54 protein-coding genes, 1 tRNA gene and 1 riboswitch (2 of these 56 only partly in view) are annotated in these 56,114 nt (G+C 62.9%); of the genes, 30 read left to right on the top strand and 25 right to left on the bottom strand.

Features of this window, described 5'->3' with window-relative positions:
• Positions 1 to 166, top strand: the 3' portion of a protein-coding gene (rpe, locus tag MIC97_RS13210; RefSeq protein ID WP_239800404.1) for a ribulose-phosphate 3-epimerase. 512 nt of this gene lie to the left of the window's left edge; only the last 166 of its 678 coding nucleotides appear in the window; its start codon lies beyond the left edge, outside the window; it ends in the stop codon at positions 164 to 166.
• A gap of 108 nt (positions 167 to 274) precedes the next feature.
• Here rpe and nagA read toward each other — a convergent pair whose 3' ends face one another.
• Genes nagA through MIC97_RS13190 form a run of 4 tightly spaced genes read right to left on the bottom strand, consistent with a single transcriptional unit; the run spans position 275 to position 4,122 of the window.
• A complete protein-coding gene (nagA, locus tag MIC97_RS13205) occupies positions 275 to 1,435 on the bottom strand; it encodes an N-acetylglucosamine-6-phosphate deacetylase (protein ID WP_239800403.1) in 1,161 nt (386 codons plus the stop codon).
• Positions 1,432 to 2,463, bottom strand: a complete 1,032-nt coding sequence (locus MIC97_RS13200; RefSeq protein ID WP_239800402.1) for an SIS domain-containing protein — start codon at positions 2,461 to 2,463, stop codon at positions 1,432 to 1,434. Before MIC97_RS13200 ends, nagA begins: the two co-directional genes overlap by 4 nt.
• Complete coding sequence (locus MIC97_RS13195; RefSeq protein ID WP_239800401.1) at positions 2,460 to 3,245, bottom strand: GntR family transcriptional regulator; 786 nt, start codon at positions 3,243 to 3,245, stop codon at positions 2,460 to 2,462. Before MIC97_RS13195 ends, MIC97_RS13200 begins: the two co-directional genes overlap by 4 nt.
• Positions 3,238 to 4,122 carry an N-acetylglucosamine kinase gene (locus tag MIC97_RS13190; protein WP_239800400.1) on the bottom strand — a complete coding sequence of 295 codons (885 nt, stop codon included), beginning with the start codon at positions 4,120 to 4,122 and terminating at the stop codon, positions 3,238 to 3,240. The genes MIC97_RS13195 and MIC97_RS13190 overlap by 8 nt, the downstream gene beginning before the upstream one ends.
• A 393-nt stretch (positions 4,123 to 4,515) precedes the next feature.
• On the opposite strand from MIC97_RS13190, the gene MIC97_RS13185 reads away from it, so the two are divergent.
• The 5 genes from MIC97_RS13185 to MIC97_RS13165 all read left to right on the top strand — a co-directional run bounded on the left by MIC97_RS13185 (position 4,516) and on the right by MIC97_RS13165 (position 9,795).
• Positions 4,516 to 5,772: an ABC transporter substrate-binding protein gene (locus MIC97_RS13185; RefSeq protein WP_239800399.1), complete on the top strand. Its 1,257-nt coding sequence runs from the start codon at positions 4,516 to 4,518 to the stop codon at positions 5,770 to 5,772.
• A 155-nt stretch (positions 5,773 to 5,927) separates the two neighbouring features.
• Positions 5,928 to 6,860: a sugar ABC transporter permease gene (locus MIC97_RS13180; protein ID WP_239800398.1), complete on the top strand. Its 933-nt coding sequence runs from the start codon at positions 5,928 to 5,930 to the stop codon at positions 6,858 to 6,860.
• Positions 6,861 to 6,870: 10 nt separating this feature from the next.
• A complete protein-coding gene (locus tag MIC97_RS13175; RefSeq protein WP_239800397.1) occupies positions 6,871 to 7,710 on the top strand; it encodes a carbohydrate ABC transporter permease in 840 nt (279 codons plus the stop codon).
• Positions 7,707 to 8,768, top strand: a complete 1,062-nt coding sequence (locus MIC97_RS13170; RefSeq protein WP_239800396.1) for a Gfo/Idh/MocA family oxidoreductase — start codon at positions 7,707 to 7,709, stop codon at positions 8,766 to 8,768. Before MIC97_RS13175 ends, MIC97_RS13170 begins: the two co-directional genes overlap by 4 nt.
• A gap of 31 nt (positions 8,769 to 8,799) precedes the next feature.
• Entirely contained in the window at positions 8,800 to 9,795 is a 996-nt protein-coding gene (locus tag MIC97_RS13165) for an ABC transporter ATP-binding protein (RefSeq protein WP_239800395.1), read from the top strand.
• Between the two features lie 90 nt (positions 9,796 to 9,885).
• Here the strand turns inward: MIC97_RS13165 and MIC97_RS13160 are convergent, their stop codons facing one another.
• Positions 9,886 to 10,713: a ferredoxin--NADP reductase gene (locus MIC97_RS13160; protein WP_239800394.1), complete on the bottom strand. Its 828-nt coding sequence runs from the start codon at positions 10,711 to 10,713 to the stop codon at positions 9,886 to 9,888.
• 131 nt (positions 10,714 to 10,844) lie between these two features.
• On the opposite strand from MIC97_RS13160, the gene MIC97_RS13155 reads away from it, so the two are divergent.
• The 4 genes from MIC97_RS13155 (at position 10,845) to MIC97_RS13140 (ending at position 13,456) form a co-directional block, all read left to right on the top strand.
• On the top strand, positions 10,845 to 10,991 hold the full coding sequence (locus tag MIC97_RS13155) for a hypothetical protein (RefSeq protein WP_239800393.1): 147 nt from the start codon (positions 10,845 to 10,847) through the stop codon (positions 10,989 to 10,991).
• Positions 10,992 to 11,190: 199 nt separating this feature from the next.
• Positions 11,191 to 11,445 carry an acyl carrier protein gene (locus MIC97_RS13150; protein ID WP_183826857.1) on the top strand — a complete coding sequence of 85 codons (255 nt, stop codon included), beginning with the start codon at positions 11,191 to 11,193 and terminating at the stop codon, positions 11,443 to 11,445.
• 11 nt (positions 11,446 to 11,456) lie between these two features.
• Positions 11,457 to 12,665, top strand: coding sequence for a beta-ketoacyl-[acyl-carrier-protein] synthase family protein (locus MIC97_RS13145; RefSeq protein WP_239800392.1), 1,209 nt, complete (start codon positions 11,457 to 11,459; stop codon positions 12,663 to 12,665).
• Between the two features lie 86 nt (positions 12,666 to 12,751).
• Positions 12,752 to 13,456, top strand: a complete 705-nt coding sequence (locus tag MIC97_RS13140) for a glutathione S-transferase N-terminal domain-containing protein (protein ID WP_239800391.1) — start codon at positions 12,752 to 12,754, stop codon at positions 13,454 to 13,456.
• 43 nt (positions 13,457 to 13,499) lie between these two features.
• Here MIC97_RS13140 and MIC97_RS13135 read toward each other — a convergent pair whose 3' ends face one another.
• A complete protein-coding gene (locus MIC97_RS13135; protein ID WP_239800390.1) occupies positions 13,500 to 14,126 on the bottom strand; it encodes a nucleoside triphosphate hydrolase in 627 nt (208 codons plus the stop codon).
• A 237-nt stretch (positions 14,127 to 14,363) separates the two neighbouring features.
• On the opposite strand from MIC97_RS13135, the gene MIC97_RS13130 reads away from it, so the two are divergent.
• Complete coding sequence (locus MIC97_RS13130) at positions 14,364 to 15,188, top strand: D-alanyl-D-alanine carboxypeptidase family protein (protein WP_239801132.1); 825 nt, start codon at positions 14,364 to 14,366, stop codon at positions 15,186 to 15,188.
• An 80-nt stretch (positions 15,189 to 15,268) separates the two neighbouring features.
• Here the strand turns inward: MIC97_RS13130 and phoU are convergent, their stop codons facing one another.
• Both phoU and MIC97_RS13120 read right to left on the bottom strand, forming a co-directional pair.
• Entirely contained in the window at positions 15,269 to 15,982 is a 714-nt protein-coding gene (gene phoU, locus MIC97_RS13125) for a phosphate signaling complex protein PhoU (protein WP_239800389.1), read from the bottom strand.
• Between the two features lie 129 nt (positions 15,983 to 16,111).
• Positions 16,112 to 17,377 carry an ATP-binding protein gene (locus MIC97_RS13120; RefSeq protein ID WP_239801131.1) on the bottom strand — a complete coding sequence of 422 codons (1,266 nt, stop codon included), beginning with the start codon at positions 17,375 to 17,377 and terminating at the stop codon, positions 16,112 to 16,114.
• A gap of 75 nt (positions 17,378 to 17,452) precedes the next feature.
• Here MIC97_RS13120 and ppk2 point away from each other — a divergent pair, with 75 nt between their 5' ends.
• Positions 17,453 to 18,355 (top strand): polyphosphate kinase 2, encoded by a 903-nt coding sequence (gene ppk2, locus MIC97_RS13115; protein WP_239800388.1) that lies wholly within the window; start codon positions 17,453 to 17,455, stop codon positions 18,353 to 18,355.
• Here the strand turns inward: ppk2 and MIC97_RS13110 are convergent.
• The 7 genes from MIC97_RS13110 to MIC97_RS13080 all read right to left on the bottom strand — a co-directional run bounded on the left by MIC97_RS13110 (position 18,321) and on the right by MIC97_RS13080 (position 27,179).
• On the bottom strand, positions 18,321 to 20,180 hold the full coding sequence (locus tag MIC97_RS13110; RefSeq protein ID WP_239800387.1) for a glycosyltransferase family 2 protein: 1,860 nt from the start codon (positions 20,178 to 20,180) through the stop codon (positions 18,321 to 18,323). The two genes, ppk2 and MIC97_RS13110, sit on opposite strands and share 35 nt — an antisense overlap.
• A gap of 628 nt (positions 20,181 to 20,808) precedes the next feature.
• Entirely contained in the window at positions 20,809 to 21,504 is a 696-nt protein-coding gene (locus tag MIC97_RS13105) for a GntR family transcriptional regulator (RefSeq protein WP_239800386.1), read from the bottom strand.
• Positions 21,505 to 21,720: 216 nt separating this feature from the next.
• Complete coding sequence (locus tag MIC97_RS13100) at positions 21,721 to 23,295, bottom strand: ABC transporter substrate-binding protein (protein WP_239800385.1); 1,575 nt, start codon at positions 23,293 to 23,295, stop codon at positions 21,721 to 21,723.
• A 20-nt stretch (positions 23,296 to 23,315) separates the two neighbouring features.
• On the bottom strand, positions 23,316 to 24,191 hold the full coding sequence (locus tag MIC97_RS13095; protein ID WP_239800384.1) for an alpha/beta hydrolase: 876 nt from the start codon (positions 24,189 to 24,191) through the stop codon (positions 23,316 to 23,318).
• A gap of 1 nt (position 24,192) precedes the next feature.
• The gene (locus MIC97_RS13090) at positions 24,193 to 25,029 is read right to left on the bottom strand and encodes an ABC transporter permease (RefSeq protein ID WP_239800383.1); all 837 of its coding nucleotides are present in this window, start codon (positions 25,027 to 25,029) and stop codon (positions 24,193 to 24,195) included.
• Entirely contained in the window at positions 25,026 to 25,970 is a 945-nt protein-coding gene (locus MIC97_RS13085) for an ABC transporter permease (protein WP_183826825.1), read from the bottom strand. Before MIC97_RS13085 ends, MIC97_RS13090 begins: the two co-directional genes overlap by 4 nt.
• Positions 25,971 to 26,015: 45 nt before the next feature.
• Positions 26,016 to 27,179 carry a C45 family peptidase gene (locus MIC97_RS13080; protein WP_239800382.1) on the bottom strand — a complete coding sequence of 388 codons (1,164 nt, stop codon included), beginning with the start codon at positions 27,177 to 27,179 and terminating at the stop codon, positions 26,016 to 26,018.
• Positions 27,180 to 27,356: 177 nt separating this feature from the next.
• Here MIC97_RS13080 and MIC97_RS13075 point away from each other — a divergent pair, with 177 nt between their 5' ends.
• Positions 27,357 to 28,232 (top strand): GntR family transcriptional regulator, encoded by an 876-nt coding sequence (locus tag MIC97_RS13075; RefSeq protein ID WP_239800381.1) that lies wholly within the window; start codon positions 27,357 to 27,359, stop codon positions 28,230 to 28,232.
• A 42-nt stretch (positions 28,233 to 28,274) separates the two neighbouring features.
• On the opposite strand, the gene MIC97_RS13070 is transcribed toward MIC97_RS13075, so the two are convergent.
• The 3 genes from MIC97_RS13070 to MIC97_RS13060 all read right to left on the bottom strand — a co-directional run bounded on the left by MIC97_RS13070 (position 28,275) and on the right by MIC97_RS13060 (position 32,037).
• Positions 28,275 to 29,198: a LysR family transcriptional regulator gene (locus MIC97_RS13070; RefSeq protein WP_239801130.1), complete on the bottom strand. Its 924-nt coding sequence runs from the start codon at positions 29,196 to 29,198 to the stop codon at positions 28,275 to 28,277.
• Between the two features lie 180 nt (positions 29,199 to 29,378).
• Complete coding sequence (locus MIC97_RS13065; protein ID WP_183826817.1) at positions 29,379 to 31,028, bottom strand: OFA family MFS transporter; 1,650 nt, start codon at positions 31,026 to 31,028, stop codon at positions 29,379 to 29,381.
• Positions 31,029 to 31,521: 493 nt separating this feature from the next.
• Positions 31,522 to 32,037, bottom strand: a complete 516-nt coding sequence (locus MIC97_RS13060; protein WP_239800380.1) for a GcrA family cell cycle regulator — start codon at positions 32,035 to 32,037, stop codon at positions 31,522 to 31,524.
• Positions 32,038 to 32,392: 355 nt separating this feature from the next.
• Between MIC97_RS13060 and MIC97_RS13055 the strand changes: the two genes are divergently transcribed.
• The 3 genes from MIC97_RS13055 to MIC97_RS13045 all read left to right on the top strand — a co-directional run bounded on the left by MIC97_RS13055 (position 32,393) and on the right by MIC97_RS13045 (position 35,646).
• Positions 32,393 to 33,586: an aspartate aminotransferase family protein gene (locus tag MIC97_RS13055; RefSeq protein WP_239800379.1), complete on the top strand. Its 1,194-nt coding sequence runs from the start codon at positions 32,393 to 32,395 to the stop codon at positions 33,584 to 33,586.
• A gap of 13 nt (positions 33,587 to 33,599) precedes the next feature.
• The gene (gene argF / locus MIC97_RS13050) at positions 33,600 to 34,523 is read left to right on the top strand and encodes an ornithine carbamoyltransferase (RefSeq protein WP_239800378.1); all 924 of its coding nucleotides are present in this window, start codon (positions 33,600 to 33,602) and stop codon (positions 34,521 to 34,523) included.
• 103 nt (positions 34,524 to 34,626) lie between these two features.
• The gene (locus MIC97_RS13045; protein WP_239800377.1) at positions 34,627 to 35,646 is read left to right on the top strand and encodes an Hsp33 family molecular chaperone; all 1,020 of its coding nucleotides are present in this window, start codon (positions 34,627 to 34,629) and stop codon (positions 35,644 to 35,646) included.
• A gap of 63 nt (positions 35,647 to 35,709) precedes the next feature.
• Here MIC97_RS13045 and apaG read toward each other — a convergent pair whose 3' ends face one another.
• Positions 35,710 to 36,102, bottom strand: coding sequence for a Co2+/Mg2+ efflux protein ApaG (gene apaG, locus MIC97_RS13040; protein WP_239800376.1), 393 nt, complete (start codon positions 36,100 to 36,102; stop codon positions 35,710 to 35,712).
• Positions 36,103 to 36,212: 110 nt separating this feature from the next.
• The gene (locus MIC97_RS13035; RefSeq protein ID WP_239800375.1) at positions 36,213 to 37,412 is read right to left on the bottom strand and encodes an O-succinylhomoserine sulfhydrylase; all 1,200 of its coding nucleotides are present in this window, start codon (positions 37,410 to 37,412) and stop codon (positions 36,213 to 36,215) included.
• Between the two features lie 56 nt (positions 37,413 to 37,468).
• Positions 37,469 to 37,546, bottom strand: a riboswitch (SAM riboswitch).
• A gap of 91 nt (positions 37,547 to 37,637) precedes the next feature.
• Here MIC97_RS13035 and MIC97_RS13030 point away from each other — a divergent pair.
• The 4 genes from MIC97_RS13030 (at position 37,638) to MIC97_RS13015 (ending at position 41,444) form a co-directional block, all read left to right on the top strand.
• On the top strand, positions 37,638 to 38,732 hold the full coding sequence (locus MIC97_RS13030; RefSeq protein WP_239800374.1) for a 2'-deoxycytidine 5'-triphosphate deaminase: 1,095 nt from the start codon (positions 37,638 to 37,640) through the stop codon (positions 38,730 to 38,732).
• Positions 38,733 to 38,852: 120 nt separating this feature from the next.
• Positions 38,853 to 39,629 carry an ABC transporter substrate-binding protein gene (locus MIC97_RS13025; RefSeq protein WP_183826797.1) on the top strand — a complete coding sequence of 259 codons (777 nt, stop codon included), beginning with the start codon at positions 38,853 to 38,855 and terminating at the stop codon, positions 39,627 to 39,629.
• Positions 39,630 to 39,885: 256 nt separating this feature from the next.
• The gene (locus MIC97_RS13020; RefSeq protein WP_275592455.1) at positions 39,886 to 40,947 is read left to right on the top strand and encodes a TonB-dependent receptor; all 1,062 of its coding nucleotides are present in this window, start codon (positions 39,886 to 39,888) and stop codon (positions 40,945 to 40,947) included.
• 176 nt (positions 40,948 to 41,123) lie between these two features.
• The gene (locus MIC97_RS13015) at positions 41,124 to 41,444 is read left to right on the top strand and encodes a YMGG-like glycine zipper-containing protein (RefSeq protein ID WP_183826791.1); all 321 of its coding nucleotides are present in this window, start codon (positions 41,124 to 41,126) and stop codon (positions 41,442 to 41,444) included.
• 20 nt (positions 41,445 to 41,464) lie between these two features.
• On the opposite strand, the gene MIC97_RS13010 is transcribed toward MIC97_RS13015, so the two are convergent.
• Positions 41,465 to 41,538 (bottom strand) — tRNA-Gly (locus MIC97_RS13010).
• Positions 41,539 to 41,728: 190 nt separating this feature from the next.
• Between MIC97_RS13010 and MIC97_RS13005 the strand changes: the two genes are divergently transcribed.
• Positions 41,729 to 41,956, top strand: a complete 228-nt coding sequence (locus tag MIC97_RS13005; RefSeq protein WP_239801129.1) for a DUF6460 domain-containing protein — start codon at positions 41,729 to 41,731, stop codon at positions 41,954 to 41,956.
• A gap of 148 nt (positions 41,957 to 42,104) precedes the next feature.
• A complete protein-coding gene (locus MIC97_RS13000; RefSeq protein ID WP_239801128.1) occupies positions 42,105 to 43,376 on the top strand; it encodes an MATE family efflux transporter in 1,272 nt (423 codons plus the stop codon).
• Between the two features lie 40 nt (positions 43,377 to 43,416).
• On the opposite strand, the gene MIC97_RS12995 is transcribed toward MIC97_RS13000, so the two are convergent.
• Both MIC97_RS12995 and MIC97_RS12990 read right to left on the bottom strand, forming a co-directional pair.
• Positions 43,417 to 44,493, bottom strand: a complete 1,077-nt coding sequence (locus tag MIC97_RS12995; protein ID WP_239800372.1) for a quinone-dependent dihydroorotate dehydrogenase — start codon at positions 44,491 to 44,493, stop codon at positions 43,417 to 43,419.
• Complete coding sequence (locus MIC97_RS12990; protein WP_239800371.1) at positions 44,490 to 44,840, bottom strand: DUF952 domain-containing protein; 351 nt, start codon at positions 44,838 to 44,840, stop codon at positions 44,490 to 44,492. The genes MIC97_RS12995 and MIC97_RS12990 overlap by 4 nt, the downstream gene beginning before the upstream one ends.
• Before the next feature lie 140 nt (positions 44,841 to 44,980).
• On the opposite strand from MIC97_RS12990, the gene MIC97_RS12985 reads away from it, so the two are divergent.
• On the top strand, positions 44,981 to 45,415 hold the full coding sequence (locus tag MIC97_RS12985) for a hypothetical protein (RefSeq protein ID WP_239800370.1): 435 nt from the start codon (positions 44,981 to 44,983) through the stop codon (positions 45,413 to 45,415).
• Between the two features lie 147 nt (positions 45,416 to 45,562).
• A complete protein-coding gene (locus MIC97_RS12980) occupies positions 45,563 to 46,219 on the top strand; it encodes a response regulator transcription factor (protein ID WP_183826778.1) in 657 nt (218 codons plus the stop codon).
• A gap of 27 nt (positions 46,220 to 46,246) precedes the next feature.
• On the opposite strand, the gene MIC97_RS12975 is transcribed toward MIC97_RS12980, so the two are convergent.
• Positions 46,247 to 49,735 (bottom strand): PAS domain-containing hybrid sensor histidine kinase/response regulator, encoded by a 3,489-nt coding sequence (locus MIC97_RS12975; RefSeq protein WP_239800369.1) that lies wholly within the window; start codon positions 49,733 to 49,735, stop codon positions 46,247 to 46,249.
• Positions 49,736 to 49,936: 201 nt separating this feature from the next.
• Here MIC97_RS12975 and mscL point away from each other — a divergent pair, with 201 nt between their 5' ends.
• Positions 49,937 to 50,359: a large conductance mechanosensitive channel protein MscL gene (gene mscL, locus MIC97_RS12970; RefSeq protein ID WP_239800368.1), complete on the top strand. Its 423-nt coding sequence runs from the start codon at positions 49,937 to 49,939 to the stop codon at positions 50,357 to 50,359.
• 58 nt (positions 50,360 to 50,417) lie between these two features.
• Here the strand turns inward: mscL and MIC97_RS12965 are convergent, their stop codons facing one another.
• On the bottom strand, positions 50,418 to 51,644 hold the full coding sequence (locus tag MIC97_RS12965) for an FAD-dependent oxidoreductase (RefSeq protein WP_239800367.1): 1,227 nt from the start codon (positions 51,642 to 51,644) through the stop codon (positions 50,418 to 50,420).
• Between the two features lie 508 nt (positions 51,645 to 52,152).
• On the opposite strand from MIC97_RS12965, the gene MIC97_RS12960 reads away from it, so the two are divergent.
• From MIC97_RS12960 to MIC97_RS12940, 5 genes are all read left to right on the top strand, one after another.
• Complete coding sequence (locus tag MIC97_RS12960; protein WP_239801127.1) at positions 52,153 to 53,427, top strand: imelysin family protein; 1,275 nt, start codon at positions 52,153 to 52,155, stop codon at positions 53,425 to 53,427.
• Between the two features lie 73 nt (positions 53,428 to 53,500).
• Positions 53,501 to 53,812 (top strand): (2Fe-2S)-binding protein, encoded by a 312-nt coding sequence (locus tag MIC97_RS12955; RefSeq protein ID WP_183826766.1) that lies wholly within the window; start codon positions 53,501 to 53,503, stop codon positions 53,810 to 53,812.
• Positions 53,778 to 54,263, top strand: a complete 486-nt coding sequence (bfr, locus tag MIC97_RS12950; RefSeq protein ID WP_183826763.1) for a bacterioferritin — start codon at positions 53,778 to 53,780, stop codon at positions 54,261 to 54,263. The genes MIC97_RS12955 and bfr overlap by 35 nt, the downstream gene beginning before the upstream one ends.
• Positions 54,264 to 54,274: 11 nt before the next feature.
• Positions 54,275 to 55,870, top strand: coding sequence for a di-heme oxidoredictase family protein (locus MIC97_RS12945; RefSeq protein ID WP_239800366.1), 1,596 nt, complete (start codon positions 54,275 to 54,277; stop codon positions 55,868 to 55,870).
• On the top strand, positions 55,871 to 56,114 hold the beginning of the coding sequence (locus MIC97_RS12940) for an imelysin family protein (RefSeq protein WP_239800365.1). 827 nt of this gene lie beyond the right edge of the window; the window shows 244 of its 1,071 coding nt (coding positions 1-244); the start codon lies at positions 55,871 to 55,873; its stop codon lies beyond the right edge, outside the window.

Genomic DNA, 56,114 nt, shown 5'->3' with positions numbered 1-56,114 from the left:
CATTCAGATCGATGGCGGCGTGACGCCTGAAACGGCTCCGCTGGTCGCGGCCGCAGGCGCGAATGTGCTGGTGGCGGGTGCGGCCGTATTCAAGGGCGGCACGGTGGAGTCCTACCGCACCAACATCGAGGCGATCCGCACGGCGGCGGACGCTGCGCGCGGCTAAAGCAATTCCGGCAACAGTGCGGAGAGGTTCTGCGTTTGGAACTGCATCATAAAATGAGGTTGGAGTGTTTCTGCTATTCGGAGAAACATTCCAGATCGCGGGCGCGCCTCAGGCCCTGAATTCACGCACGCCATCGATCCACACGGAAGCGACCTCAAGGTTTTCCGTGAGGGCGACGATGTTGGCGCGCATGCCCTTCGTCAGTCCTCCAAGGCGCTGCGACTGGCCGACCGCCTCAGCCGGATAGCTTGATGCCATGCGCAGCGCTTCGTCCAGTTCGAAGCCGAGCGTGTGATGGACGAAGCGCACCGCCGAAATCATGTCCAGATCGGCCCCGGCAAGCGTTCCGTCGCTCAGCCGCAGACTGCCTTCGCGACGATAGATGGTGCGGTCGTTCAGCGTGAAGGAAGACATGTGCGTGCCGATGGTCGCCATGGCATCGGTCACGAGGAAGATCTTCCCCGGTCCACGCTTGGCGCGCAGCGCGATCGCCATGGTCGCCGGATCGACATGGATGCCATCGGCGATCAGCCCGGCAAACAATGTGCCGGTGTCGATTGCCGTACCCGCCAGCCCCGGCTCGCGGCTGCCGAGCGGGCTCATCGCGTTGAAGAGATGCGTCACCATCGAGGCACCCGCATTCGCATAGGTGCTGGCCGTGGCATGGGTGGTGTCGGAATGGCCGAGGCTGACGATGACGCCCGCTTTCGCCAGCGCCCCGACCTGCGCAGTGCTGACCGATTCCGGCGCGACCGTCGTCAGCAGCACCGGCACGATGCCGGCCGCCGCCACCAGCGCCTTCAGGTCGGCCTCATCCATCTTGCGGATCAATACGGGATCATGCGCGCCCTTGCGTTTCAGCGACAGGTGCGGCCCTTCCAGATGCAGGCCGAGGAAACCCGGCACCTGCTTTTCCGCAGCCTGGCGTCCGGCTTCGATGGCGGCGGCGGTGATTTCAGGCGTGTCGGTGATCAGGGTCGGCAGCAGAGCCGTGGTGCCGAACGGCACATGGGCCGCGCAGATGGTTTCGATGGAAGCAAGATCGGGATGATCGTTGAGCATCACCCCGCCGCCGCCATTGACCTGCAGGTCGATGAAGCCCGGTGCCAGCATGGCACCGCCGGCCTGCACCCGCTTCAGATCGGCAGGCAGGCTTTCCGGCGGAAGGATCGCCTCGATCTCGCCATAGGCCACGACGAGGCAGGCATCGTCATGCCAGACCTGGCCATCGAATATTCTGGCCCCGCAGAGGGCGAAGCGCTCGCTCATACCGTTTCCGTCACCTTGCGCAGATTGCGCGGCATGTCCGGGTTCAGCCCCCTGTGGCGCGCAAAAGCCTCGACAAATGCATAGAAGGACACGACCAGCGGCAGCGCATCGGTGAGCGGATGGCCAGTGGCAACGAAGGGCAGATACGCCGCCTGCGTTGCAAGCGCGCTGGTCGCGAAAACCGCACCCTGCCGGGCCACAAGCGCATCTGCGGAAGCGGCAACGGAGGGCTCGGCGGCATCCCGTGCCGCCAGCGCGACCACGGGAAAGCCGCCGCCGACCAGCGCCATCGGGCCATGCATCACCTCGGCTGCACTGTAGGCTTCGGCATGAATGCCACAGGTTTCCTTGAATTTGAGCGCAGCCTCGCTGGCGATCGCGCTCGAAGGCCCACGGCCGAGCACGAAGAGCGAGCCGCGCCCCTCCAGCGCGTCGGTCAGCGCACTCCAGTCGCAGTCGATGGCCTTTTGCAGTTGCTCCGGCAGCGCCTTCAGGGCGGACAGCAATTTCTCATCTTCTGCAGCATGGGCAAGCAGACCGAGACCGGCGACGATGGAGTTGACGAACGTCTTGGTGGCGGCGACGCTGAGTTCGGGGCCGGCCATGATATCCACGGCATGATCGCTGTCGCGCGCCAGCGGCGAATCGGCCGTATTGGTCAGGGCGATGGTCAGCGCTCCCTGCGCACGGGCGCTTTGCGCCAATGCAACGATGTCGGGGCTCTTTCCAGATTGCGAGACCGCGATGCACGCGGCCCCTTTCAGCCGCAGCTTCGCGCCATAGATCGACGCTACAGAGGGTCCGACGGGGGCGAATGGCAGGCCCAGTTCCAGTTCGCTGACATATTTGAGATAGGTCGCCGCATGGCTGGACGATCCACGTGCGACCGTGATGGCAAAGGCCGGATCACGGCGGCGCAAATCCTTGCCCGCCTGCTCCAGAACTGCGCCCGAGCGGTCGAGCAACCGGGCAACCGCCTGCGGAATCTCTTCCACTTCGCGGCGCATATGGGTCTGTGTCGTCGTCATGCAGGAACTCCATTGTCGTCTGCGGGGGCACTCAGACGCAACTCGGCCACGAAATCATAAGCATCCCCCCTGTAGATCGACCGTGTGAACTCCACCACGCGGCCGCTGGCAAGATAGGAAATGCGTTCTATGCGCAATCCGGCCGATCCGGTGGGCACTTCCAGCAATTCCGCGTCGGAACCGGAAAGATTGGCCGCCGAAATCCGCTGAACCGCACGCACCGGACGGTGTCCGGTTTCCGCCAGCGCAGCGTAGAGCGAGGCACCGATTCGCTCCGGGTCCGGCAGGATCGCCGCCGACATGCAGGCGCGCTCTATGGCGAGCGGCGTGCCATCGGCGATGCGCAGGCGCGACATGCGCACGACCAGTTCCCTGGCCGCCAGGCCGAGCACCATCATCTCGTCCGGCGAGGGCGTGAATACCCCCCGGTCCAGCCATTGCGAACGCACGGTCTTGCCGCGCCGGGCCATGTCCTCGGTAAAGGAGGTCAGCCTTGAAAGAGACTGTTCGACCCGCTCCACCCGGGGCGCGACGAAGGTTCCCGAGCCATGGCGTTGAACCAGCACCCCGCTGCGAACCAGATCGCTGACCGCCTTGCGCACCGTCACCCGCGAGATGTCCGCCTGCAGGGCGATATCGCGCTCGGACGGCAGGGCATCGCCCGGCCCGAGCACGCCGCTGTCGACGGCTTCTTCTATGGCGCGGCGCAGGCGCAGATAGAGCGGCTGGCCGGACGGTGCGCCCTTCACATCCGCGAACAGATGATCGGCCACTTCAGCCATTCACCGCCTCCACGGAGGTGCCGAACCGGCGTGCGGCCATACGGACCGCGCCCAGCAGCGCATCGCCGCGTGGTTCGCGCAGCAGCGGCTGGTAGCGTGCGGCAAGCAGCGGCGCATAAAGGCCGGCAAGCCCGCCGAGCAGGCACAGCACATCGCCTTCGTGCAGGTCCAGCGCGCCAAGCGCGCCTTCCACATCGGCGACGGCCTTGCTGACGATGGAGCGCGCCACCACGTCGCCCTCGGCCGCATACTCAAAGACCTTGGGCGCGAACCCGCCATAGTCGCCGGGCTTTGCCCCCACGGTGAACTCAACCAGATCCTCGGGATTGTCACGAAAGACCGCCATGATCTCGCGCGTCAGCGCAGAGGCTTCGCATATGCCGTCATAGGCAAGCAGCGTCTGCTCCAGAAGGTCGCGGCCAACGCGCGCGCCGGATGCCTGATCGCCGACCTGAAAGCCCCAGCCGCCGACGGGACGCGAGACGCCACCCCGGCGCACCCGGTAGGCGCTGCCGGTGCCAAGCACGGCGATGGCGCCATCGCCGGAACCCACCGCGCCTTCCAATGCGATCTCGGCGTCGCTTTCGACCCGGCTTTCGCGAAACGGCAATATGGCCTGCAACTGCTGGCGATAGGTGCCGACATTGGCGCCCGCCAGCCCCAGCACGGCGGGCGTGCGGACCAGCAATTCGGGGTCCTGCCCGGCCTCGACGAAAGCGCGGCGCGCGGCCTCCACGATATGGGTACGAGCATTGGTGAGGTCGGTGCGGATATTGGCGGCACCTGAGCTGGCGCGGGCCAGAACCCGCCCGTCAGGCGCGGCAAGGGCTGCCCTGCAACTGGTTCCACCGCCATCTATGCCAAGCACGAAATCCATTCGGCCATCCTCCAAAATTACAATACCACTTAAATACCAATATCCAAGCGTTAATTTTTACAAGATGGACGCTCTGCGGAAGTCATTGATAATTTGCTGAAAATACGAGCGTTTTCAATATATCTTACCGCACGCCGCCTGAAATCGTTAATCAATGTGGACAAGTGGTATTTTTTTGGTATCTTTTTGGCAGGAACAAAAGGGAGGGAAAGCAGCATGGGGCCATCGCTTCCCATGACATATGCGCCGGATCGACCACTGGCCGACCGGATTTGCACACCTTTTCCTTACCTATCGAATATTTGCCAAGCTCCGGCGTGGAGGCCTGTCGCGGCAGGTGCCGTTCATGCCGGCGCAATCTGAAAAGAATCAGGGATCAACAGGGAGACGAGCATGAAAACGAAACTTCTTACGGCAGTGCTGCTTGGATCGAGCGTTCTGTGCTCGGCAGCAGCCTTCGCACAGGATGGCACGCTGACCATCGAAAGCTGGCGCAACGACGACCTCGCCATCTGGCAGGAAAAGCTGATCCCGGCCTTCCAGGCCAAGCATCCCGACATCAAGGTCGTCTTCTCCCCCTCGGCTCCGACCGAGTACAATGCCGCCCTCAATGCCAAGCTGGATGCGGGTTCGGCCGGCGACCTCATCACCTGCCGCCCGTTCGACGCCTCGCTCGACCTGTTCAAGAGCGGCAAGCTCGCCGACCTGACCGAGCTTTCGGGCATGGAGAACTTCTCCGACGTCGCCAAATCCGCATGGACGACCGATGACGGCAAGCAGACCTTCTGCGTTCCGATGGCCTCGGTGATCCACGGCTTCATCTACAACAAGGACGCCTTCAAGGAACTCGGCATCGAACCGCCTGCGACCGAGGAAGAGTTCTTCGCAGTACTCGACAAGATCAAGGAGGATGGCACCTATATTCCGCTCGCCATGGGTACCAAGGACCTGTGGGAAGCCGCCACCATGGGCTACCAGAACATCGGGCCTACTTACTGGCATGGCGAGGAAGGCCGTCTGGCGCTGCTGAAAGGCGAGCAGAAGCTGACCGATCCGCAGTGGGTGGAGCCCTTCGCCACGCTGGCGAAGTGGAAGCCCTATCTCGGCGACGGCTTCGAGGCCCAGACGTATCCCGACAGCCAGAACCTGTTCACGCTCGGCCGCGCCGCCATCTTCCCGGCCGGCTCGTGGGAAATCTCGGTGTTCAACACGCAGGTCGATTTCGAGATGGGCGCATTCCCGCCGCCGGTGAAGGCTGCCGGCGACACCTGCTACATCTCCGACCACACCGATATCGGCATCGGCCTGAACGCTGCTTCCAAGAATCCGGAAGCCGCGAAGACCTTCCTCACCTGGGTGGCGTCGCCTGAATTCGCCGAGATCTACGCCAACGCCCTGCCCGGCTTCTTCAGCCTGAACTCGACCCCGGTGAAGATGGAAGACCCGCTGGCGCAGGAATTCGTGTCGTGGCGCGACAAGTGCAAGTCGACCATCCGCTCGACCTACCAGATCCTGTCGCGCGGCACGCCCAACCTTGAAAACGAGACATGGGTTGAATCGGCCAATGTGATCAACGGCACGGTTACGCCTGAAGAGGCGGCCAAGAAGCTGCAGACCGGCCTCGACAGCTGGTACAAGCCGGCCGAATAAACAGGAAGCAACCCCTCCCCGGTTTCCCGGGGAGGGTATCCTGCGCGATCCATTCCACTCTCACGCATGTCCCGCCAGCCAGAACCTTCGGCCCCATGGCGCCGAAGGGCGCAAAGGGACTATGCTGATAAAGCCTTCGACCACGGACCCCGCCCATGACGGCCAGTGACGCGAAACCGAAAAAGCCCTTCCGCTGGCACATCATCGTGTTCCTGGCGCCGGCGGTGCTGGTCTACACCGCGATCATGATCGTGCCGCTGTTCGGCACATTGCAGTTTTCGCTGTTTCGCAATGTCGCCGGCGACCAGACCTTCGTCGGGCTCGGCAATTTCCGCACCCTGTTCGGCGACCCCAACTGGTCGAAGGGCTTCTGGAACGCGCTCGGCAACAATGTGTGGTTCTTCATCATCCACATGCTGGTGCAGAACCCGATCGGCATCATGCTGGCGGCCCTGCTCTCCAGCCCGAAACTCCGGTTCTCTTCCTTCTACCGGACCGCCATCTTCATCCCCACGATCCTGTCCTTCGTGATCGTCGGCTTCGCGTGGAAGCTGATCCTGTCGCCGATATGGGGCGTGGCCCCCGATCTTCTCGGTCTGGTCGGCCTGAAAAGCCTGTTCACGCCATGGCTCGGCAAGGAAGAACATGCGCTTACCGCGCTCAGCCTGATCTCGGTGTGGCAGTTCGTCGGCATTCCGATGATGCTGATCTATGCCGCGCTTCTGTCCATTCCCGACGAGGTGATCGAGGCGGCCGAGTGCGACGGCGTCACCGGCATGTCGCAGTTCTGGAAGATCAAGCTGCCGCTGATCCTGCCGGCGATCGGCATCATCTCGGTGCTGACCTTCGTCGCCAATTTCAACGCCTTTGACCTGATCTATTCGGCGCAAGGGGCGCTTGCCGGACCCAATTACTCGACTGACATTCTGGGCACCTATCTCTATCGCGCCTTCTTCGGCTTCCAGCTTCAGGTCGGCGACCGCAACATGGGCGCGGCCATCGCCACCATGATGTTCCTCATCATTCTGGCTGGCGTATGCCTCTATCTGTTCCTCATCCAGACGCGGCTGCGCCGCTACAAGTTCTGAGGAGGCCACGATGAGCCGCGCCACCACCTCCCTGCCCCGCTCGGTCGCCGCCCACGCGATCCTGATCGCCTATACGGTGATCGCGCTGTTTCCGGTCTTCGTCATCCTCATCAACTCCTTCAAGGCGCGCAAGGCGATCTTCGGTTCGCCGCTCACTCCGCCGACGCCGGAAACCTTCGATCTGGTCGGCTACCGCATGGTGCTGACGCAGGGCGATTTCTTCCTCTATTTCCAGAACAGCTTTGTCGTCACCGTGGCCTCGCTGTTCTTCGTGCTGCTGTTCGGGGCCATGGCGGCCTTCGCGCTGTCGGAATACCGCTTCCGCGGCAACCGGCTGATGGGGCTCTATCTGGCGCTCGGCATCATGATTCCGATCCGCCTCGGCACCGTCGCCATCTTGCAGATGATGGTGGCATCCGGGCTGGTCAACACGCTGACGGCGCTGATCCTCGTCTACACCGCGCAGGGCCTGCCGCTGGCAATTTTCATTCTCACCGAATTCATGAGTGGTGTTTCCGATGATCTCAAGAATGCCGGACGCATCGACGGGCTTTCGGAGTACCGCATCTTCTTTCGACTGGTGCTGCCGCTGGTGCGGCCGGCCATGGCGACGGTCGCCGTGTTCACCATGATCCCGATCTGGAACGACCTGTGGTTCCCGCTGATCCTCGCCCCCTCCGAGGCGACCAAGACGGTCACGCTCGGCGCCCAGATGTTCATCGGCCAGTATGTCACCAACTGGAATGCGGTGCTGGCCGCGCTTTCGCTGGCGATCCTGCCGGTGCTCGTCCTCTACCTCATCTTCTCGCGGCAACTGATCCGCGGCATCACTTCCGGAGCAGTCAAGTGAGTGAGACCAGACCCGTTCGCGTCGTCGTCGCCGGGCTCGGCAATATGGGCCGCAGCCACGCGCTGGCTTACGCCACCAATCCGGGCTTCGAGATCGCGGCGCTCGTCAACCGCTCCGATGTCGAGCTGCCGGCTCCGTTGACCGGCCATGCGATCCGCCGCTCCTTCAGCAAAGCACTGGCCGAGGAAAAGCCCGAGCTTGCCTGCATCGCGACCTATTCGGACAGCCATGCCGATTATGCGGTCGAGGCCATTGAGGCGGGCTGCCATGTGTTCGTGGAAAAGCCGCTGGCAACGACCGTGGCGGACGCGCAGCGGGTGGTGGATGCGGCAAGGGCCAATGGCCGCAAGCTGGTGATCGGCTATATATTGCGCCATCATCCCTCGTGGATGCGGCTGATCGCGGAAGCGCGGGGGCTTGGCGGCCCTTACGTGTTTCGCATGAACCTCAACCAGCAGTCGTCCGGCGCGACATGGGAAACGCACAGGCAGCTGATGAAAACCACGTCGCCGATCGTCGATTGCGGCGTGCATTATCTCGACGTCATGTGCCAGATCACCGACGCGAAGCCGGTCGAGGTGCGGGGCATGGGCGTGCGCCTTTCCGATGAGATCGACGCCGGCATGTACAACTACGGCCATCTTCAGGTGCTGTTCGAGGACGGCTCGGTCGGCTGGTACGAGGCAGGCTGGGGGCCGATGATTTCCGAGACCGCCTTCTTCGTGAAGGACGTGATCTCGCCCAACGGCTGCGTCTCGATCGTCATGGCCGAAGGCGCGAAATCGGACGACATCGACACCCACACCAAAACCTCGACCATCCGCCTGCACAGCGCCGCCACGGCCGAGGACGGGCGCTTCGCAGAGCAGGACCAGTTGCTGTCCATGCAGGGCGAACCCGGCCATCAGGATCTGTGCGACCTCGAACAGGCTTTCGTGCTGAAGGCGATCCGCGAGGACATCGATCTTACCCGCCACATGGACGATGCGGTCAAATCGCTGGCCGTCTGCCTCGCCGCCGACGAGAGCGTGCGCACCGGCAAACCGGTTCGCCTGTGAGCGGGATCGCGACATTCAACAAGGACGACACATGGGTTCGCTGAACATTGAAAACGTGAAAAAGTCCTTCGGGCAGGTCGACGTGCTGAAAGGCATCGACCTCGAAGTGGCGGACGGCGAATTCGTCGTCTTCGTCGGTCCCTCGGGCTGCGGCAAGTCCACGTTGCTCAGGGTCATCGCCGGACTGGAGGACGCCACCTCGGGCCGCGTCGTCATCGACGGCAAGGATGTGACCGCGACACCGCCGGCCAAACGCGGCATCGCCATGGTGTTCCAGACCTATGCGCTCTATCCCCATCTGACGGTGAAGAACAATATGGGGCTCGGCCTGAAACAGGCCGGCACGCCGGCCGCCGAGATCGAAAAGCGCGTGGCGGAAGCCTCCGCCATGCTGTCGCTCGAACCCTACCTTCAGCGCCGGCCGGCCGAACTGTCGGGCGGCCAGCGCCAGCGCGTCGCCATCGGCCGCGCCGTGGTGCGCGAACCCAGCCTGTTCCTGTTCGACGAGCCGCTCTCCAATCTGGATGCGGCGTTGCGCGTCAACACGCGGCTGGAAATCGCCCAGCTTCACCGCCGCCTCAAGGCGACCATGATCTACGTCACCCACGATCAGGTCGAGGCCATGACGCTGGCCGATCGCATCGTGGTGCTGAATGGCGGCCGCATCGAGCAGATCGGCGCGCCGATGGAGCTGTACAACGCACCCGCCAACGAGTTCGTCGCCGGCTTCATCGGCTCGCCGAAGATGAACTTCGTCGAGGGGGAACGGCTGGGCGAAAGCGTGAAGACGATCGGCGTGCGGCCCGAGCACATCAGCGTCGATCCGGAAAAGGGTGACTGGAAAGGCACCGTCATCCATGCCGAGCATCTGGGTGCCGACACCAATCTCTATCTCGATTGCGAGAAGGCGGGGCTGATCACGGTGCGCCTGTTCGGCGTCTACAATGCCGAGCCGGGCGCCACGCTCTATGCCACGCCTGACCCGGCCGGTACCTATCGCTTCGGGCAGGACGGCAAGCGCATATAGGGAGGCCTTGTGCGGCCAGCGTTCCCATCAAAATGAAAAGCCCCGGCGCTCGAGCACCGGGGCTTTCAATGGAATTCCCGAAAAAACCTGTCAGCCGACGAAGGCGCGTTCGACCACGAAATCGGCCGGGCTGTTCAGCGAGCCCTCGACGAAGCCGCGTGCCTCGACCAGTTCCTTGACGTCGCGCAGCATGTGCATCGATCCGCAGATCATGACGCGGTCGGTTTCGCGGTTCAGCGGCTCAATGCCGAGATCGCTGTAGAACTTGCCGCTCTCGATGAGTGCGGTGATGCGCCCCATCACCGGCGTTTCCTCGCGCGTCGTGGAATTGTAGAGCGTGACGCGGCCGGCGGCGAACTCGCCGATCAGCGGATCGTCCTGCAGGGACGCCACCAGTTCCTGACCGTAAGTGAGCTCGGCGCGGTCGCGGCAGGTGTGGGTGATGAACACATGCTCGAACCGCTCATAGGTATCGGGATCGCGCAGCAGGCTGGCAAAGGGAGCGATGCCTGTGCCGGTGGAAATCATGAACAGCCTTTTGGCCGGGGTAAGGGCGTCGAGCACCAGCGTGCCGGTCGCCTTCTGGCGCAGCAGGATGGTGTCGCCCGGCTGAATCTTCTGCAGGTGCTGGGTCAGCGGGCCGTCCTGCACCTTGATGGAAAAGAATTCGAGCTCCTCGTCCCAGGCGGGGCTTGCGACGGAATAGGCGCGGAACACCGGCTTCTCGGCATTCGGAAGGCCGATCATGACGAACTCGCCGGAGCGAAAGCGCAGCGATTGCGGGCGGGTCACGCGAAAGGCAAAAAGCTTGTCGGTATAGTGTTTCACCGACACCACGGTCTCGGCGTAGACATTGGCCGGAATGGGGAACTGGACCGGCTTTGCGTCAGCCGAATTCAACGTGGGAACCGTATTCATCAAGACAACTTTCCGCAAAAATGCAGCGCATCAGATCATGCGCGACCGGTCTGTCGGGGTCCAGCGCGCCCAGGCGCAGTACTGTTCGGGTAAGCCCGTATGCCTGCAAACTAGATATATAGGGGTGAGTTTTGCGTCAAGCAGCGGCGGCAAAAGGTCTTTTCAATCCGGAACGCATCGGCAGCATGAACGTTGCGGGTTTCGACGACTTTGGCGAAACTTCACGTCCGGGCGCGAAAGCTGAGGATTATTGCGGGAAAAAACATCTCTTTCGTTAACGCAGCCGGTACGTAGTGCCGGTCGTCCCGAAAGCTTCCGATAACGCTGTTGCCTCGAAAGGCCTGCCTTCCTATAGAAGGTTGAGCCTGCTCCATACGGAGATCAGGGCATCAGAGACAAGGGTCTGCCGAAGACACGATTGTGTCGCCGCGACGCGAAATCTGTTGCAACGCGCCGGACGAACAGGAAAGGAACCCGATGGCTGACCAGTTGGCAACCGAGATCATCGGCAAAATCAAGGAACATGCCGAGCCGGGCGACGAGGAAATCACGGTCACGACCGAACTGACCTCGCTCGGAATTCATTCGCTTGAGCTGACCGAGATCATCTTCGATCTTGAGGAACAGTATGGCATCGAGATCGAGATGAATACGGTTGACGCCTGGAGCAACCTGAAGAATGTCGGCGATATGATCGAGGCTGTCCGCGCCCTGATTGCCAAGAAGAACTGATCAGGAGCTTCATGCGCAAGCGCGTCGTCATCACCGGCATGGGTGGTCTCTGCGGCCTCGGCACCAGTGCCGCGGAGATCTGGAACGAAATGCGGGCCGGCCGTTCGGCCATCGGACCCATTTCCAATCCCGCACTTCACGACACCAGGGTTGCCAGCGGCTGCGAAATCAGAACGCTGCCCGACCATGGCGTGGAGCGCAAGCAACTGGTGGCCATGGACCGCTTCAGCCTGCTTGCGGTGATCGCTGCCCGCGAAGCCGCCCGGAATGCCGGGCTTTCCATCGACGAGACCAACACGCAGCGTATCGGTACCATCGTAGGTGTCGGCGTGTGCGGCTGGGAGGTCATCGAGGAAAACTACCGGGCCATTCTGCTCGAAGGCAAGTCGCGCGCCGGCATCTTCTCCGTGCCCAAGGCCATGCCGGGTGCGCCGGCAGGACATGTCTCCATGAGCCTCGGGCTTCGGGGGCCAGTCTTCGGCGTCACCTCCGCCTGCGCCTCGTCCAACCACGCCATCGCCTCGGCGGTGGACCAGATCAGGCTCGGCCGCGCCGACGTCATGCTGGCCGGGGGCACGGATGCACCGATGGTGTGGGGCATCCTGAAGGGCTGGGAAGCGCTTCGCGTTCTCTCGCCCGATACCTGCCGCCCGTTCTCGGCCGACCGGCAAGGACTGGTGCTCGGCGAAGGCGCGGGAATGGTCGTTCTCGAAAGCTATGACCACGCCGTGGCGCGCGGCGCCGACATTCTGGCCGAGGTGGCGGGTTCCGGCTTCTCCGGCGACGCGTCCGACATCGTGGCGCCCACCATCGAAGGGCCGGAACGCGCCATGCGCGCCTGCCTTGCCGATGCAGGTCTCAACCCGGAAGAGATCGACTATCTCAACGCCCACGGGACCGGCACCAAAGCCAACGATCAGATCGAGACGGCCGCGATCAAGCGCGTGTTCGGCGACCACGCCTACAAGCTTTCCGTATCCTCCACCAAGTCCATGCATGCGCACTGCCTCGGCGCGTCGGGCGCGCTGGAGCTGATCGCCTGTGTCATGGCGATCCGCGAAGGCATCGTGCCGCCAACGGCGAATTACCGCGAACCCGATCCCGACTGCGATCTGGACATCACGCCCAACACGGCACGCGAGCGCAAGGTTCGCGCTACAATCTCCAACGCCTTCGCCTTCGGCGGCACAAATGCCGTTCTGGCGCTCAAAGCAGTGTGATTTGTCATTGATCGGGACTGCGGCCGATAACATGCCGCACGTCCCGCATCCGCCATTCCGGCACCACCTCACGCAGGAGTTCTTCCATGGCCGATCTCTCCGCCTTTCCCGTCACCGCGCGATGGCCCGCTCAGCATCCTGACCGGATTCAGCTCTACTCCGCCCCGACGCCCAACGGCGTGAAGGTCTCGATCGCTCTTGAAGAACTCGGCCTGCCCTATGAGGCGCACTACATCGACATCGGAAAGGACGAGACGTGGGGGCCGGAGTTCCTCTCGCTCAATCCGAACGGCAAGATACCCTCAATCATCGACCCGAAGGGGCCGGACGGCGCGCCGCTGGCGCTGTTCGAATCCGGCGCGATCCTGCTCTATCTCGCTGAAAAGACCGGCAAGCTCCTGCCAGCCGACGCGGCGCGCCGCTACGAGACCATCCAGTGGGTGTTCTTTCAGATGGCGGCGATCGGGCCGATGTTCGGCCAGCTCGGCTTCTTCCACAAATTCGCCGGGCGCGAGATTGCCGACAAGCGCCCGCTGGAGCGCTACCGCGCCGAATCGCGCCGGCTGGTCGGCGTGCTCGACGGGCGCCTCAAGGGCCGCAAATGGATCATGGACAATGACTACACCATTGCCGACATTTCCATGCTTGGCTGGGTGCGCAACCTGATCGGCTTTTATGAAGCACGCGAACTGGTTGGTTTCGACGATTTCCCGGCTGTGGCCGAATGGCTGGAACGCGGGCTGGCCCGCCCGGCCGTGCAGGCCGGACTGGAAATTCCCACACGCGGCTAGAACATTTTGCAGCCATGGAACCATCTGGCGTCGCAGAAATGCTTTAAAGCTCCTCGCCGTCGCCGACCACCATGTCGGCGGCGCGGCGCCTGGCCGATACACGCCGTGCATTGGGCAGGTCGTTCGAGGCAACTTTGGTGCGCGCCTCTTCATCCGCAAGGCCATGCGTGTGCCAGCGCGCCAGAAGCCGCTTCTCCAGAACCGTGTCCGGCACATCAAGGAAGACGGAGAAGTCGAAGAGGTCCGCCAGCCGCGACCACGGCTCCTCGTCAAGCAGGAGATAGTTGCCCTCGACCAGCACGAAACGTGTCTGCGGCTCCAGCATGGCTGCCGCAGCGCGCGACAGCTCCATGCTGCGGTCGAACAGCGGAATGGCGATCTCCGGGTCACCGGCCCTGATACGCCGGAGCAAGGCCTCGAAGCCGGAAAAGTCGAAAGTCTCCGGGCTGCCCTTGCGCTCCCGCAACCCCCGGCGCTCCAGTACGCCGTCGTCATAGTGGAAGCCGTCCATCGGGACGACTTCGGCCGTGCCCTCCGGCAACAATTCCTTCAGTTTTCCCGAAAGCGTCGACTTTCCCGAGCCCGGCGGTCCGGCAATGGCGACGACGAACCGGCCCGACTTGCCGGCGCGCTTGAAGATGGCGGAAGCTATTGACGCGATTTCTGACATCTTGACCTCCTGTTGCCGTTAGAACGAATGGGTGCGCGTGCAGTTCCGCACCGTTTTGAAGCGACGTATAGAATGACCCGGTCATCGTGCCGCTGGCAACGGGCATTGAAGCGCATGGACGCGGCACATCGCTTCAGCTAGGGTCCGCGCCAAATTCCGTTCCAGCCAGCTTTACCTCACGGCCCGCGATTGTCCCGACTGCTTCAGAAACTCGCTGTCATTCTCACGCTTGTCGCGATGGTCGCCGGCTGCACCACGGCAATGCCGCCGGAGGCCGTGCTTTCGGTGCCGGCCGCGCCACAGAAATACGCCTCCATCGTGGTCGATGCACGGACCGGCAAGCAGCTGTTCGAGATGAACTCGACATCGCCGCGTTATCCGGCCTCGCTGACCAAGATGATGACGCTCTACATGCTGTTCGAGGCCCTGACCGCAGGACGCGTCGAGAAGGACGCGGGGATCCCCGTCTCCGCCTATGCCGCCTCACGCCCGCCCAGCAAGCTTGGCCTGCGCCCCGGCGAGCGCATCGACGTCGATACGGCCATTCGCGCGCTGACGGTAAAATCCGCCAATGACGTGGCCGCAGCCGTGGGCGAATATCTGGCCGACAGCGAGGAGGCCTTCGCCGCCGCCATGACCGCCAGGGCCCGTCAGCTCGGCATGCGCAACACCACTTTCCGCAATGCATCGGGCCTGCCAGATGACGGGCAGTTCACCACCGCCCGCGACATGGCGGTTCTGGGCATCGCGCTGCGCAATCGCTTCCCGCAATATTACCACTATTTTTCGGCCACCGACTTCATGTTCCGGGGCAAGCTGGTGCGCGGCCATAACGACATGCTCGGCCGCGTCGCCGGCGTCGACGGCATCAAGACCGGCTACATAAGAGCCTCCGGCTTCAACATCGTCACCTCCTACAGTGCCGATGGTCGCCGCTATGTAGTGGTGGTGATGGGCGCCAACACCGCCCGCGAGCGCAATGCGCACGCCGAATCCCTGCTCGAAAGGGCCCTTGGCTCAGCCCCCGACAGAACCCGTGTGGTGTTTCAGGAAAATCCTTAAAGCGTGTATCTTACGCAATCCCGGACGCAAAACCGCTGCGCACTTTTGCTGGAATTGCCCTGACCGCCGGTTTTTTCCGATCAGCTTATCGGCATCACGATGCGGTCGGTCTTGTCACCCTTCGGGCGCTCCACCGGCATCTGGTCACCGGTGACGATGAAGTAGATCGTCTCGGCAATGTTGGTGGCGTGATCGCCTATGCGCTCGATGTTCTTGGCGCAGAACAGCAGATGCGTGCAGGGCGTGATGTTGCGCGGATCTTCCATCATGTAGGTCAGGAGTTCGCGGAACAGCGAGGTGTACATGGCGTCGATCTGATCGTCGCGATCGCGAACGAAACCGATGGTCGCCACCGAGCGCGAGGCGTAGACATCGAGCACTTCCTTGAGCTGTGTGAGCGCCAGATCGGACAGCGCCTCGATGCCCCTGTAGAGAGAGACGGGCTGCACCGCATCGCCCACCGAAGCCACGCGCTTGGCGACATTCTTGGCAAGATCACCGACGCGTTCAAGATCCGCGGAAATGCGGATGACACCGATCACCTCGCGAAGATCCGTCGCCATCGGCTGGCGCTTGCCGATCAGCAGGATGGCCTTGTCGTCCACTTCCCGCTGACCCTGATCGAGAACTGCATCATCCTCGATCACCTTGCGGGCAAGCTCCGGATCGGAATTCACCAGGGCCGAAATGGCCTGCTCGACCATGCGCTCGGCATGGCCGCCCATCGCAGCAATGCGCTTCGACAAATACTTCAGCTCCTCGTCATAGGCGCTGACAATATGCACAGACTGCATGGGCGGAACCTCCAGGGCCACTTTGATTCGGCCTCGCTTATTTCCCTTCCGTTACGCCACTCACATGACAATTGCACGAAAGTCGGCAAGGAACCTGTCATCCATTCTAGCGTCGCCTCCTCGGCAATTCTAGTTCGTCGGCAAATGAACGGTGAATGCCGCTCCCTTGCCAAGCTCCGACTGGATGGAAAGCCGGCCGTGATGGCGGGTGAGGATGTGCTTGACGATCGCAAGTCCCAGCCCCGTTCCCTTGCGCGACTGCGCCGTTTCGGAATCGATGCGATAGAAGCGTTCGGTGACGCGCGGAATATGCTCTTCGGCGATGCCGGGCCCGAAATCGCGGATCGTGACATCGATGCCGGGCTGGCCGCCCTTGTCGCCCGGTTCTATGGAAACGACAACGCGGTCACCGTCCTGTCCGTATTTGCACGCATTCTCCAGAAGATTCTCGAAGACCTGATAAAGCTCGTCGCGATCACCCGGAACCTCCATCGGCCCGTCGGCGAATTGCCGCTCGATGGCAAGGCCGTTTTCGCCTGCCACCGGCGCAAGCGAATCGATGACGCTATCGAGAACCTGCTTGAGATCGACCCGCGCCCCAGCCTTCAGATAGGGCTTCATCTCCAGCCGCGACAGCGACAGCATGTCGTCTATCAGGCGGGCCATGCGCCCGGTCTGGTTCTGCATGATCTGCAGGAACTGCTCGCGCGCGGCCGGATCGTTGCGGGCCGGTCCGCGCAGCGTCTCGATGAACCCCGCGATGGAGGCCAGCGGCGTGCGCATCTCATGGCTGGCATTGGCGATGAAGTCGGCGCGCATGCGGTCGATGCGGCGCGCTTCGCTCTGGTCCTTGAACAGAAGCACATGCAGCCGCGAGCCGTGCCCCACGGAAGAGGCGGTGACGCGATAGACGCGCTCTACCGGCAGCTTGTCGATGAAATCCACCGATTGCGAGCCGCCGCCGGGGAGCGACGCATCGATCAGCGCCTGCATTTCGGGCGCGCGGAACTTGAGCTGGAGCGACATGCCGGCAGGCAGATCGCCGAAAGCGGCCAACGCCGCCGCATTGGCATGGATGATCGAGGCACCATCGTCGAATACGATCAGCGGATCGGTGACGGCGGCCGCAAGGTTTTCCGCCGACAGGCTGTGCAGTTCCCCCGGTTCGCGGCCTTTCCTGCCATGCTCCTGCCGCTGATGTGATGCCGATCCGGTCAGCCCGGCAACCAGCAGCAGGATGACGATAGCGCCCGGGATGACGAGCCAGGGCAGATCGGCGAGGAAGAAAACCGCGAACACCGCAACCATGGCCGTGACCAGCAGCCAGCGTGCCGCCCACAAATTGCTGGCGAAATGACGCACGTCATACTTCTGTCGGTCGCTCAAATCGGCCATCATGTCCGGCAGAATGCTCCTGTATCTCTGCATCTTGTCCTAGCACGATCTTCTGCACACGAAAGGTTCGCCTGCATGAAAAACTCCGATGACACCTCTGTGACAGCCGGAACCAAGCCGCTGAAAATAAATGTCGGCGGGAAAGAGCGTCTTTTCGACATTGACGATCCGAAGCTGCCGGACTGGGTCGAAGAGAACAAGCTGACAGCTGGCGGATACCCCTATGACAAGAAGATGAAAAAGGAGGAATACGAGCCGGCGCTGGAGGCGCTCCAGATCGAGCTGGTGAAGGCACAGGCGTGGATGCAGAAGACCGGCGAGCGCGTCATCGCCCTGTTCGAGGGGCGCGACGCCGCCGGCAAGGGCGGCACCATATTCGTGCTCCATCAATACATGAACCCGCGTTCCGCGCGGACCGTGGCGCTCACCAAGCCCACCGAGACGGAACGCGGCCAGTGGTATTTCCAGCGCTATGTCGAGCATTTCCCGACCGCCGGCGAACTCGTTTCCTTCGACCGCTCCTGGTACAACCGCGCGGGCGTCGAGCCGGTTATGGGTTTCTGCACGCCCGAGCAGCACGAGAACTTTCTGGAGGAAGCGCCGCGCTTCGAAAAGATGGTGCGCTCCGAAGGCATTCACTTCTTCAAGTTCTGGCTCGACATCGGCCAGCAAACGCAGCTTGAGCGGTTCCATGACCGCCGCCACAGCCTGCTGAAGAGCTGGAAGTTCTCCCCGATGGATATAGCGGGCATCACCCGCTGGAACGATTATACGATCGCCCGCAATCAGATGATCGAGACGACCCACAGCAAGGCCGGGCCATGGACGGTGGTTCGGGCCAACGACAAGCGCCGGGCGCGGCTGGCCGTTATCCGCCGCCTGCTGCTGGCGCTGCCTTATGAGGGCCGCGACCTTGGCGTGATCGGTAAGGAAGACGACAAGATCATCGGCGAAGGATCGTCGCTGCTGCTGGCATAGGCCACAGCGGGCCGGTGTCGGCACCATGTGTGGTTGCCGCACCGGCCACCTGCGGCGATTGCCTGAGGATCTGCGATGCCTTCATGTTTTCGTGAGGCGTCTTCTCCCATCTGAAGGGCTGGCGCCACAATTGCCAGACTGCGCGCCAGCCGGCCCATGACATCATCGCCCAGTAGACAGGGGTCAGTATCACTATCCTCCAGAACCCCCTTCGCTGCCCTTTGGCCATTGTCTGCCAGCCAAGCATCAGGAACGCCGCATAGCCGCAGGTGATGTTGACGACATCGAGCGCCATCAGCAGCGGATAAGTCGCGCCACCGGCCTGCCCCAGCCACAGACGAACCGTCCCCAGCAGAAAAGCAGCAAGCAGGAACGGATGCAGCAATGCCGATCCGAGCATTCCCGCGAACAATATCTGCGCCATGATGAAAGAGCCAGGGCCGAGATCGCGGACAAGGCGAACGGGCTGACGCATATGCACGAGCCATGTCTGCGCCCACCCCTTGAACCAGCGCGTACGCTGCGGCACCCACACGGACAGCATGCGCGGCGCCTTCTCATAGGTCGGGGAGTTCAGGGTTTCGGCGCGGTAGCCGAACCGCGCCAGCCTCAGCCCCAGATCGGCATCTTCGGTGACGTTGTAGGGATCCCATCCTCCGACGTCCTCGAGAGCCGCACGGCGAAAATGATTCGACGTGCCGCCCAGCGGCAGAAGGAACCTGTGCCGCGCCAGAAAGGGCAGTAGCCCGCGGAACAGGGCGCGATACTCGAAGGCGAACATGCGTGCGACCGGACTTTCCGGACCATTCGAGATTTCCAGAGGCGCCTGCAGCACGGCCAGTCCCGGACCGGCTTTCTGAAAGCGCGCCCACGCCTCTGCAAGCTGCATCGGGTCCGGCCAGTCCTCGGCATCGTAGAGCACCACGAACTCGCCGCTGGTCATCGGCAACGCATAGGAAAGCGCCTTGGGCTTGGTGCGGGGGCCAACGGCAGGCACCTCGATCACCTCGATATATGACGGCAGCGGACAGGCCCGGATGGCGGCCAGCGTCTCGTGGTCGTCTGCCTCGCACACCAGCTTGATCTCCAGCCGGTCACGCGGCCACACGATCCAGTCCAGCGCCGTCAGCAAGTCGGGAACGATATCGGCTTCCTTATAGAGCGCGATCAGAACCGAATAGGTCGGCACGTTCCCAACAGGCACCGGTGCGGGAGAGGCATTGTCGGGAGGCCCTGCATAGACGACAGCCGCTGCCCGCAACATGACGCAGGTGAGGAAAAACAGCGTCGCGAACAGATGAACAATGCCGACCACAAGCGTCGGGGCAAGAAGCAGGCCGACAGGCAGCAGTGCCATCGCAAGCCCTGCCATGTAGCCCTGCCAGGCATTGGCCACGACGTGAGCGGACATCTCGGGATGACGCTCGGAAAGACCATTTACCGCAATGCGGGATAAAAGCGGTCGCGCACGGGAAATCAGCGCCTCACGCAGGACCCTGTCATCGACCAGCCTTATCCGGGGCGCGAGATGGGGCCGCTTCGCAAGACAGGCGCGCATGCGCTCCGGGCGAACGGATCTGGCGGGCAGCAGGAAGCATACGCCCCCTCCCCTCTCCAGATATCTGACCGGCAGATGACCGCCGTTTCCGCGCAGCAGCAACAGCAGCTGGTTCTCGTTCAGCACCATGCGCTCAGGATCGATCTCTTCCGCCAGTCTGAGGCCCAGTTCGCCGGCCAGGGCACGGATCACTTCGCTGCGGCTGTAGTCCCCGGTGGACGCCAGCGCCGACAGGATATCGGCGCGGGCAGCGGGTTTACGGGACAAGTCGGCGATCAGAGTCTGCGGCGCTTTGAGCCTCCCAAAAACCCGGTGCCATTCATCCACAAACCGGCTACGGCCAGCCAATGTGCCCGAAGATGCCCCCAGCGCGGATCGCCGGCCGGTGCCGTGCTTTCGCAAAACAGATCCGGCCGCAGGCGCCAGATCCTTGACCGTATGATGCATGATACCCCCTGCCGTCCAGAACGCCGGTATCGATCCCTCATTCACATCCTTCGGAACACCGTAAGAGCCGTAGCCATCACGCAGTGCTGGTTCGTGACCAGCACTGCGCCGCGATCCCGGCAACTGGAGAGCGATCCGCGGCACCGGTGACAAGCCCGTTCCGCTGGCAGCTTCCCACTCACACTGTTCTGATATGAAATCAGCGATATGTAGTGAAATACAGCTCGGTCATCCGGTCAAAATGATCCCGGCCCCGTCTGTCTTCCAACCACAACACCCCTTCGCCCCCGATGCAAATCGAAAGCCGTATTCTTGTTTGAATATGACTGATCAACACCCCCCGACCAGCATTCTTTATCTTATACTTGCTGATGCTAGCATGTTTTTTTGTTTGCGCCAGTTGTTATGTTCATTCGATGGCGCGGCACGGGCAGATGCGTGCCGACCATCAGGCCGGCTCATCAAACCGGGCATGCGCACGCAGATACTCCGAGCCTTCCTGAATATCCCGGACCATGGCCTCACGGGCCCTGACGCCGTCCTTTTCCTCAAGGGCGGTGAGAATGTCCTGGTGATAGTCGATCTCCAGAATCCCCGACAGGTCGCCTTCGAACACCGAGGCGTAGGACCGCAGGAAGGGACCGACCTGCATCCACAGGGTTTCGATCATGAAGACCATCTGATCATTGTCGCTGTGACGGTAGATTGAGAACTTGAACTCGTAATTGCGCTGCAGATAGAGTTCGATGTCTCCGAGCTTCGCCGCCTCGGTCAGTTCGGCGCAGCTTTTGCGCAGGCTGCGCAGATTGTTGCCGTTGATGCGGTTGCAGGCCGCCTCGGTCGCGGCCCCCTCCAGCAGCGCACGCGCATCCATGAGCTGCCGCAGCTTCTCCGCCGTCATCTGCGGCACCTGCATGCTGCCGTTCGGCATGGCGTCGAGCGCGCGCAGGGAGTGCAGCCGCGACAGGGCGCTGCGCACCGGCATGTCGCTGGTGCCGAGTTCGGCGGCAAGCTTGCGCGATGTCAGCTTCTGGCCGGGCGCAAGCATGCCCGACATCAGGGCATGCACCAGTTCCCGATATATCTTTTCATGCACTGGAACGGTGTCGACGGCCGACAGGCCAAGCTTGGACTTCCTCGTCATATGCGTTGCTTCACCCCTCATGCTGCTTTCAGGCCGCGCTCTGTCCGGCCCTGGGTGCAGCTCTCCCCGTCAAGCTGGCGAACTATACGCCATTGCGCCGGACAGGAAACTCTTTGTTGGGATGGAGGCGCCAGTTTGCCGCGCCGGCAAACAGACAAACGCGCCGCCCGCTCCGGTCAGGATGCAGGCGGCGCTGTCATTTACAGGGCGAAAAGCCTATTTCTTGGAAACGCCCCAGCCGATGGGATTTTCCGCCGGCCAAGTGCTGAAGCCTTCCACATTGGGCGCCGTCACCGTGTTCACGGAGTTGTAGTAGAGGCTGATCGTGGGAATTTCGGCCACCATCATCCTGTGCAGCTTCAGGAAGATCTCCTCGCGCTTGGCGAAGTCGGTCTCGACGAGCGCCTGCTGGTACAATGCGTAGGCTTCGCTGTTGTCCCACTGGTTCGAGGGATCGGCCTTCTTGTCGCCGGTGATGTTGCCGTAGACCAGCGCCGGATCGGTGCGCGGCGACCAGATGAAGGATTGCATCTGGAACTTGCCGCGGTTGAAACGCTCGAACTGCGCGCCCCATTCGAGGGTTTCCAGCTGCGCATTGATGCCGACCTGCATCAGCATGCCCTGAAGCAGGACCGCATTCTCGAACATGGAGCGGAAGCGGGTGTTGGTCTGGATGGTGATCCGCTCTCCCTTGTAGCCCGCCTCGGCCAGCAGTGCCCTTGCCTTGTCCGGGTCATATTGCGGCCACTCCTCGAATTTCTCCGAATGATAGGGGCTGGCCGGTGAAACCGCCGAATGGCCGGGCTTTTCGGTTCCGGCGCTGCGCACCTCGGCGATCTCGTCATAGTTGATCGCATGGGCGATGGCCTGCCGCACCTTCAGGTTCGACAGCACCGGGTCGTTGGTCTGCATGAGAAAGACCGCCCATGTCAGGCCCGGAGCCGTGGAGCGCTGGAAACCTGCCTTTTCCAGCTCCTGCGCCCGGCGGGGATCGACCGAATAGATCACGTCGACATCGCCGGATTTCAGGGCCACTTCCTGAACGGTCGGATCGGGCACGATCTGGAAGCGCAGCGTGTCGACCCTGGCCGTGCGGTCGCCTGAATAGCCGGAACGCTCCGCCTTGCTGGCCACGTAATCGCCGAAACGCTTCAGAATGATGTTGTCATTCACCGAACGGCTGGCCAGCATGAAGGGGCCGGAGCCGATCGCCGACCCCTCCTTCCACTCGCCCTTTTCATCGACGTTTTTCGGGCTGGCGACCCACAGGTTGCACTGCACCTCCGCCAGCCGCAGCAGGAAGAGCGGGCTCGGCTTTTCCAGCCTGAACACGACGGTCAGCGGATCCGGCGTGTCCACCGACAGCACCTTGATCTGACGCGTGCCGTCGAAATTGGCCTTGCACGAAACCTTGCGATCGGGGTTGAGATGGAAATCCCAGCTCCATTTCACATCCGCCGAGGTGATCGGATCGCCATTGTGGAATTTGGCGCCCTCACGCAGCCTGAAGGTATAGATCGTGCCGTCATCCGACACGGTCCAGGAATCGGCGAGCGCCGGGCCGATGCTGAGGTCCGCCTTGAGGCCGACCAGCGTCTCATAGAGATGGTGCAGAACCACGTCGCTCGGCCCGTCGCGGCTGAGATCGTTCAGCGCCCGCAAATCGCTCGACAGGGCGATGACCAGCTCGTCATTCGCCGTTTTCGCCGAGGCTGCGGCCGAGCCGATCATCAGCCCCACGGAACAGGCGAGCGCGAACCGAAGCGCGCCCGTTGCAGAAATCTTCCTCATGAGTATTCCCCTGTTGGTTGTTATTTTCGCAGGCAGCGCGCGAAGAAATCCTTCACCGCCTCCAGCATGGTCACGTCGTCATGGGCAACGCCCGCGAAACTGCGATGCTCGACGGCGATGCCATGCGCCTCCAGGCTGCGCTGCAGAGCCTCGATCCGCTGGACGCGGGTGTCGCCGGCATCATTGGCGCCGTCCATCCAGAATTGTCTGTCGCCCTCGCGCACGATCACCCAGCGCGTCAGGACGTCGTCCTCACCGATGACCACCTGAACCGGAACCCTGCTCATGGCCGCCGTGTCGAGGCCATGCCCGAACAGGCTCGCGAAATTGCGGGTGCCGACCCAGTAGTCGGCGGCATCGTCGAGAAGCGTGACGGTGCCCGGCGCGCCGATGGAGACACCGGCAAGGCGCTCGGGATGGGCATAGAGGAAACGGTGCGAGAACTGTCCGCCGCCGGAGAAGCCGTAGAGCAGGAAGCGCGCGGCATCGACATTGTAGCGCTCGCCGAACTCGGCGATCATGTCGAGCAGGATCTCGTCGTAGTTGACGCCATGGCCGCGCAGCAGCTTGTAGCTGTGCTGATCGCCCTGATAGAGCGCGTTGATGGGAAAGAGCGGGCACAGCAGCATGACCTGATGCTGTTCGGCGAAATCCGTGAATTGCGTGCGGTAGTTCTCCATCGAACGCTCGGAGCCGTGCACGATCACCGCCAGCGGATAGGTCCGGCCTTCCTCGTGCACGTAGGATTTCGGCACATAGGTGCAGAAGCTGAAACGCGGATCCCTGCGCGATGCGGTCACTGAAGACGCGCCGGTCTCGAACATGGTGACGCGCGGTGCCGCCGGTTCCTGCGGCACGCTTTTCTTCTCTTCAAGGAAACTCGAAAGGCCACCCATATCAGATATCTCCACCCATTTTCGGATCGACCAGATCCCTCAGCGCGTCGCCAAGCATGTTGACGCCGAGCAGCGTGATTGCGATGCAGAAGCCCGGCAGCAGGATGAGCAGCGGCGCTTCCATGATGTAGGGTCTGGCGCTGGCCAGCATGTTGCCCCAACTCGGTGCCGGCGGCGGGACGCCAAGGCCAAGGAAGCTGAGCGCGGCTTCCGACAGGATGATGGAGCCGAACATCATCGACGCCAGAACGGTGATGGGCGGAAAGGCGTTCGGCAGGACGTGGCGCACCATGGTGGTGAGGTCGGAATTGCCGATGACGGTCGACGCTTCGACGAATTCGAGCTGCCGCACCGACATCACCGTGGAGCGGACCACGCGCACCACCGCCGGCATATAGGCGATGCCGAGCGCCACAATGATGCCGGACGAACTGGCGCCCAGCGCCGCCATCAGCCCCAGCGCCAGCAGAAGGCCCGGGAACGCCAGCAGCGCATCGTTGATCATCATGATCAGGCTGTCCGTGCGGCCGCCGAAATAGCCCGAAATGACGCCGATGGCCGTGCCGACCGACAGGGCGAAGGCAAGCGTGGAGAAGGCGATCCAGGCGCTGACCTGCGCGCCGTAAAGCAAACGGCTCAGCGTATCGCGCCCGAACTCGTCGGCACCCAGCAGGTGGGCGGCGCTGACGCCGGACAGACGCGCCGGCATGTCCATTTCCAGCGGCTCATACGGTGCCAGAAACTGGCCGAAAACCGCAAGGAACAGCAGAAGCGACACCACCGATGCGCCGAAGGCGAAGTTGAGCCGGGGACGACGCCCGAAAATGCGGATCGTCATGCTGCAGTCACCCTGGGATCGAGAAGCGGATATACGAGATCGACCACCAGGTTCATGATCACGTAGATGAAGGCGATGAGCAGGATGCAGCCCTGCACGACCGGATAGTCGCGGCCATAGATGGAATCGACCAGCAGGCGCCCGAGGCCCGGTATAGTGAAAACCGTCTCGGTGATGGCGATGCCGCCGAGCAGGCCGCCGAGGCTGAGCCCGATCAGCGTCCATGTCGGCGCGAAGGAATTGCGCAGCGCATGGCGCCAGATGATCTGCGGCTCGCTTAGCCCCTTGGCACGGGCATGGGTGATGTATTCGAGCCGCGATATGGAGATGGCGCTGGCGCGCGTCATGCGGGTGAGCGAGCCAAGCTCGGTGAGAACGAGCGTCGCCACCGGCATGATCATGTAGATGAGGGCCGCCGGCACGTCATCGCGCAGCGAAACAAACCCCACCACCGGCAGCCAGCCCAGCATGAGGCCGAACACCATCAGGATGATGAGGCCGAGCCAGAAGCCGGGGATCGACATCAGAAGAGTCATCAGGGACACCACCGCGATGTCCTCGGTCTTGTTCTGCCGCCACGCCGCCAGCATGCCCAGAGGAACGGCAATGATGGTGGCGAGCGCGATGGCGATGAGCACGATCGGCGCGGAGATGAGGAACCGGCTGACGATCATCGACAGAACCGGCTCGCCGGTCGTCGTGGAGGTGCCGAAATCGCCGGTCAGGACGTTGCCAAGCCAGATCGCGTACTGGACGGGAACCGGCTTATCGAGCCCCATCTTGACCTGCAATTCGGCAATCTGCTCGGGCGTGGCGTCCTGGTCGAGCATCAGCTCGGCCGGATCGCCGGGCGTCAGCCGGATGATCGCGAAGACGACGATGGACACGATCAGCAGCGTCGGGATCGCGGAAGCGATGCGCTTCAGGATGAACCGCTTCATTCAGTATGCCTCTGTTTCCGGATTGCAGCTCCTATGCATCTTCGCTCAGGCATCCGCCAGCACCTTCTCGCGGGCTCCCGGCTTCAGGGCGCGCACGGCGCTTTCCATCTCCAGCCGGTAGATGGTGGCGTCAGTGTTGATCGCCGGCAGCGGCGTGATCTCCATGGTGCCGGCAGCCGGGCGGAACAACAGCGTCGCCACCGTGGCCGAGAGGTTGCCCGACATGCCGGGTATCGGCGGACGGCAGACCGAAAACGGCTCACCCAGCCTGTCCGAAAGCGCATCGCGAATATCCTGTTCGCCGATGGTATCGCCGCAGCCGCGCAGATGACGCCGCACCACGAAATCGCGATAGATGCTGTCAGGCATGTTGTGCAGCCCCATCTCCTTCAGCTTGGAGAGCGCCACCGGGCTTTGCCAGTGGTTGGCATGCACGATGAGCCCGTCCTGCGGCGTGATCGGAAACGCCTCGTCCGGCGCACATTCGAGATCGACGGCAAAGCCCTGAACGGTGCTCAGGATCATGTTGTTCGACGCCGATTTGGGGGTCGTCGCCACGATCTTCACCGACTGCGAGAAATGCTGCTGCTCAAGCGCCTTGCGGCGGATGAGGGAAAGCGGCAGCCCGTGGGTGCGGTAATCACGATCCGATTCCAGATAGTTGGCGGTGATCGAGGTGCCGACCGAATTGAAGCCATTACGCGCCATGCCGCCAGCCTCGGTGAAGGTCAGCACATCGGGCCCGTCATCGCGGCGGATTCGCAGCACGACTGCCGTTTCGGCACATTCGGCCAGCCAGTCCCACGTCTGCGCATGCAGCAATTCGCCCGTGGCAGAGGCTTCCGGCAACACCACGACACCCGTACATCCGTCGGGCTCGCTGGCATTCGCCGCCACCTTGCGCTTTGCCAGCTGCACCAACTCGGTGCGGGCATTGATGAGAAGAATGTCGACGGAATCGACGCCGGCGCCTTCGGCTATGGCGTCCATTTCCTCCAGCATTTCCGGAGCCCAGTCGCCGACGCGCTTGCGAAAATCCTGCGAGAGACCGGCGAGGTCTCCAGGATCATAGCCGGCGGCGCGCAACTGCCCCCGATAGAGGGCGATGGACCGATCGATCCGCTCCTTTGCAGCAGCACCATAGGCCAGACCACGTTCACGGGGAGACCCGCTCAAATCAACAAGCGGAAACGGCTCGACACTCTTCACCTGAACATCCCCAGTCTGTCATCAAATTTCCAGTCATCAATAACTGCATTTTAGATTTATGAAAAGCAGAATTTTGCATGAAATCGAATTTGCCGACTGCCGAAAAAACAGCGTGGGAAAACGTGTAGTTTTTGATATGTCTGGCTTCATGCAGTTACCCGGCAAGACACTATGACAATGCAAAATGCAGATATGCACACCACCGATCTGCAACTGGATCTCGCCCGCAGGATCGTTGCGCATCTGCGCGACCGGTCGGCACCCGCAGGCGCGCGCGTGTCGTCGGCGGAGCTTGCCGCGGAATTCAGGGTCTCGCGATCACCGGTGACGCGGGCGCTTACCCTTCTTCTCGAACGCGGCATTCTGGAAAAGACGCCGACCGGCCGCCTCGCAGTGGTGCGCGACATGGCCGGCGTCGAGCTGGATGCCGTGGTGCCGGCTTCCGAAACCGAGGAGCTGTTCACCCGCATCATGCGGGACCGGGCGCGCGGCGAATTGCCGGCCGAAGTTTCCGAAAGCGAGCTGATCCCGCGCTATGGCGCCTCGCGCGGCCTCATTCGCCGGCTGATGATGCGCTTTGCCGCCGAGGGCCTTGCCGAGCGCCAGCAGGGACATGGCTGGCGCTTCGTCGCCTCGCTCGATGCCACACAGCTCAAGGCGAGCTACCAGTTCCGCCTGATCGTGGAGTGCTCCGCGTTCCGCATTCCCGACTATGATGCACAGCCCGAACGCGTCGAGCAGTTGCGGCTCGGCCATGAGCGCATTCTGAGCCTTGGGCGCAATGCGGGCGCGGACGAGTGGTTTCAGGTCAATGCCGGCTTCCACGAGGCGCTGGCCTCGTTCTCCGGCAACCCGTTTCTGGTTTCCGCTGTGCAGCAACAGAACAGCCTGCGGCGCATGTGGGAGTCCGCGATCTATCAGGAACTGTCGATCGACCGGATCCGGATTTCCTGCAACGAGCATCTTTCCATTCTCGATGCCGTCGACAAGGGCAATCTGGAATGGGCGGAATCGCTGATGCGCGAACACCTGAAGAAGGCAGGCGGGCTGTAAACGACCCGCGCCTCGGCGGGTCGCATCACAGCCTGGCCCCCATCAGAACACCGGCAATTTCTCCGGTTCCGGGTTTGAAGCGGACAGCGCCTCTGCCTTGCGCAGAGCGGCAAGAAGAGCCGCAACCAGCGGCGTGTGCGGCTCGCGCTTCGGCACCACCATGCCCACCATATGCTGCACCTGCGGCTCCACGATGGGGATGCAGCGGACCGATCCACCGAAATCAAGCGCCGTGGCGAGGTTGAGCGGCATGATCGACGACCATATGCCGGTCCGCACATGCGACAAAAGCACCACCATGGAGTTCGATTCCAGCGTCGGGCGCACCGACAGGCCGGTCTGCGCCAGATGGCTGTCGATGATGCGCCTGTTCTGCATGTCGGGCGTGAGCAGGCACAGCGGCAGTTGCGCGACCTCGGCCCAGCTTACCGTCCTGCGCGCCGCCAGCGGAGCGCTGCCCGACACGACCAGATGGTAGCGTTCGCTGTAGAGCGGCACGGTGATGACGTTGCCGAGTGGCTCGTGATCGATATAGGTGATGCCGGCATCGATATCGAAATTGCCGAGCATCGACAGGATCTCGACCGAAGTGCGCGACAGCACGGAGAAGCTGACGCCGGGATGCTTCTCATGAAAGGGCGTGGTGATGCCGGCGACGATGGCGAGCGCGGTCGGAATGGCCGCGATGCGCAGGCGTCCGGAAAGCCCGGCGCGCGCGGCGCGCATTTCCTCCTGCAGGGAGCGCGTGTCGGAGACGATGCGCCGGGCCCAGGTCAGCACCTGCCTGCCTTCCGGCGTCAGCCCGCGAAAGCGCGAGCCGCGTTCGACGAGCATCACCCCCAGCATTTGCTCAAGCTGCTTGATGGCGAAGGACAAGGTGGGCTGCGTGACGCCGAACTGCTCGGCGGCACGGCCAAAATGCTCCTCCCTCGCCAGCACCATGAACAGTTCCAGCCGTTCGACCAGCATCGCTTCCCACCTGATGGCCACAGCAATTCCGGCAACAGCGCGAAGCGGAATTGCATCGGAACAATGGGTTGGAGCTTTTCGCAGTTCGGAAAGAGCGGAAAAGCTCCGGCGCAAGGCGCGTTCTCTCAACATACGATCCCGACGTGGAAATCACCGCGCCGGGATCGGCCGTTCAGATCAGCCGAACAGGGCTGCTGTCTTTTCCAGCGTCACCCACACGCCCCACAGGATCGGGATGCCAACGACCGCCCAGGCGAATGCCGCCTTTGCGTCGAAGCCGCCCTTGCCGATGCCGAAGGAACCTGTCGGCCCCGCATTGGCTGCCGCGGTCTTTGCCTGCAGGCTGGCGACTTCCTCGTCCGACATGTACCACTTCGCTTCAAGCGGCCGGACCATCATGTTGGCGATCAGGCCGATGACGAGCATGCCGCACAGAATGTACATGGTGAAGTCGTAGACCTGCTCGCGCGGCACGCCGGCGGCGATCTGGAACTCACGGATGTAGTTCACCACGACCGGGCCGAGGATGCCGGCGGTTGCCCATGCGGTCAGCAGCCGGCCATGGATGGCGCCGACGAACTGGGTGCCGAAGATGTCGGCCAGATAGGCGGGAACGGTGGCGAAGCCGCCGCCATACATGGACAGGATGATGCAGAAGATGCTGACGAACAGCACCTGATTGCCCATGCCTGCCGCCGTGGGCGCCATCGCATAGAGCACGATGCCCAGAATGAAGAACGTATAATAGGTGTTCTTGCGGCCGAGCTTGTCGGAGAGCGACGCCCAGAAGAAGCGCCCGCCGATGTTGAACAGCGACAGAAGCCCGGCGAAACCGGCCGCGATGGCGGCGATGGCAGCGCGCTGGCTGTTGTCCAGTTCGGTGAAGGAAAGCTCGGGCAGGCCGATGAGGCGGCCCCCGAAGATTTCCTGCAGCATCGGCGACGACATGCCGATGACGCCGATGCCGGCGGACACGTTCATGCACAGCACGATCCAGATCAGCCAGAACTGGCGGGTCTTGTGGGCATCGCGCAGATGTACATGGCGCGTGGTGATCATGCTCTGCTTCGCCGATGCCGGCGGGGTCCAGCCTTCCGGCCTCCAGCCGTTCGGCGGGATACGGTAGCCGAAGGCACCACCCATCATGAACACGAAGTAGATCGCGGCCATGACGAGGAAGGTCTGCCATACGCCCACGGACGTGTCGGACTGGAAGTGGTTCATCAGGATGTCGGCCAGCGGAGCGCCGATCATGGCGCCGCCGCCAAAGCCCATGATGGCCATGCCGGTCGCCATGCCGCGCCGGTCGGGGAACCACTTGATGAGTGTCGACACAGGCGAGATATAGCCGAGACCCAGACCGATGCCGCCGATGACGCCCGCGCCCAGCCACATCAGCCAGAGCTGGTGGGTGATGATGCCGATGGCGGCCAGCACCATGCCGCCGCACCAGCACATGGCCGAGACGAAGCCGGCCTTGCGCGGCCCCACCTTCTCAAGCCAGCCGCCCCAGATCGCGGCCGAGCAGCCGAGAAGCACGAAGAACAGCGTGTACATCCAGCCAAGATCGGACACGCGCCAGTCGCAGCTTGTGGTGAAGAGAGCCGAGATAAGGCTCATGTCGGCGCAGACGACGGGCTGGCTGACGCCGATGGCGCGCGACAGCGGCAGCCAGAACACGCTGAAGCCGTAGGCCATGCCGATGCAAAGATGTATGCCGAGCGCGGCCGGCGGCACCAGCCACCTGTTGAAGCCCGGCTGAGCGACGATGCGCTCCTTGTCGAGAATCCCGACATCGCCTGTAAATGTTTCACTTGCCGTGGACATGAAGACCTCCTCCGTCCCGCCGGATCCTGTCCGTGCGTCGTCCTGCTGTTACCCGGGCGCGCTTTGCGTCCGCTGATGGACACCGGCGCGCTCCCAACCACTGACAGGCATCGGAACCATCCGACTGCGGACTCTTGCTTTGCGATCCGATGCCCCCTCTTCCTGCGCGCCGCTTTGCCTGTGCGGCGCTGCCGACCCCTGCCCAGGGCAGCCGGCCGTATGCACATCCCTCCCGTTCCATTGCCGGCAAATACCAAGCAATGGCCGTGCCAGTTGGGCTGCACCAATGATTTCAAATGCTTATCGACTGAGAGGAAACGTCTATGGACAAATTGTCCTTTTGGGCCGGACAATTTGTCCAGCCTGTCGGCCGCCCCAGGTGCGCAAGGAGAGCCTGAACCTTCCGGGCTGGGTCAAAACCCGAAAGCAAAGAAGGCTCCGGTTGAACCAGAGCCTTCGGAATACATCATGAAGAGCCGGGAATAGAAAGAGGTCAGCGGGCGCGCCGGCGTTCGGAAGCCGGCTGGAAAGCCAGCCTTGCATGATAGGCGCAGTAAGGCCCGGATTCTCCGGCCTCATTTCCGCAGAAATGAAAGTCTTCCGAAAGCGGATCACCGTTCGGCCACTTGCAGGTGCGCTCGGTGAGCTGCGTCAGGTCGAGGCGGCGCGAGATCGGCACCACGACATTGTCGGAAGAGCGCAACTGCTGGCGCGCCACCGGCTCGGCATCGAACTGAACCTGCAATGCGGTCGCACCGATGGTCGGGGCAGCGCTGCGCGCCGGAGCGGCGGCACGAACCGGCTTGGACGCGGCAGGCGCCGAAGATGCCTTCTTCTGGCGGGCAGGAGCAGCCGTCGTGCGGCCGCGGCCCGACAGCTTCAGGCGATGCACCTTGCCGATCACCGCATTGCGGCTGACGCCGCCAAGCTGCGCCGCGATCTGACTGGCGCTCAGCCCTTCGGCCCACAATTTTTTCAACAGTTCTACGCGCTCGTCAGTCCAGTTCATAAGACTGCACTCCTTTGCATCGCGCGGATCCCGGACTCCCTCTCCGTTCCGGCAAAAGCCGGTCGGGCACCACATCTATGTGGATGATTGGAATAGCCGCACGAAATCTGGTTATTTCCGGCCCATGATTACAATATGCATGGACTCGGTGACAAGAGTCCCGGCCAGAACCCGAATCAGTTTTTAGGGTTTTCCCCAACTTGACCTGTTTTCAAGCCGAAATGACGCCGCGAAACCGGCGGACTGAAAGGGCTTCGCGAAACGACCTTTCCATTGACAGTCTCCCCTTAAATCATGATAAGCGCTGGGAGCCGCCGCATGGCGGCTTTTTAGTTTCCGGTCCGGGGGAGAAATAATGAGCGGCTCGGCGCTTTACGATACATTCGCCCGTATACCCCTGGTGTTCGAGCGCGGCGAAGGCTCGTGGCTGGTGACCGACAAGGGCGAGCGCTATCTCGATCTCGCCGCCGGCATTGCCGTCAACTCGCTGGGCCACAGCCACCCGCATCTGGTTGCAGCGCTCACCGAACAGGCCGGCAAGCTCTGGCACCTTTCCAATCTCTATGAGATCCCCGAGCAGACACGGCTGGCCGAGCGGCTGACCGAGGCCAGCTTCGCCGACAAGGTCTTCTTCGCCAACTCCGGTGCTGAAGCACTGGAATGCGCCATCAAGACGGCGCGCCGCTATCATTACGCCAACGGCCATCCCGAGCGCTACCGCACCATCACCTTCGAGGGCGCCTTCCACGGGCGCACGCTCGCCACCATCGCGGCGGGCGGACAGCAGAAATATCTGGAAGGCTTCGGTCCCAAGGCGGACGGCTTCGATCAGGTGCCGTTCGATGACATGGAAGCGCTGGAAAAGGCGATCACACCCGAAACCGCCGCCATTCTGGTCGAACCCGTTCAGGGCGAAGGCGGAATCCGCCCGCTGTCGACGCAGTCGCTGAAGCGCATGCGCGAGCTGTGCGACAGGCACGGCCTCCTGCTGATCTTCGATGAGGTCCAGTGCGGCATAGGCCGGACCGGCAAGCTCTTCGCCTATGAATGGAGCGGGGTCGCTCCCGATGTGCTGGCGATCGCCAAGGGTATCGGTGGCGGCTTCCCGCTGGCCGCATGTCTGGCGACTGAAGAAGCGGCCAAAGGAATGACAGCCGGCGTACACGGCACCACCTTCGGCGGCAATCCGCTGGCCATGGCCGTTGGCAATGCGGTGCTCGACGTGGTGCTGGCGGACGGCTTCCTCGAAGAGGTCCAGCACAAGGCGCTTCTCTTCAAACAGGGCCTTGCGGCCATATGCGACGAGTTTCCGGGCGTAATCGAGGGCATCCGCGGCAGCGGCCTGATGCTTGGCCTGAAGTGCGCTGTTCCCGCCGGCGAGGTCAACACGGCCCTGCGCCAGCACAAGCTGCTTGCGGTTCCGGCCGGCGACAACGTCATCCGCCTGCTGCCGCCGCTGACGCTGACGGAAGAGGAAATCCAGGAAGGGCTTTCCCGCATCCGCGCCAGCGTCGCCAGTCTGGCAAATGCCCCCGCAGAAGCAAAGTGATTGGAAGCCACATATGAGCCTGCGCCACTTCACCGACCTCTCCACTATCTCTGCGCCGGATCTGCGCACCATGCTGGACGATGCGGCGAAGCGAAAAGCGCGTCTCAAGGCCGGTGAACGCTCCCGCCCGCTGGAGGGCAGGGTTCTGGCCATGATCTTCGACAAGCCCTCGACGCGCACCCGCGTGTCGTTCGATGTCGGCATGCGCCAGCTCGGCGGCGAGACGATCATGCTGACCGGCACCGAGATGCAGCTTGGCCGCTCCGAGACGATCGCCGACACCGCCAAGGTGCTGTCGCGCTATGTAGATGCGATCATGATCCGCACCACCGCGCATCAGCGGCTAATAGAGCTGACCGAAAACGCCAGCGTGCCGGTCATCAATGCCCTGACCGACGACACCCACCCCTGCCAGATCATGGCCGACCTGCTCACCTTCGAAGAGCATCGCGGGCCGGTTGCCGGGCGCACCTTCGCCTGGACCGGCGACGGCAACAACGTGCTGCATTCGCTGATGGAGGCGGCTGCCCGCTTCTCCTTCAACGTCAACGTCGCCGTGCCGCAGGGCAGCGAGCCGATGCAGGAATATGTCGACTGGTCCCGCGCCAACGGCGCCAGCGTCACCTTCTTCCCTACCGCCGAGGAGGCCGTGGACGGCGTCGACTGCGTGGTGACCGACTCCTGGGTATCGATGAACCAGGAACACCGCGCCCGTGGCCAGAACGTGTTCCTGCCCTATCAGGTCAATGCGCAGCTCATGTCCAGAGCAAGGCCCGACGCGCTGTTCATGCACTGCCTGCCCGCCCATCGTGGCGAGGAAGTGACCGACGAGGTGATCGACGGACCGAACTCGGTGGTGTTCGACGAGGCCGAGAACCGGCTCCACGCCCAGAAGGCGATTCTGGCCTGGTGCCTCGGTGCCGAGCGCGCGGCTTGAATAAGCGGGGGACGGTGCCTATCTCCGGCGCACCATCCCACAACAAGACGATGCCGGGCCGGCCTTTCCGCGTGAAGGCATGGCCTGTGGCCGGAGACAAGCCATGCTGGAATCCATTCGAGTGACCGGACAAGATCCAAAGCCCCGCGACGTGAAGCTTGGCGAATTCGGCCATGCAGGCGACGACCATGTCGTGCCCTTCGAGGTCTCGGCCCTCGACGTGCGCGGCCGCACCGTTCAGCTTGGCGCCATGCTGGACGCCATCCTTTCGCGCCATGCCTATCCCGAGCCGGTCGCCCGGCTGCTGGCGCAGGCCTGCGTGCTGACGGTTCTGCTCGGCACCTCCCTGAAGTTTCAGGGCAAGTTCATTCTGCAGACCCGCACGGACGGGCCCGTGGACATGCTGGTTGCCGATTTCAGCACGCCGGACGCGCTGCGCGCCTACGCGAAATTCGATGCGGAGCGGGTGGCCGTGCTGGAAGCCGAAGGCAGGATCGACGAAGTCAGCCTGCTCGGCTCCGGCGTGCTGGCGCTGACCATCGACCAGGGCGAGCACATGCAGCGCTATCAGGGCATCGTGGCGCTGGACGGCATCACGCTGGAAGAAGCGGCGCGCGTCTATTTCCGCCAGTCGGAGCAGATCCCGACCGATCTCAGGCTGGCGGTTGCAAGGCAGGTGTTCGCAGGTGGCGAGGAGCGCTGGCGGGCGGGCGGCATGTTCGCCCAGTTCCTGCCGCAGGCGCCCGAGCGGATGCGCATGCCTGACCTGAACGGCGGCGACGGCGATGACAGCGAAGGTGGCGACCATCCGCAGGACGACGCCTGGCAGGAGCTTCTGGCGCTGCTTGCCACGGTGGAGCCCACCGAACTCGTCGACCCGACCGTCGGGGCGGAACGCCTGCTCTACCGGCTGTTCCACGAGCATGGCGTGCGCGTGTTCGAGAGCGCGGCGGTCGCCGACCGCTGCTCCTGCTCGCAGGAGCGGATCGAGGGCATGCTGCGCGGCTTCACCGCTGAGGAAATACAGGACAGCGTCGAAGACGGGCGCATCCGTGTCGAGTGCCAGTTCTGCTCGAAGGCCTATGACTTCGAACCGGCCGACTTCCTGCCTAACGGCACCTGATCATCGGTGCCGGACCATCGGATCAGGGGGCGGAAGCAAGGCTTCCGCCCTTTTTTCCATCCGTCAGTTGACCGTGCGGCGCTCGTCCGGGAGATCGAGCGAAAAGGGTGGAATGACGACGTCGAAGGTTTCGCCCCGCGCCGTGCGCATCGTGTAGGTACCCGCCATGAACCCCGACGGCGTGGTGAGCGGACATCCGGATGTGTATTCGTAGCTGTCGCCGGGATTGAGTTCCGGCTGATCGCCAACCACGCCGGCGCCGCGAACCTCTTCGATACGCCCCGCACCGTCGGTTATGAGCCAGTGGCGTGACATGAGCTGCACGAACTCGGGCGAGTGGTTCCGGATCGTCACCCGATAGCCCCACACATAACGGCCGCCGGAGGGGTCCGACCGTTCCTCCAGATAGAACGGCCTGACCCGTACCTCGATGTCGCGCGTGGTGGCGCTGTACATGATCCGCATCTCCCGGAAGCTTTCGCGCGCCTCCCCGGGCGCGCGAATTCCATACGGAGAATTGGCCTGCGAAACCGTCAGGTCAAGCCTTGCCAAGCCTTACCAGCGCACTATGAGCCAGCGCGCGACAGGGCCTGCCCGATGTCCTCCAGCAGATCGTCCGTATCTTCCAGCCCGATCGACAGGCGCAGCGTTCCCGGCCCGATCCCGCCTTCGGCGCGGGCTTCGTCGCTGAGGTTCTTGTGCGTGGTGGTGGCCGGATGCGTGATGAGGCTCTTGGCATCGCCCAGATTGTTCGAGATCAGCACGATATCCAGCGCATTCTGGAAGGCGAAGGCCGCCTCCTTGCCGCCCTTGACGTCGAGGCAGATCAGGGTCGAGCCACCCGACATCTGCCGCGCGATGATATCGGCCTGCGGGTGGTCGGGGCGGCCGGGATAGACGACACGTTCGATCTGTGGCGACTGCGCCAGAAAATCGGCGATGCGGGCGGCGGAGCGCATCTGCTGGTCGACGCGCACCGACAGCGTCTCCAGCCCCTTCAGCAGCGTCCACGCGTTGAAGGGCGACATCGAGGGCCCGGTATGGCGGAAATAATCGTGCAGGTTTTCGTCGATCCATTCCTTGTCGGACAGGATGATGCCGCCCAGACACCGGCCCTGCCCGTCAATGTGCTTGGTGGCGGAATAGACGACGACATGGGCGCCGAGGTCCAGCGGGCGCTGCAGCAGGGGCGTGGCGAAGACGTTGTCGACGACAAGCCGCGCGCCGATGGAATTGGCCAGCGCAGCGACAGCGGTGATGTCGATGACTTCCAGCGTGGGATTGGTCGGGCTTTCGAGGAAGAACAGCTTCGTGTTGGGGCGCACCGCCTGTTCCCAGTTGGCGATGTCCTTGCCGTCGACCAGCGTGGCCTCGATGCCGTAGCGCGGCGCCAGCGTATCGATCACCCAGCGGCAGGAGCCGAACAGGGCGCGCGCCGCAACGATGTGGTCGCCCGCCTTCAGGCTGCACAGGATCGCGGTGGCGACGGCGGCCATTCCCGAGGCGGTCGCACGGGCATCCTCCGCCCCTTCGAGCTGGCACATGCGCTTTTCGAACATGTCGACTGTGGGGTTGGCATAGCGCGAATAGATGAAGCCGGGCACTTCGCCCTTGAAACGGGCCTCGGCGGATTCGGCCGTGTCATAGACATAGCCCTGCGTGAGGAAGATCGCCTCCGACATCTCGCCGAACTGCGACCTGAGGGTCGAGCCATGCACCAGGGTGGTACGGGGTCTCCAGTTACGTGTCTTGTCTGATGATGTCATGGCTCTCTTCCGAACAACAAAAAACCGGTCGCGAAAGTCGCAACCGGTACAGACGGCCTATGAGCCCGACGGTCCTTTAGCGACTTGTTTAACGTGGCTGCAAGCCGACCGGCCAAATCACCACGGGATAAGCCTTCCTTTAAACCTCCCCCGGTCTTGCGTCAATTGGCCGTATGTTTAAGACATTTTCGATCATTGGCCCCATTCCACGGCCGGGAGCGTATTGTGCGTCAGACAGGCATTCTTCCCGATCAGGACATCGCAGCTTTGTTCGAAAGCGGCGCGCTGAGCACGCCGCGCGCACTCGATTCCGACCAGATCCAGCCTGCCAGCCTCGACCTGCGGCTTGGCGAAAAGGCGCTGCGCGTGCGCGCTTCCTTTCTGCCCGGCCCCGGCCACAGCGTCGCCGACAAGCTCGACCGCCTGCAACTGCACGAGATCGACCTGACGGCGGGCGCGGTTCTGGAAACGGGTTGCGTCTACATCGTTCCGCTTCTGGAAAGGCTGGCCCTGCCCGCCGACATCTCGGCCTCGGCAAACCCGAAGAGCTCGACCGGCCGGCTCGACATCTTCACCCGCGTGATGACCGATCATGGCGCCGAATTCGACAAGATCGCCGCCGGCTATCAGGGTCCGCTCTATCTGGAAGTGAGCCCGCGCACCTTCCCCATCGTCGCCCGCACCGGCTCGCGCCTGTCGCAGATCCGTTTCCGGACCGGCAATGCGCTTCTTTCCGAAGACCAGCTGCACGCGCTGCATCGTGACGAGACGCTCGTCGCATCGGATCAGCCCAACATTTCCGGCGGCGGCATCGCGCTGTCCATCGACCTCAAGGGCGACGCCAGCGGGCTGATCGGCTACCGGGCCAAGCATCACACCGGGCTCATCGACGTCGACCGCCGCGCCGCCCATGACGTGCTCGATTTCTGGGAGCCGCTCTACAATCGCGGTGCGGCCGACCTCGTGCTCGATCCGGACGAATTCTACATTCTGGTCAGCCGGGAAGCGGTGCATGTGCCGCCTCTCCACGCGGCCGAAATGACGCCCTTCGATCCGCTGGTGGGCGAGTTCCGCGTGCACTACGCTGGCTTCTTCGATCCCGGCTTCGGCCATTCGGCCGCCGGCGGCACCGGCAGCCGCGCCGTGCTTGAAGTGCGCAGCCATGAAGTGCCTTTCATCCTCGACCATGGCCAGACCGTCGGCCGGCTGGTCTACGAGCATATGCTGCGTCGTCCCCAGGCGCTGTATGGAACAGATCTCGGCTCCAATTATCAGGCGCAGGGCCTGAAACTTTCCAAGCATTTCCGCAGCAAAGCCTGACGTTTCGTCAGGAGAAGAACTGCTTTGGTCTTAAAGCTTTCGGCTTGTAACAAGCCGATTGCTGTGCTTGGCTGCATTCAGGCCAAAGGGGGCCTGAGATTTTTTGGGAAGAGGTACACAATGCGTATTTCCGGATGGCTCACAGGCGTTGCAACGGCAGCCGTGATCGCCCTTGTTGCCGGGCAGGCAGCGGCACAGGAGGGCGGCAAGATCAAGATCGGCACCGAAGGCGCCTACCCGCCCTTCAACACCCTGACTGCCGACGGCAAGCTCGAAGGCTTCGACGTCGATATCGCTAGGGCGCTCTGCGAGCAGATGAAGGCCGAGTGCGAATTCGTCGTACAGGACTGGGATGGCATCATTCCCGCCCTTCAGGCCGGCAAGTTCGACGCCATCGTCGCCTCCATGTCGATTACCGATGAGCGCAAGGAACAGGTCGACTTCACCAATAAATACTATGTGACGCCGCTGGCCGTCGCAGCACCCAAGGACAGCGATCTCACCGGCACCACGCCGGAAGCGCTTTCCGGCAAGGCCGTGGGCGCACAGGCCGCCACCACGCAGGCGATCTATGCGCAGGATCACTATGCCAAGGCCGGCGCCGACGTGAAGCTCTACCCGACGCAGGAAGAAGCCGTGCAGGATCTGCTCAACGGCCGTCTCGATGCCGTCGTCTCCGACAAGTTCGTCATGACCGACTGGCTGAAAAACTCGGATGACGGCGCCTGCTGCAAGCTGATCGGCGACGTGGAAGGAACTGAGCTGGAAACCGGCATTGCCGTCCGCAAGGGCGACAATGAGCTGCGCGAAAAGCTCAACGCCGCCATCGACGCCATCGTGGCGGACGGCACCTACAAGAAGGTTCAGGCCAAGTATTTCGACTTCGACATCTATTGATAGCCGGAACGGTCTGACTGCTCCGAACAAAGGCCGCAGTACATTACTGCGGCCTTTTTGCCACGTATGACCGGATATTTTTCCGGCTCATGGAAATGCCCTTCCGTCACGAGAGCAGCGCCTCTATACGAAACATGACTCATTGAGTCATGTTTCGGTGGCTGTTCGCCTTCCACCCGGGAGAGACAGCTAAAGGGGGTCTCCAGGCAAGCGCCAAGCGCCTGCAGGATATGCGCCGGATGCACGTTGACCGGAACTGATCCGGTTCGGCGTCGACTACCGTGGCGAGATGATGGACGATCCGATTTCGATCACGCAGACGATTGGCAACGGCATCGATTTCGGCATTCCCGGCAACCCGGCGGATCGTGATCCGAAATCATCGGCGCATATGTTCGGCCTCTACGCCGAAGACAACATCATGATCACCGATGCCTTCATTCTCACGCCGGGGCTGCGTCTCGATTATCATGACAAGTTCGGCCTGAACTGGAGCCCCAGCCTCAACGCGTCGTACAATTTCACGCCGGAAATCACCCTGAAGGCCGGCATCGCCCGGGCTTTCAAGGCTCCCAACCTGTTCCAGCTCAATCCGAACTACGTTTATACGAGCCGTGGCAACGGCTGCCGTGCACCTTACTATCGCATGCAGTGCTACATCATCGGCAATCCCGATCTGGACGCGGAAGTCAGCGTCAACAAGGAGATCGGCATCAACTATACCGATGACGCCGGCTGGAATGCGGGCATCACCTATTTCCACAATGACTACAAGAACAAGATCATCACCGGCTACGAACCTGTCTGGTTCCAGTATCCGGATCGCCCCACAGAAGGCAGCCGCCTCTACCGGTGGGAGAATGGCGGACCGGCCACGATCGCCGGCTTGGAGGCGAACCTTGCCGTTCCTGTTTTTGACAAGCTGACATGGACCACCAACGCCACGAAGATGATCGAGTCCAAGGATTCGAACGGCCAACCGCTGTCGCTGGTGCCCGAATACACCATCAACACGGCGCTGAACTATCAGGCAACGGAGGAACTGGGATTCACGGTCTCCGCCACCCACTATGGCAAGATCAAGCCGCTGACCTGGAATTCCACCAGCGGCCAACCGCGCGAAGGAGAGGATCTGAACGCGCGCAAGGCATATACGATCGTCAATGCCAGCCTCGATTTCCGTCTTAACGACAATCTGAAAGTGGCTGCGGGCGTCAACAATGTGTTCGATGAACGTTTGTTCCGCACCGGTGACGGCGCCAACACGTTTAACGAACCCGGCCGTGCTTACTTCCTGTCGCTTTCGGGCAGCTTCTGAGAAGCAATCCTGCCCCTGATGGAAAAGGCACTCGCGCAGCGCGCGGGTGCCGTTTTCTGTTCTGTACCATCCATGCACGGAGAAAAACCAACGAAGCGGAACCCGCCATGGTCAGGTTGCGTTCATCTTGGATATGCATTCTAAGTCATGGCTTGGCAGACAAGGAGATGGAAAATATGAACATCATGAAATTCGCGGCCATGGGCGCCGTGGCGCTGACGATCGGCCTTGCCGGTTGCTCGCAGACGCCGCAGCAGCAGCGCGCAACCACGGGCGCGGCACTCGGCGGCGCGGGTGGCGCGCTTGTCGGCCAGGCCATCGGCCGCGACACCAAGAGCACGCTGATCGGCGCCGGCGCCGGTGCGCTTCTGGGCGCTGTTGTAGCAACCTCGGGCGGCCCGCAGCCGGGCGATCGCCAGATGTGCCGTTATCAGGCGCCTGACGGACGCGTCTATGTCGCCGAATGCGACGACCGCTATTATCGCGGGCAATACTGAGATCAGAAAAACCGGGAGCCTGGAGCGGGTAGCGGGAATCGAACCCGCGCGTTCAGCTTGGGAAGCTGACAGGCTACCATTACATCATACCCGCGCAGCGCTTCGTTAGCATGCGCGGGGCTCGCCCCGCAATCACAAAGCGTTTGCCCTGCCTGCCTTCATTGAGGGTAAACCCCCAGCACGGTTTTGCTTGCAGCCTTGCCGTCCGTTGCCTATTTCAGAAACGAACGGATCGGAAGGAGAATGTCGTGTCCGCCCTTGCCCGATTTCTCGGCGATTCGCCGATGCGCGTTCTTCTCAAGCTGCTGGTCGTCTCCTTCCTCGTCGGTCTGGTGATGAGCGCCTTCGGCTGGTCGCCCTATGACATCGTCATGGGCATCCGCAACTTCTTCCTGGACATCTGGAACCTGGGCTTCCGCGCCATCGATCGCGTGTTCGGCTATGTATTGCTGGGAGCGGCGATCGTGATCCCGGCCTTCCTGCTCATCCGGATCGCCAACTACCGCAAATAGCAACGCCATGGGCGGAGTTCAGCCGGCTGTGAACACGAAGCCACCCCCGCCGGCGCAGGCCTTCCCGACCCGAACGTTCCCGGCCGAGACCTTCCCAGCTGAGACCTTCATCGTGTCCAACCGCACGGTGCTCGCCATCGCCGTGCCGATGACGCTGGCCTATATGACGACGCCGCTGCTCGGTCTCACCGACACGGCGATCATCGGCCAGTATGGCAATGCGGCGCTGCTTGGCGGTCTGGCCGCCGGTGCGCTGGTCATCGATGTGGTTTTCACCACGATGAATTTTTTGCGTTCCGGCACGACCGGCCTCGTGGCGCAGGCCTTCGGCGCCGCGGACCGGGGCGAAGAACAGGCCGTGTTCTGGCGCGCCTTCTTCATCGCGGTGATGATCGGGCTCGCCATCACAATTCTGGCGCCGCTGATCGCGGCCGGCGGCATCCGGTTTCTCGATGCCGAGCCGGAAGTCAGCTCCGCGCTCGAAACCTATGTGCGCATCCGCCTTGTGGGCGCGCCCTTCGCCCTCATCAACTATGCCGTGCTGGGCTATCTTCTCGGACGCGGCGAGGGCAGGACCGCGCTTGGCCTGCAAATCCTGCTCAACGGCACCCATGTTATCTTCTCACTGGTGCTGGGGCTGTATCTCGGCTGGAACGTTGCCGGCATCGCCTGGGGCACGGTCGGCGGCGAGCTGACCGCCGTGCTGGCCGGGATGGCGATCGTGCTTGCGCGGTTCCGCAGGCAGGACCGCATCAGCCTTTCTCGCATCGCCGACATTGCCGCCATCACCCGCATGCTGTCGCTCAACCGCGACATCATGATCCGCTCCTTTGCGCTTCTGGCGACATTTGCGCTGTTTGCCCGCCAAGGCGCCCAGTTCGGCACGGTGACGCTGGCCGCCAATGCCGTGCTGATGAATTTCTTCCTCACCACCTCCTTCTTTCTGGACGGCTTCGCCACCGCCGCCGAGCAACTCACCGGCCGTGCCGTGGGCGCCCGCGACCGCAACGCGTTCCGCCTTGCGGTGAAGCTGTGCGCCATATGGGGCTTCGTGCTCTCCGGCGTTGCCACCGCAGCCCTTTACATCTGGGGAAACGATCTGGTCGCCCTGCTCACCACGGCCGAGGATGTGCGCGAAGTCGCCAGTGCCTTCCTGCCATGGGCGGCGTTCACGGCCATGAGCGCCGTGCTCGCCTTCGAGCTGGATGGCGTCTTCATCGGCGCCACATGGTCGGCCGACATGCGCAACACCATGCTCTTGTCCCTCGCGACATTCGCTGCCGCCATGTTTGTGCTGACCCCGTTTTTTGGCAATCACGGTCTGTGGATTGCCTTGCATCTGTTCCTCCTGATGCGGGGGCTGGGGCTGCTTGCCATGCTGCCCCGGCGCGAGCGCGCCACATTCGCCTCAGGCGGCTGACGGACTGACGGTCAGGGCAACTCCGGAGCGAGCCGTCGCTTCACAGGGGCTTCGCGGCCCATTGGTCAAGCGCGCTGTCACGCAGGTCGCGCACCGAGCCAACGCCCTCGCGCTCAAGCGCGGCGCTCATGCCGGATACGACGCGTGCCGGCAGCGAAGGGCCGGCAAAGATCATGCCCGTATAGAGCTGGACGAGATCGGCGCCGGCGCGGATTTTTTCCAGCGCCGCCTCAGCCGAATCCACGCCGCCGACGCCGACGATGGCGATTTCCGGCCCGAGCAGCCGGCGCATCCTGGCCAGCACGGTGGTCGAGCGCCCGAACAGCACCTTGCCTGACAGGCCGCCGGTTTCCGTGGCAACCGCGCCGCTTTTCAGGGGCGGGCGCGAAATGGTGGTGTTGGAGATGATCACCCCGTCGATGCCGCTCGCCAGAACCTCGGCGGCGATGTCCTCCAGTTCCGCCTCGACCAGATCAGGCGCGATCTTGAGGAACACCGGCGGTCGTGCGGCCGCCGCCTCGCGCGCGGCCATCACCCGCGAAAGCAGCTCGGAAAGCTGCTCGCGCGCCTGCATATTGCGCAGGCCCGGCGTGTTGGGCGAGGAAATGTTGGCGGTGAGATAGGATGCCAGCGGCGCGAAGCGCTTCACGCCGAGTTCGTAATCGGCGATGCGGTCGGCGCTATCCTTGTTGGCGCCGATGTTGACGCCGACGATACCGGCGCGCGCCTTGCGGGCTTCCAGCCGGCGCAGTGCCGCGTCATGGCCTTCGTTGTTGAAGCCCAGGCGGTTGATCACGGCATCGTCCGCCGTCAGGCGAAAGATGCGCGGGCGCGGATTGCCCGGCTGCGCCAGCGGAGTGATAGTGCCGACCTCGGCAAAGCCGAAGCCGAGGCCAAGCAGCGCATCCGGCACTTCGGCGTTCTTGTCGTAACCAGCGGCCATGCCGAGGGGATTGGGAAAGTCGAGCCCGCACAGCTTGACCCGCAGGCGCTCGTCATGCCGTGGCTTGCACCCGACCGGCAGGCCACAGCGCAGGGCTGCGATGGAAACGCCATGCGCGGTTTCCGGATCGAGGGAGAACAGCAGCTTCCTGCCGATCGCATCCGTCAGGCTCATGCCGTCTCCAGTTCGGGAAAGAGGTGTTGCCCGTCCGGAGCCAGCGGCAGCGGACGGACCCACAATGCCGCATCGACGGGAAGGGCTGCGTAAAGATGCGGGAAAAGAGCGCCGCCGCGCGAGGGTTCCCAGCGCAGGGCATCCCCGAGCACAGCACCCTCCACGGCCACCAGCAGCAGGTCGTCCTGCCCGGCGAAATGCTTCGAGGCCGTCTCGCGCACCTGCGCAGCCGTGGAAAAATGGATATAGCCGTCGGCAATATCCACCGGCGCGCCGGTGAAGGTTCCGGCACGCTCAGCCTCGCGCCACAGGCTCTGCGGAACGATCTTATAGATGAAGCTCGACATGAGCGGGCTATAGCGCCAAGCTTGCGCGGTGGAAAGTGCGCCTGTGCGTCCATCACCGTTTCGGGCATAGTGAACCTTATGCCGGGACCGGCGTTGTAGACCTGAAGAATTGCACTGTTCCGGCCGGAAGGAGTTTCCTCATGCGTGGCCGCACCCTGATTTCCCTGCCCCTCTTCGGCCTGCTTTGCGCGCCCGCCTTGGCGGAGGGCGATGCCGAGCGCTACCGGCTGGAAAAGACCGGTGATGGCTATGTGCGCATGGATACGGTCACCGGCGCCATGTCGACCTGCCGCGAACAGTCCGGTCAGCTTGTCTGCCGCATGGCCGCGGACGAACGCAGCGTGGTTCAGGATGAAATGGACCGGTTGCAAGGTCAGGTGAAGGCGCTTGAGGAGCGTGTCGCCAAACTCGAGAACTCGCTCACCTCACGCCTCGAATCCAGCCTGCCGTCGGAAGAGGAATTCAACAAGACCATGGGCTATATGGAGCGCTTCTTCCGGTCGTTCATGGGCATCGTCAGGGATATGGAAAAGGAGGATCCGCCGCCTGCAGGACCGGGTCCCGATCGTACCTGAGCGGTGCTCGATCCGGCAAAATTGATCCGCCCGGCGGCAAGTTCTGAAAGAATATACAGTTTGCACTTGAACAGCGCGGCCATGGGCGCATAGTTTGTCGACTGTTCCCGGCAATTTCCTACAGTAGCGGGAGCGGGGAGGACGCCATTGCCGTCAGGCTACACTTTCGTCATCGCTGACGATCATCCATTGTTTCGCGGCGCCCTGAGAGAGGCGATCGCCGGAATAGGCGACGCGCCCTGCATTGTGGAGGCCGGCGACTTCGAGAGTGCCAAGACGGCGCTGCTTGGCGAGGGCGACATCGACCTGTTGCTGCTCGACCTCGCAATGCCGGGCGCCAGCGGCCTTTCCGGGCTGATCTCGCTGCACGGCATCCAGCCTTCCCTGCCCATCGTGGTGGTTTCCGCCCATGACGACCCCGTCACCATCCGGCGCGCGCTGGAGCTTGGCGCGTCCGGCTTCATCTCCAAGTCGGCGAGCATGGACGACATCCGCAGTGCGGTGCGCACCGTGCTGGACGGCGGCATCGCCGCGCCCGCGGAAATGGATCTCGGCGAGGAGCGCGACCCGGAAATCTCCAACCTGATCCGCCGGCTCCAGACCCTGACGCCACAGCAGACGCGCGTTCTCAGCATGCTGGGCGAGGGCCTGCTCAACAAGCAGATCGCCTATGAGCTGGGCGTCTCGGAAGCCACGGTGAAGGCGCATGTCTCGGCCATTCTCCAGAAGCTCAGCGTCGACAGCCGCACGCAGGCCGTCATCCAGCTTGCCAAGATCGGCACCGATTCCATCGCCGCTGCCTGAAGCGCGCCGTGCAGAAAGCGTCCCGCTTCACTCCACCGCCAGCGGCCGCACCCGCGACAGCATGGTGCGCAGGGCCGCCGGCTTGACCGGCTTGTTGATGACGGTGACGCCGCGCCTTTCGGCCTCGCCGCGCACCTCGGTCGAGCGGTCCGCCGTCACCAGAACCGCTGGCGTTTCGGGACCATAGACTTCGCGCAGCCGATCGATGGCGTCGAGCCCGTTCTCGCCGTCGAGATGATAGTCGGCCAGGATGATGTCCGGCGGCGAAAGACGCCCGCGCGCGCTCATAAAGGCACGCAGGCCCGAAAACGCCCGGACCTCGCAACCCCACCCTTCCAGCAGGAGGCGCATTCCTTCGAGAATGCGGGGATCGTTATCGATGCAGAGGATCGACAGGCCAGCCAGCGTCGAGAAAGTTCTTTGCGTCGGGGTCTGGCCCCGGACCGGCTGGGCGGTCTCACCCGTCACGACCGGCAGAATCACGGAAAAGCGCGTGCCTTTGCCGGGCAGCGAAAAGATGCGGATTTCAAGGTGCAGAACACGCGCGATGCGGTCGACGATGGAGAGGCCGAGCCCCAGCCCTTCCGCTTCCCTTACCCCCTCGTCGAGGCGCATGAACTCGCGGAACACGGTGTTGAGCTTGTCGCCACCGATGCCGATGCCGGTGTCGATCACCTGCAGCTCGATCAGGCCGCCACGCCGGCGCGCGCCGACGAGCACAGTGCCGCGGCGTGTGTACTTGACCGCGTTGGACACGAGATTCTGGACCAGACGCCGGAACAGGTTGCGGTCGGTCCGCACATGCATCCTTGAAGGCACGATGCGCAGGCGCAGGCCCTTGGCCGAGGCCATGGGCTGGAAATCGGTGGCGATCTGCTGGAGCAGCCCGTCGAGGCTGAAGACGGTCTCGTCGGGTTTCATGGCCCCGGCATCGAGGCGCGATATGTCGAGCACGGCGCCGAGGATCGTCTCCACCGATTCCAGCGAGGATTCGATGTTGACGGCGGCATCGCCCAATGGCCCTTCCGGTGCCTTCTCGATCAGCGACGAGCAGTAGAGGCGCGCGGCATTGAGCGGCTGGAGAATGTCGTGGCCGACGGCGGCGAGGAACCGCGTCTTGCCGAGATTGGCCTCCTCGGCGATCTTCTGCGCCTGCGCCAGTTCCTCGTTGACCTGCGTGAGTTCCGCCGTGCGCCGCGCCACCCGTTGCTCCAGCGTCTCGTTCACCCGCTTCAGTGCGAGATCGGCCTGCATGCGCCGGGTGATGTCGGCATAGGTGGCAACGATGCCGCCATCGGGCATGGGATTCGAGCGCAGCTCGAGGATACGTCCGCTGGTTCTCAGCTCCAGTTGCCACGGCTCGCCAAAACGGGTCAGACGGTCAAGCGCGGCCATTTCCTCGCCACCCGAAATGTCACCGCGATCGCCCAGAAGACCAAGAATCTGGGTCAGCGAAATGCCCACCTGCCCCATCTCGTCCGGCAGATCGAACAACAGGCGGTATTGCCGGTTCCAGCAGGTCAGCCGCAAATCCTTGTCGAAGACGGTGATGCCCTGCTCCATCTGGTCCAGTGCGATCTGGAGCAGGTCACGGTTCTGCTGGAGAGCGTCCGAGGCATCGTCGAGCAGGCGGAAGGCGCGCTTGGCGGAGCGGTCATGGCGCTGCACCAGCAGGGACAGGATGAGGCGCGCCGAAGAGGAACCGACGGCGCTCGCCAGAAGCTGCTCGCCGAACCTCAGCGCCTCGTCCGTGGCGGGCGAATGTCCGGGAAAGCTGCGCCCCTCGCGCTGCTCGAACGACTGGAACGACCGTTCGGTGCGCTCCACCCCCAGATAGCGCGCTATGGTGTCCTTCACCTCGTTGATGGTGACGCTGGTGCGCATGCGCCTGAGGCCCGGCATCGGCCCCGTCTCGCGCGGCACGAAGATCGCCGCCTGAATGCGCTCGCGCGGATAGGAGGCGCGCGACAGCGAGCCCAGTATGTAGAAAGCGAGATTGATGGAGAGGCTCCACAACACGCCATGGGTCAGCGGCTCGCCGCTGGTGCCGAACAGCGACTGCGGGCGCAGCGCCGCGATGCCGAGCGGCCCTTCGACGAGAAAGGCGGTGTCGGCCGGGAACAGGGAGGGGATGAAGAGCGTGTAGGCCCAGGTCAGAATGCCGGCGATCATGCCCAGCACCGCGCCCCGCGCATTGGCGCCGCGCCAAATCAGGCCGCCGACGAAGGCCGGCGCGAACTGGGCGACGGCGGCGAAGGAGATCAGGCCGAAGGCGACGAGGCGCACATTGTCGGCCATCTCCAGATAATAAAGGAACGAGATGAACAGGATGCTGAAGATCGCCGCGCGGCGGATGACGATGATGACCTTCGACCAGTCCTCCCGCTCGCCGGAAGCCGAACGCAGCAGACGCCGCAGCACCAGCGGGATCACCAGATCATTGGAGATCATGATCGAAAGCGCGACGCTTTCCACGATCACCATGGCGGTCGCGGCCGACAGCCCGCCAATGAAGGCGATCATGGCCATGGTGTTCTGGCCATGGAAGAGCGGCACCGCCAGCACATAAAGATCGGCGCTGGCGCCCTCGCCGACCACGGCCAGCCCACCGAAGGCGATGACCACCACGAACAGGTTGATGAGCACCAGATAGAGCGGGAACAGCCAGCCGGAGGTCTTCAGCTCCTGATCGGAACGGTTCTCCACGATGGTCATGTAGAATTGTCGCGGCAGCATGATGATTGCGGCTGCAGCCAGCAGCGTCATCACGATCCATGTCGCCGGCGTGGTCTCGTAGGCCATGGCGGCCTGCGCCATGTCGTTTGCATGCATGAATTCAAAGAGATTGCCGTGGCGCTCCAGAAGGAACAGCGTGATGGCGACGCCCACGGCAAGGAACGCGGCCAGCTTGATGACCGATTCCACCGCCATGGCCAGCACCAGACCGTCCTGATGCTCGGTCGCGTCCGCATGGCGGGTGCCGAACAGCACGGCGAACACCGCCAGCAGGAAGGCCACGACGAAGGCGACGTCACGATAGACGAAGGCGTCAGAGATCACGTCCGGCGAATAGAAGGCCACCATCAGCCCGATGGAGCCCGCGATGGAGCGTAGCTGCAGTGCGATATAGGGAATGACGCCGACCGTGGCGATGATGGTGGCGATGGAGGCGACCGCAAAGCTCTTGCCATAGCGGGCGGCAAGGAAATCGGCGATCGAGGTGATCTTCTCCGCCTTGCTGAGCGTGATGATGCGCTTCAGGAACGGATACCCGAAGATGAAGATGAGGATCGGCCCGGCATAGATGGTGAGGAACTCCAGCCCCCGTTCAGAGGCCAGCCCGACCGAGCCGAAAAACGTCCACGACGTGCAGTAGACCGCAAGGCTGAGCGAATAGATATAGGGCCGGGACGCTATCGGCCCGCGCCTTGCCGCATGACGATCGCCGAAGGCTGCGACGGCAAACAGCATCGTCACATAAAGAATCGCAGCTATGACGATCAACCAGCCCAGCACGGCTCGCTTTCCATGGCTTCCGGCTCTGAAGGCAATCACAGCAAACCAAACCTGTCCACTGCAACCTTAGGCCTGTATCAGAGCAGGCAGTGCCTGCGATTTCCCGGTTTTTCAACTCATGGTTTCTGCTATTGTCCCTCGGGCTTCCGGCAAGCGAAGCTGCAACACAGGCGGCCTGTGCCGCAAATATTGGAGAGGCAAATGCTGAAGGAATTTCAGGAGTTTATTTCCAGAGGCAATGTGATGGATCTGGCCGTCGGCGTGATCATCGGCGGTGCCTTCGGCAAGATCGTCGATTCGCTGGTCAACGACATCATCATGCCGATCGTCGGTGCGATCTTCGGCGGTCTCGACTTCAACAACTACTTCCTGGCGTTGTCGTCGAATATTACAGCCACCTCTCTCGAGGCAGCCAAGCAGCAGGGCGCGGTGTTCGCCTACGGTTCGTTCATTACCGTGCTGCTCAACTTCGTGATCCTCGCGTGGATCATTTTCCTGATGGTCAAGGCCGTCAACAATGTACGCCGTCGCCTTGAAGCTCAGCCGGCAGCGGCCGAAGAAGCCCCGCCGCCCGCCGATGTGGCGCTGCTGACGGAAATCCGCGACCTTCTGGCCCGCAAGTAAGCCGGATACGCATCGAAACTAAAAGCCCCGCCTCGTTCAGAGGACGGGGCTTTTTCTTTCACCCGGCAGCCGCAAGCGCGGCCTTGAGGGCATCGGCTCCCTCCGCCACCGCCTCGCGCGATGGCGAAAAGCCTGCGGCCAGCATCTTGCGGCCGAGCATATGGTCGGCCGGGCGGTTGACGGATTCTACCGCCACAAGCCGGTCTCCCGCGAAATGATAGACGGAGAACCTGTTGTCCTGCGGCGTGCCCACGGTCAGATGGCTTTCGGCGCCGGCGGTCAGACCCACCATCTGCAGCTTCATGTCACCGATATCCGACCAGAACCATGGGACGGCTCCATAGGCATCGGTGCCGCCGGTGATGGTGCGTGCTGCCAGACGCGCCTGATCGGTGGCATTCTGCACCGATTCCAGGCGCACGTCGCCGCCGGTGAACCAGTGCCGGTATGAGGCCACATCGCCCACCGAAAGAACTTCCGGCACGGATGTGCGCATCTGATGATCGACGCGGATGCCGTTCGAGATGGCGATGCCGGCCTGCTCGGCCAGTTCCACATTAGGCACGACACCGACGCCGACGATGACGAGCTGGGCGGGGAGGCGCTCGCCCGCCGCCGTGACGGCGGCCGATACATGGCCTCTTTCGCCCTCCAGCCGGCTGACGGTGGTGCCGGTGAGGATGCGTACGCCGAGATCGGCCAGACGCTGGCGGACATGTTCCCCTATGGGCGCTGCCACGACGCGGCCAAGCAGCCTGTCGGCCGCCTCGACGACGGTGACGTTGCGGCCGGCGGCGCGCAGGGTGGCCGCGATCTCCAGACCGATGAACCCGCCGCCCAGCACCACCACGTCGGTGCAGGATGCGCTCAGCTCGCGGATGAGGCGCGCATCGGCCACCTCGCGCAGGGAAACGACGCCCGCCAGACCGGCGCCCTCGACGGGCAGGCGGCGCGGCCGCGAACCCGTCGCGAGGATCAGCCTGTCGAAGGCGAGCGAGGCACCCCCCGCAAGCTCGAGGCGGCGACCGGCGAGATCGATGCGCTCGACGTGCAGGCCCGGACGATAATCGATCGAATTGCCTTCATAAAAGCTTTCGCCGCGCAGCGGCTGCGGCTTTGCTGCCGCATCCTTGATGAAGGTCTTGGACAGGGGCGGCTTGTGGTAGGGAAGCTCCTGTTCCTCGCCGATCAGCACAACCGGCCCGTCATAGCCCTCCTCGCGCAGGCTGGCCGCGGCCTGAACGCCGGCATGGCCGGCCCCAACAATGATTGTACCGCTCGTCATGGCACCTGCTTTCCCTGTTTCGGCCTCTCAGGCAGAGGCCCCTGCCAGTTGGAGATTGTTTTTTCATATCTCAAGAGGGCCTGTCGGGCGTCGCACCAGTGCCGGCGGCCTGTCAACCGGAAAGCGCCTGTTAAAGCATCGGGATAAACATGACTCCAATAGTTTAGAATAATTCTAAACTATTGTTTTAATTGCCCTTTTCCCAGATTCAAGTTGACTTTCAGCGAATGTGAGGCTTTATGAACGAGCGTCCTGACGCATTCCTTTAATGTAAGGGCCTTTAACCCTTTCGATTGGAGGCTTCGATGTTGTTTCGTTTCGGCAAGGTCCGCTGTGGATTTCTCCTGCCCCGTCCATGGCAAGACGCCGGGTCGATCGTGACATCATCTCCTTCTTTCGGAAAAGTCCGTTCTGCCGGTACCGGTCGCCTCCCCGGCGCTGTCTGACGGACGTCTAATTCTTGTAGGAGATGAGAGCGATGATCAGAAGCTGGGCCTCGACCCGCTCAATGGGCAGAATGGCGGCGATTGGCGCCACCGCGGCGCTGACTGCAGCTATTTTCATTCTGCCGGCGAAGGCCGACACTGATCCCAGGGCCGTGGTGAAAACCTATGCCGACATCGCGCTTGCCAAATACGAGGACTCGCTGACCACCGCCAGGGCGCTGGACGTCGCCATCGACGCCCTCATCGCCACCCCTTCCGCCGAGACGCTGGATGCGGCAAAGGCGGCATGGAAGGCGGCCCGCATTCCCTACCAGCAGACCGAAGTCTACCGTTTCGGCAATGCCATCGTCGACGACTGGGAAGGCCGCGTGAACGCCTGGCCGCTGGATGAAGGCCTGATCGACTATGTCGATGCCAGCTATGGCACCGAATCCGACGAGAACGGCCTCTACACGGCCAATGTCATCGCCAACACCAAAATCGAGATCGACGGGCAGGAGGTCGACGCCTCCAGCCTGACGCCGGAATTCCTGTCCGAAACCCTGCAGGAAGCCGGCGACATCGAGGCCAACGTGGCCACCGGCTATCATGCCATCGAATTCCTGCTGTGGGGTCAGGACCTCAACGGCACGGGTCCCGGCGCCGGCAAGCGTCCCTACACCGACTACGACAAGGCCAACTGCACCGGCGGCAATTGCGAGCGTCGCGCCGAATATCTGAAGTCGGCGTCCACCCTGCTGGTCGCCGACCTGCAGGAGATGGTCGACAACTGGAAGGACGACGGCGAAGCCCGCAAGGCGCTGAACGACGGCGACGAAAAGACCGGCCTGTCCACCATCCTGACCGGCATGGGTTCGCTTTCCTATGGCGAACTGGCCGGCGAGCGCATGAAGCTCGGGCTTCTGCTGCATGATCCGGAGGAAGAGCACGATTGCTTCTCCGACAACACCCATATCTCCCATCTCTACGACGCGGTCGGCATTCGCGAGGCTTATCTCGGCAGCTACAAGCGCATTGACGGCTCGTCTGTCGCCGGTCCCTCGCTGTCCGATCTGGTCAAGGAAACCGATCCGGCGCTCGACACGGAGCTGTCCGGCAAGCTGGACGCCACGGTCGCTAAAATGGAAGCCATTGCCGCCCGCGCCGAAGCGGGAGAGGCCTATGACCAGCAGATCGGCGAAGGCAATGCGGAAGGCAATGCCACCGTGCAGGCTGCCATCGACGCGCTGGTCGACCAGACCAAGTCGATCGAACGCGTCGTTGCTGCCCTGAAGCTCGACGCCATCGCCTTCGAAGGCTCCGACAGCCTCGATTCGCCGGACAAAGTCTTCGAATAAGGGCCGGCAACCTCCTTCATTCCAGCGACAGCGGTGCCGGTGAAAGGCACCGCCCAGCCAGGCCAGGAACGACATGCTGATCTGTCACTGCAACATCATCACCGAAAAGGAGATCGAGAAAGCAATCATCGATCTGCTGGACAGCGATCCGTGGCAGCTGATCGTGCCGGCGAAAGTCTATCACTATATGAAGAAGCGCGGTCGCTGTTGCGGCTGCTTCCCAAATGTGGTCGAAACGATCATTCGGGTAACCGAGGACTACCACGTCCGCTCGGAGGCGGGCGGCGTGGATATCGTTTCACACTTGGCTCGCGTGAGAGAATTGCGCGTCCAATACGGGAGCAGGACCCATGAAAGGCGACCCACAAATCATCGAGCGGCTTAACGAAGCCCTTTTTCTGGAACTTGGCGCAGTCAACCAGTACTGGCTGCATTACCGCCTTCTGGAAGACTGGGGATATCTGAAGCTCGCAAAGAAGGAACGGGAGGAATCCATCGAGGAAATGCAGCACGCCGACAAGCTGGTGGCGCGCATCATCTTCCTGGAAGGTCATCCGAACCTTCAATCCGTGGCGCCTTTGCGCATCGGACAGAACGTCAAGGAAGTGCTGGAATCGGATCTGGCCGGAGAATACGACGCGCGCACCTCCTACAAGCGCTCGCGCGAGATTTGCAATGAACTGGGCGACTACGTCACCATGAAGCTTTTCGAGGAACTGCTGATCGACGAGGAAGGGCATATCGACTTCCTCGAAACGCAGCTCGACCTTCTGGCTTCGCTGGGTGAGGAAAAGTACGGCCTGCTTAACGCCGCCCCGGCCAACGAGGCGGCATAGGACATGCGGGAATGCGGCGCATCCTAGACCTTTTGCGCCGCACGCGGTCCGGCTTCGATGCGCCGCATATACAGCCTGCCGCACGCCGCTTCGGCGTCTGTGCGGCAGCCTTTTCGCTGTTGGTGTGTCTCACGCCTGCCGCCGCGCAGGACCTGCCGGACGTGCCGGCTATCCGCGACGATCTGACGGAAAAGGATCTGGCGCGGGTGCGGGCGATCACCGCCCCGACCACGGACTTCAGCAGGCCCGAGCAGTTCGAGCTGATGCAGGGTGGCGCCGCGACGACCCGCAAGCGGGTCAACGCCGATTCGTTCTCGCAATTTTCCGCCAACATCACCTTCGAGGAAGAAAGCACCTTCAAGCTCGGCAATGCCATCTTCCGCAAGAACTGGGTTTCTTCACCCTCTTCGACGCAGGCATCGGATGGGCTGGGGCCGCTGTTCAATGCCCGCGCCTGCCAGAGCTGCCACCTGAAGGATGGGCGCGGCCATCCCCCCGAGGGCAAGGCCGACGCCACCTCCATGTTCCTGCGGCTGGCGCGCGAGGCCGAAACGGAGGAGGAAAAGCAGGCGGTCGCCGCGCATCAGGTGCTGAACTTCCCTGACCCCGTCTACGGCACGCAGTTGCAGGACCTTGCCGTGCCCGGACTGGTCAGCGAAGGGCGCATGCGCATCGACTACGAGGAGGTCCCGGTCACGCTGGACGACGGCACCGTGGTTTCCCTGCGCAAGCCGGCCTATTCGGTGGAAAACCTCGGCTACGGCCCGCTTGACGCGCGCACCACGCTGTCGCCGCGCATCGCCAACCCGATGATCGGTCTGGGTCTGGTGGAGCAGATCCATCCGGCCGATATCCTTGCCAATGCCGATCCGGACGATGCCGATGGCGACGGCATTTCCGGCAGGGCCTCGATCGTGCGCGACACGCTGACCGGCGAACTGACGCTCGGCCGTTTCGGCTGGAAGGCCCAGACGGCCACGATCCGCCAGCAATCCGCCGATGCGCTGGCCGGCGACATCGGCATATCCTCTCCGGAAGTGCCGCATCACTGGGGCGATTGCACGCCGGCGCAGCAGGCCTGCCTCGACATGCCGACCGGGGTGCAGCCCCGCCTTGGCGACACAGAGGCGCCGGAGCCGATTATGGATCTGGTGACGTTCTATTCGCAGAACCTTGCCGTGCCGGCACGGCGCAATCTCGACAAGCCGGACGTTCTGGCCGGCAAGCAGGCCTTCTACGACATGGGCTGCGCCTCCTGCCACACGCCCAAATTCGTCACCCGCCGCGATGCGCCCAACAAGGCGCACGCCTTCCAGCTCATCTGGCCCTATTCCGATTTCCTGCTGCACGACATGGGCGAAGGCCTTGCCGACGGCCAGCAGGTGGGCGTTGCCGACGGCTATGAATGGCGCACGCCGCCGCTGTGGGGCATCGGACTCACGCAGAGGGTCAACAACCACACTTTTTTCCTGCATGATGGCCGCGCCCGCAATCTGACCGAAGCCATATTGTGGCATGGTGGCGAGGCGCAAAGCGCGCGCGACAATTTCGCGGCAGCCAGCGCCGAAGAACGCGAAGCCCTGATCAAATTCCTGGAGTCGCTCTAGATGAAAGCACTGGCGCTCGCATTTACCTTCTTTCTTTTCCTCCCGGCGGCGGCTCAGGCGGCGATGCCGGCCTCCGATGTGATCGGACAGGCGATCGACGGCTTCATCCGCCCGGCCTATGGCGACCTCGCCGAACGCACCGCCGCGCTTGAAAAATCGGTCGAAGCCCTGTGCGCCACGCCATCGCAAGCATCACTTGACGCCGCCCGCGACGGGTTCGCGCAGGCAGCGCAGGGCTGGGCGA

It is taken from the genome of Aquamicrobium sp. NLF2-7, from assembly GCF_022359935.1.
GTDB classification, from domain to species: Bacteria; Pseudomonadota; Alphaproteobacteria; order Rhizobiales; family Rhizobiaceae; genus Mesorhizobium; species Mesorhizobium lusatiense.
Note: the sequence above shows the minus strand (reverse complement) of the source record. Positions and strands in the feature narration are given on the sequence as shown.

Bases quoted from the DNA above. Each gene is read 5' to 3' on its own strand.
- MIC97_RS12960 (WP_239801127.1), top strand. From the start codon at position 52,153: ATGGGCAGAATGGCGGCGATTGGCGCCACCGCGGCGCTGACTGCAGCT.
- MIC97_RS13035 (WP_239800375.1), bottom strand. From the start codon at position 37,412: ATGACATCATCAGACAAGACACGTAACTGGAGACCCCGTACCACCCTG.
- MIC97_RS13160 (WP_239800394.1), bottom strand. From the start codon at position 10,713: ATGAATACGGTTCCCACGTTGAATTCGGCTGACGCAAAGCCGGTCCAG.
- MIC97_RS13075 (WP_239800381.1), top strand. From the start codon at position 27,357: ATGCAAAATGCAGATATGCACACCACCGATCTGCAACTGGATCTCGCC.
- MIC97_RS13135 (WP_239800390.1), bottom strand. From the start codon at position 14,126: ATGTCAGAAATCGCGTCAATAGCTTCCGCCATCTTCAAGCGCGCCGGC.
- nagA (WP_239800403.1), bottom strand. From the start codon at position 1,435: ATGAGCGAGCGCTTCGCCCTCTGCGGGGCCAGAATATTCGATGGCCAG.
- bfr (WP_183826763.1), top strand. From the start codon at position 53,778: ATGAAAGGCGACCCACAAATCATCGAGCGGCTTAACGAAGCCCTTTTT.
- MIC97_RS13150 (WP_183826857.1), top strand. From the start codon at position 11,191: ATGGCTGACCAGTTGGCAACCGAGATCATCGGCAAAATCAAGGAACAT.
- MIC97_RS12985 (WP_239800370.1), top strand. From the start codon at position 44,981: ATGCGTGGCCGCACCCTGATTTCCCTGCCCCTCTTCGGCCTGCTTTGC.
- MIC97_RS13060 (WP_239800380.1), bottom strand. From the start codon at position 32,037: ATGAACTGGACTGACGAGCGCGTAGAACTGTTGAAAAAATTGTGGGCC.
- MIC97_RS13175 (WP_239800397.1), top strand. From the start codon at position 6,871: ATGAGCCGCGCCACCACCTCCCTGCCCCGCTCGGTCGCCGCCCACGCG.
- mscL (WP_239800368.1), top strand. From the start codon at position 49,937: ATGCTGAAGGAATTTCAGGAGTTTATTTCCAGAGGCAATGTGATGGAT.
- MIC97_RS13065 (WP_183826817.1), bottom strand. From the start codon at position 31,028: ATGTCCACGGCAAGTGAAACATTTACAGGCGATGTCGGGATTCTCGAC.
- phoU (WP_239800389.1), bottom strand. From the start codon at position 15,982: ATGCAGTCTGTGCATATTGTCAGCGCCTATGACGAGGAGCTGAAGTAT.
- MIC97_RS13120 (WP_239801131.1), bottom strand. From the start codon at position 17,377: ATGGCCGATTTGAGCGACCGACAGAAGTATGACGTGCGTCATTTCGCC.
- MIC97_RS13105 (WP_239800386.1), bottom strand. From the start codon at position 21,504: ATGACGAGGAAGTCCAAGCTTGGCCTGTCGGCCGTCGACACCGTTCCA.
- MIC97_RS13100 (WP_239800385.1), bottom strand. From the start codon at position 23,295: ATGAGGAAGATTTCTGCAACGGGCGCGCTTCGGTTCGCGCTCGCCTGT.
- argF (WP_239800378.1), top strand. From the start codon at position 33,600: ATGAGCCTGCGCCACTTCACCGACCTCTCCACTATCTCTGCGCCGGAT.
- MIC97_RS13015 (WP_183826791.1), top strand. From the start codon at position 41,124: ATGAACATCATGAAATTCGCGGCCATGGGCGCCGTGGCGCTGACGATC.
- ppk2 (WP_239800388.1), top strand. From the start codon at position 17,453: ATGAAAAACTCCGATGACACCTCTGTGACAGCCGGAACCAAGCCGCTG.
- MIC97_RS13130 (WP_239801132.1), top strand. From the start codon at position 14,364: ATGGTCGCCGGCTGCACCACGGCAATGCCGCCGGAGGCCGTGCTTTCG.
- MIC97_RS13045 (WP_239800377.1), top strand. From the start codon at position 34,627: ATGCTGGAATCCATTCGAGTGACCGGACAAGATCCAAAGCCCCGCGAC.
- MIC97_RS13195 (WP_239800401.1), bottom strand. From the start codon at position 3,245: ATGGCTGAAGTGGCCGATCATCTGTTCGCGGATGTGAAGGGCGCACCG.
- MIC97_RS13000 (WP_239801128.1), top strand. From the start codon at position 42,105: ATGACGCTGGCCTATATGACGACGCCGCTGCTCGGTCTCACCGACACG.
- MIC97_RS13200 (WP_239800402.1), bottom strand. From the start codon at position 2,463: ATGACGACGACACAGACCCATATGCGCCGCGAAGTGGAAGAGATTCCG.
- MIC97_RS13145 (WP_239800392.1), top strand. From the start codon at position 11,457: ATGCGCAAGCGCGTCGTCATCACCGGCATGGGTGGTCTCTGCGGCCTC.
- MIC97_RS13090 (WP_239800383.1), bottom strand. From the start codon at position 25,029: ATGACGATCCGCATTTTCGGGCGTCGTCCCCGGCTCAACTTCGCCTTC.
- MIC97_RS12965 (WP_239800367.1), bottom strand. From the start codon at position 51,644: ATGACGAGCGGTACAATCATTGTTGGGGCCGGCCATGCCGGCGTTCAG.
- MIC97_RS13190 (WP_239800400.1), bottom strand. From the start codon at position 4,122: ATGGATTTCGTGCTTGGCATAGATGGCGGTGGAACCAGTTGCAGGGCA.
- MIC97_RS13140 (WP_239800391.1), top strand. From the start codon at position 12,752: ATGGCCGATCTCTCCGCCTTTCCCGTCACCGCGCGATGGCCCGCTCAG.
- MIC97_RS13180 (WP_239800398.1), top strand. From the start codon at position 5,928: ATGACGGCCAGTGACGCGAAACCGAAAAAGCCCTTCCGCTGGCACATC.
- MIC97_RS12990 (WP_239800371.1), bottom strand. From the start codon at position 44,840: ATGTCGAGCTTCATCTATAAGATCGTTCCGCAGAGCCTGTGGCGCGAG.
- MIC97_RS12955 (WP_183826766.1), top strand. From the start codon at position 53,501: ATGCTGATCTGTCACTGCAACATCATCACCGAAAAGGAGATCGAGAAA.
- MIC97_RS13095 (WP_239800384.1), bottom strand. From the start codon at position 24,191: ATGGGTGGCCTTTCGAGTTTCCTTGAAGAGAAGAAAAGCGTGCCGCAG.
- MIC97_RS13005 (WP_239801129.1), top strand. From the start codon at position 41,729: ATGCGCGTTCTTCTCAAGCTGCTGGTCGTCTCCTTCCTCGTCGGTCTG.
- MIC97_RS13165 (WP_239800395.1), top strand. From the start codon at position 8,800: ATGGGTTCGCTGAACATTGAAAACGTGAAAAAGTCCTTCGGGCAGGTC.
- MIC97_RS13085 (WP_183826825.1), bottom strand. From the start codon at position 25,970: ATGAAGCGGTTCATCCTGAAGCGCATCGCTTCCGCGATCCCGACGCTG.
- apaG (WP_239800376.1), bottom strand. From the start codon at position 36,102: ATGTACAGCGCCACCACGCGCGACATCGAGGTACGGGTCAGGCCGTTC.
- MIC97_RS13025 (WP_183826797.1), top strand. From the start codon at position 38,853: ATGCGTATTTCCGGATGGCTCACAGGCGTTGCAACGGCAGCCGTGATC.
- MIC97_RS13185 (WP_239800399.1), top strand. From the start codon at position 4,516: ATGAAAACGAAACTTCTTACGGCAGTGCTGCTTGGATCGAGCGTTCTG.
- MIC97_RS12945 (WP_239800366.1), top strand. From the start codon at position 54,275: ATGCGGCGCATCCTAGACCTTTTGCGCCGCACGCGGTCCGGCTTCGAT.
- MIC97_RS13055 (WP_239800379.1), top strand. From the start codon at position 32,393: ATGAGCGGCTCGGCGCTTTACGATACATTCGCCCGTATACCCCTGGTG.
- MIC97_RS12995 (WP_239800372.1), bottom strand. From the start codon at position 44,493: ATGAGCCTGACGGATGCGATCGGCAGGAAGCTGCTGTTCTCCCTCGAT.